The sequence below is a fragment of the Stenotrophomonas maltophilia group sp. Smal12 genome (assembly GCF_037079935.1).
Taxonomy (GTDB): Bacteria; Pseudomonadota; Gammaproteobacteria; order Xanthomonadales; family Xanthomonadaceae; genus Stenotrophomonas; species Stenotrophomonas sepilia.
In genome coordinates this window covers 52,628-106,480 of record NZ_JBAWUK010000011.1, presented here as the reverse complement: position 1 = coordinate 106,480, position 53,853 = coordinate 52,628, and the positions used below count along the sequence as shown (strand labels likewise).

General features: G+C 64.4%; 55 protein-coding genes, 1 tRNA gene and 1 riboswitch. Of the genes, 42 read left to right on the top strand and 14 right to left on the bottom strand.

Annotation, left to right across the window (positions count from 1 at the left end):
* Positions 1-136: 136 nt before the first annotated feature.
* From WDC87_RS07345 to WDC87_RS07235, 23 genes are all read left to right on the top strand, one after another.
* Positions 137-1,417, top strand: coding sequence for a DUF5906 domain-containing protein (locus WDC87_RS07345; protein WP_301655163.1), 1,281 nt, complete (start codon positions 137-139; stop codon positions 1,415-1,417).
* A gap of 342 nt (positions 1,418-1,759) precedes the next feature.
* Positions 1,760-2,404 carry a hypothetical protein gene (locus tag WDC87_RS07340; RefSeq protein WP_301655164.1) on the top strand — a complete coding sequence of 215 codons (645 nt, stop codon included), beginning with the start codon at positions 1,760-1,762 and terminating at the stop codon, positions 2,402-2,404.
* On the top strand, positions 2,401-4,326 hold the full coding sequence (locus tag WDC87_RS07335) for a phage terminase large subunit family protein (RefSeq protein WP_301655165.1): 1,926 nt from the start codon (positions 2,401-2,403) through the stop codon (positions 4,324-4,326). Before WDC87_RS07340 ends, WDC87_RS07335 begins: the two co-directional genes overlap by 4 nt.
* Before the next feature lie 393 nt (positions 4,327-4,719).
* A complete protein-coding gene (locus WDC87_RS07330; protein WP_015994693.1) occupies positions 4,720-4,935 on the top strand; it encodes a hypothetical protein in 216 nt (71 codons plus the stop codon).
* Between the two features lies 1 nt (position 4,936).
* Positions 4,937-6,427, top strand: coding sequence for a phage portal protein (locus WDC87_RS07325; RefSeq protein WP_154348799.1), 1,491 nt, complete (start codon positions 4,937-4,939; stop codon positions 6,425-6,427).
* Positions 6,428-6,477: 50 nt separating this feature from the next.
* The gene (locus WDC87_RS07320; RefSeq protein WP_245884913.1) at positions 6,478-8,406 is read left to right on the top strand and encodes a prohead protease/major capsid protein fusion protein; all 1,929 of its coding nucleotides are present in this window, start codon (positions 6,478-6,480) and stop codon (positions 8,404-8,406) included.
* 22 nt (positions 8,407-8,428) lie between these two features.
* Positions 8,429-8,794 carry a DUF2190 family protein gene (locus WDC87_RS07315; RefSeq protein ID WP_301655166.1) on the top strand — a complete coding sequence of 122 codons (366 nt, stop codon included), beginning with the start codon at positions 8,429-8,431 and terminating at the stop codon, positions 8,792-8,794.
* Between the two features lie 80 nt (positions 8,795-8,874).
* The gene (locus WDC87_RS07310) at positions 8,875-9,306 is read left to right on the top strand and encodes a structural protein P5 (protein WP_301655167.1); all 432 of its coding nucleotides are present in this window, start codon (positions 8,875-8,877) and stop codon (positions 9,304-9,306) included.
* Positions 9,303-9,641 (top strand): hypothetical protein, encoded by a 339-nt coding sequence (locus WDC87_RS07305; protein ID WP_257470822.1) that lies wholly within the window; start codon positions 9,303-9,305, stop codon positions 9,639-9,641. The genes WDC87_RS07310 and WDC87_RS07305 overlap by 4 nt, the downstream gene beginning before the upstream one ends.
* Complete coding sequence (locus WDC87_RS07300; RefSeq protein ID WP_257470821.1) at positions 9,638-10,129, top strand: endopeptidase; 492 nt, start codon at positions 9,638-9,640, stop codon at positions 10,127-10,129. The genes WDC87_RS07305 and WDC87_RS07300 overlap by 4 nt, the downstream gene beginning before the upstream one ends.
* Complete coding sequence (locus WDC87_RS07295; protein ID WP_301655168.1) at positions 10,126-10,461, top strand: hypothetical protein; 336 nt, start codon at positions 10,126-10,128, stop codon at positions 10,459-10,461. The genes WDC87_RS07300 and WDC87_RS07295 overlap by 4 nt, the downstream gene beginning before the upstream one ends.
* Positions 10,454-10,936, top strand: a complete 483-nt coding sequence (locus WDC87_RS07290; protein WP_301655169.1) for a hypothetical protein — start codon at positions 10,454-10,456, stop codon at positions 10,934-10,936. Before WDC87_RS07295 ends, WDC87_RS07290 begins: the two co-directional genes overlap by 8 nt.
* 13 nt (positions 10,937-10,949) lie before the next feature.
* Positions 10,950-11,750 (top strand): hypothetical protein, encoded by an 801-nt coding sequence (locus WDC87_RS07285; RefSeq protein ID WP_301655170.1) that lies wholly within the window; start codon positions 10,950-10,952, stop codon positions 11,748-11,750.
* A gap of 71 nt (positions 11,751-11,821) precedes the next feature.
* Entirely contained in the window at positions 11,822-12,472 is a 651-nt protein-coding gene (locus WDC87_RS07280; protein ID WP_301655171.1) for a hypothetical protein, read from the top strand.
* Entirely contained in the window at positions 12,465-16,211 is a 3,747-nt protein-coding gene (locus tag WDC87_RS07275; protein ID WP_301655172.1) for a Laminin subunit alpha-2, read from the top strand. Before WDC87_RS07280 ends, WDC87_RS07275 begins: the two co-directional genes overlap by 8 nt.
* A complete protein-coding gene (locus WDC87_RS07270) occupies positions 16,208-16,624 on the top strand; it encodes a hypothetical protein (protein WP_262092889.1) in 417 nt (138 codons plus the stop codon). Before WDC87_RS07275 ends, WDC87_RS07270 begins: the two co-directional genes overlap by 4 nt.
* Positions 16,625-16,627: 3 nt before the next feature.
* A complete protein-coding gene (locus WDC87_RS07265) occupies positions 16,628-20,233 on the top strand; it encodes a hypothetical protein (RefSeq protein WP_301655173.1) in 3,606 nt (1,201 codons plus the stop codon).
* Complete coding sequence (locus WDC87_RS07260; protein WP_336331292.1) at positions 20,230-21,240, top strand: hypothetical protein; 1,011 nt, start codon at positions 20,230-20,232, stop codon at positions 21,238-21,240. The genes WDC87_RS07265 and WDC87_RS07260 overlap by 4 nt, the downstream gene beginning before the upstream one ends.
* Before the next feature lie 14 nt (positions 21,241-21,254).
* Positions 21,255-21,572: a hypothetical protein gene (locus tag WDC87_RS07255; protein ID WP_301655175.1), complete on the top strand. Its 318-nt coding sequence runs from the start codon at positions 21,255-21,257 to the stop codon at positions 21,570-21,572.
* A gap of 770 nt (positions 21,573-22,342) precedes the next feature.
* Entirely contained in the window at positions 22,343-23,368 is a 1,026-nt protein-coding gene (locus WDC87_RS07250) for a hypothetical protein (protein ID WP_301655176.1), read from the top strand.
* Positions 23,358-23,591, top strand: coding sequence for a hypothetical protein (locus WDC87_RS07245; protein WP_301655177.1), 234 nt, complete (start codon positions 23,358-23,360; stop codon positions 23,589-23,591). The genes WDC87_RS07250 and WDC87_RS07245 overlap by 11 nt, the downstream gene beginning before the upstream one ends.
* 216 nt (positions 23,592-23,807) lie before the next feature.
* Positions 23,808-24,281: a hypothetical protein gene (locus WDC87_RS07240; protein ID WP_301655178.1), complete on the top strand. Its 474-nt coding sequence runs from the start codon at positions 23,808-23,810 to the stop codon at positions 24,279-24,281.
* A gap of 19 nt (positions 24,282-24,300) precedes the next feature.
* A complete protein-coding gene (locus tag WDC87_RS07235) occupies positions 24,301-24,489 on the top strand; it encodes a hypothetical protein (RefSeq protein ID WP_336331291.1) in 189 nt (62 codons plus the stop codon).
* Between the two features lie 3 nt (positions 24,490-24,492).
* Here WDC87_RS07235 and WDC87_RS07230 read toward each other — a convergent pair whose 3' ends face one another.
* On the bottom strand, positions 24,493-25,158 hold the full coding sequence (locus WDC87_RS07230) for an SOS response-associated peptidase (protein ID WP_301655180.1): 666 nt from the start codon (positions 25,156-25,158) through the stop codon (positions 24,493-24,495).
* A gap of 78 nt (positions 25,159-25,236) precedes the next feature.
* Here WDC87_RS07230 and WDC87_RS07225 point away from each other — a divergent pair, with 78 nt between their 5' ends.
* Together WDC87_RS07225 and WDC87_RS07220 are read left to right on the top strand one after the other, a co-directional pair.
* Positions 25,237-25,782: a hypothetical protein gene (locus tag WDC87_RS07225; protein WP_301655181.1), complete on the top strand. Its 546-nt coding sequence runs from the start codon at positions 25,237-25,239 to the stop codon at positions 25,780-25,782.
* 336 nt (positions 25,783-26,118) lie between these two features.
* The gene (locus WDC87_RS07220; protein WP_301655182.1) at positions 26,119-26,625 is read left to right on the top strand and encodes a hypothetical protein; all 507 of its coding nucleotides are present in this window, start codon (positions 26,119-26,121) and stop codon (positions 26,623-26,625) included.
* A 101-nt stretch (positions 26,626-26,726) separates the two neighbouring features.
* On the opposite strand, the gene WDC87_RS07215 is transcribed toward WDC87_RS07220, so the two are convergent.
* Positions 26,727-28,574 (bottom strand): AIPR family protein, encoded by a 1,848-nt coding sequence (locus tag WDC87_RS07215; protein WP_301655183.1) that lies wholly within the window; start codon positions 28,572-28,574, stop codon positions 26,727-26,729.
* Positions 28,575-28,837: 263 nt separating this feature from the next.
* Here WDC87_RS07215 and WDC87_RS07210 point away from each other — a divergent pair, with 263 nt between their 5' ends.
* A complete protein-coding gene (locus WDC87_RS07210; protein ID WP_072166721.1) occupies positions 28,838-29,752 on the top strand; it encodes an ADP-ribosylglycohydrolase family protein in 915 nt (304 codons plus the stop codon).
* Between the two features lie 218 nt (positions 29,753-29,970).
* A complete protein-coding gene (locus WDC87_RS07205; protein WP_336331293.1) occupies positions 29,971-30,240 on the top strand; it encodes a hypothetical protein in 270 nt (89 codons plus the stop codon).
* Positions 30,241-30,262: 22 nt separating this feature from the next.
* Here the strand turns inward: WDC87_RS07205 and WDC87_RS07200 are convergent, their stop codons facing one another.
* A complete protein-coding gene (locus WDC87_RS07200) occupies positions 30,263-31,339 on the bottom strand; it encodes a hypothetical protein (RefSeq protein ID WP_227837336.1) in 1,077 nt (358 codons plus the stop codon).
* Between the two features lie 183 nt (positions 31,340-31,522).
* Between WDC87_RS07200 and WDC87_RS07195 the strand changes: the two genes are divergently transcribed.
* Complete coding sequence (locus tag WDC87_RS07195) at positions 31,523-32,356, top strand: AraC family transcriptional regulator (RefSeq protein WP_252745545.1); 834 nt, start codon at positions 31,523-31,525, stop codon at positions 32,354-32,356.
* 3 nt (positions 32,357-32,359) lie between these two features.
* On the opposite strand, the gene crcB is transcribed toward WDC87_RS07195, so the two are convergent.
* Both crcB and WDC87_RS07185 read right to left on the bottom strand, forming a co-directional pair.
* On the bottom strand, positions 32,360-32,752 hold the full coding sequence (crcB, locus tag WDC87_RS07190; RefSeq protein ID WP_072166715.1) for a fluoride efflux transporter CrcB: 393 nt from the start codon (positions 32,750-32,752) through the stop codon (positions 32,360-32,362).
* A gap of 81 nt (positions 32,753-32,833) precedes the next feature.
* A riboswitch (Fluoride riboswitch) is annotated at positions 32,834-32,897 on the bottom strand.
* Positions 32,898-32,919: 22 nt separating this feature from the next.
* Positions 32,920-33,321 (bottom strand): helix-turn-helix transcriptional regulator, encoded by a 402-nt coding sequence (locus WDC87_RS07185; RefSeq protein WP_061478466.1) that lies wholly within the window; start codon positions 33,319-33,321, stop codon positions 32,920-32,922.
* Positions 33,322-33,432: 111 nt separating this feature from the next.
* Between WDC87_RS07185 and WDC87_RS07180 the strand changes: the two genes are divergently transcribed.
* Together WDC87_RS07180 and WDC87_RS07175 are read left to right on the top strand one after the other, a co-directional pair.
* Positions 33,433-33,636 carry a hypothetical protein gene (locus tag WDC87_RS07180; protein WP_061478465.1) on the top strand — a complete coding sequence of 68 codons (204 nt, stop codon included), beginning with the start codon at positions 33,433-33,435 and terminating at the stop codon, positions 33,634-33,636.
* 359 nt (positions 33,637-33,995) lie between these two features.
* Positions 33,996-34,232: a hypothetical protein gene (locus WDC87_RS07175; RefSeq protein ID WP_005416001.1), complete on the top strand. Its 237-nt coding sequence runs from the start codon at positions 33,996-33,998 to the stop codon at positions 34,230-34,232.
* A 9-nt stretch (positions 34,233-34,241) separates the two neighbouring features.
* On the opposite strand, the gene WDC87_RS07170 is transcribed toward WDC87_RS07175, so the two are convergent.
* Together WDC87_RS07170 and WDC87_RS07165 are read right to left on the bottom strand one after the other, a co-directional pair.
* Entirely contained in the window at positions 34,242-35,291 is a 1,050-nt protein-coding gene (locus tag WDC87_RS07170) for a 4Fe-4S dicluster domain-containing protein (protein WP_072166713.1), read from the bottom strand.
* On the bottom strand, positions 35,288-35,575 hold the full coding sequence (locus WDC87_RS07165; protein ID WP_014036651.1) for a hypothetical protein: 288 nt from the start codon (positions 35,573-35,575) through the stop codon (positions 35,288-35,290). The genes WDC87_RS07170 and WDC87_RS07165 overlap by 4 nt, the downstream gene beginning before the upstream one ends.
* A gap of 179 nt (positions 35,576-35,754) precedes the next feature.
* Between WDC87_RS07165 and WDC87_RS07160 the strand changes: the two genes are divergently transcribed.
* Together WDC87_RS07160 and hemN are read left to right on the top strand one after the other, a co-directional pair.
* Positions 35,755-36,195 (top strand): group III truncated hemoglobin, encoded by a 441-nt coding sequence (locus WDC87_RS07160; RefSeq protein WP_252745546.1) that lies wholly within the window; start codon positions 35,755-35,757, stop codon positions 36,193-36,195.
* Between the two features lie 44 nt (positions 36,196-36,239).
* Complete coding sequence (gene hemN / locus WDC87_RS07155) at positions 36,240-37,649, top strand: oxygen-independent coproporphyrinogen III oxidase (protein WP_252745547.1); 1,410 nt, start codon at positions 36,240-36,242, stop codon at positions 37,647-37,649.
* Between the two features lie 21 nt (positions 37,650-37,670).
* On the opposite strand, the gene WDC87_RS07150 is transcribed toward hemN, so the two are convergent.
* Positions 37,671-37,757: transfer RNA gene (locus WDC87_RS07150), tRNA-Leu, on the bottom strand.
* A gap of 131 nt (positions 37,758-37,888) precedes the next feature.
* Here WDC87_RS07150 and WDC87_RS07145 point away from each other — a divergent pair.
* The 4 genes from WDC87_RS07145 to WDC87_RS07130 all read left to right on the top strand — a co-directional run bounded on the left by WDC87_RS07145 (position 37,889) and on the right by WDC87_RS07130 (position 41,993).
* A complete protein-coding gene (locus tag WDC87_RS07145; protein WP_088497736.1) occupies positions 37,889-38,323 on the top strand; it encodes a BLUF domain-containing protein in 435 nt (144 codons plus the stop codon).
* Between the two features lie 143 nt (positions 38,324-38,466).
* The gene (locus WDC87_RS07140) at positions 38,467-39,753 is read left to right on the top strand and encodes a nucleotide sugar dehydrogenase (protein WP_072166707.1); all 1,287 of its coding nucleotides are present in this window, start codon (positions 38,467-38,469) and stop codon (positions 39,751-39,753) included.
* A gap of 55 nt (positions 39,754-39,808) precedes the next feature.
* Entirely contained in the window at positions 39,809-41,431 is a 1,623-nt protein-coding gene (locus tag WDC87_RS07135) for an FMN-binding glutamate synthase family protein (protein ID WP_072166705.1), read from the top strand.
* 100 nt (positions 41,432-41,531) lie between these two features.
* Positions 41,532-41,993 (top strand): GNAT family N-acetyltransferase, encoded by a 462-nt coding sequence (locus WDC87_RS07130; RefSeq protein ID WP_111007588.1) that lies wholly within the window; start codon positions 41,532-41,534, stop codon positions 41,991-41,993.
* A 39-nt stretch (positions 41,994-42,032) separates the two neighbouring features.
* Here the strand turns inward: WDC87_RS07130 and WDC87_RS07125 are convergent, their stop codons facing one another.
* Both WDC87_RS07125 and WDC87_RS07120 read right to left on the bottom strand, forming a co-directional pair.
* Positions 42,033-43,280, bottom strand: a complete 1,248-nt coding sequence (locus WDC87_RS07125; RefSeq protein ID WP_111007587.1) for a TIGR03862 family flavoprotein — start codon at positions 43,278-43,280, stop codon at positions 42,033-42,035.
* Positions 43,267-43,701 carry an FKBP-type peptidyl-prolyl cis-trans isomerase gene (locus WDC87_RS07120; RefSeq protein ID WP_005416011.1) on the bottom strand — a complete coding sequence of 145 codons (435 nt, stop codon included), beginning with the start codon at positions 43,699-43,701 and terminating at the stop codon, positions 43,267-43,269. Before WDC87_RS07120 ends, WDC87_RS07125 begins: the two co-directional genes overlap by 14 nt.
* Positions 43,702-43,771: 70 nt before the next feature.
* On the opposite strand from WDC87_RS07120, the gene WDC87_RS07115 reads away from it, so the two are divergent.
* The 4 genes from WDC87_RS07115 (at position 43,772) to WDC87_RS07100 (ending at position 46,872) form a co-directional block, all read left to right on the top strand.
* On the top strand, positions 43,772-44,137 hold the full coding sequence (locus WDC87_RS07115; protein WP_072166702.1) for a DUF6164 family protein: 366 nt from the start codon (positions 43,772-43,774) through the stop codon (positions 44,135-44,137).
* A gap of 252 nt (positions 44,138-44,389) precedes the next feature.
* Positions 44,390-45,157, top strand: a complete 768-nt coding sequence (locus WDC87_RS07110; protein WP_072166701.1) for a sulfurtransferase — start codon at positions 44,390-44,392, stop codon at positions 45,155-45,157.
* Positions 45,158-45,309: 152 nt separating this feature from the next.
* On the top strand, positions 45,310-46,305 hold the full coding sequence (locus WDC87_RS07105; RefSeq protein ID WP_072166700.1) for an LLM class flavin-dependent oxidoreductase: 996 nt from the start codon (positions 45,310-45,312) through the stop codon (positions 46,303-46,305).
* A 69-nt stretch (positions 46,306-46,374) separates the two neighbouring features.
* On the top strand, positions 46,375-46,872 hold the full coding sequence (locus WDC87_RS07100) for a pyridoxamine 5'-phosphate oxidase family protein (protein WP_005416015.1): 498 nt from the start codon (positions 46,375-46,377) through the stop codon (positions 46,870-46,872).
* A gap of 112 nt (positions 46,873-46,984) precedes the next feature.
* On the opposite strand, the gene WDC87_RS07095 is transcribed toward WDC87_RS07100, so the two are convergent.
* Positions 46,985-47,644, bottom strand: a complete 660-nt coding sequence (locus WDC87_RS07095) for an exopolysaccharide biosynthesis protein (protein WP_053501113.1) — start codon at positions 47,642-47,644, stop codon at positions 46,985-46,987.
* Positions 47,628-48,932, bottom strand: a complete 1,305-nt coding sequence (locus WDC87_RS07090; RefSeq protein WP_252744314.1) for a hemolysin family protein — start codon at positions 48,930-48,932, stop codon at positions 47,628-47,630. Before WDC87_RS07090 ends, WDC87_RS07095 begins: the two co-directional genes overlap by 17 nt.
* Positions 48,933-49,224: 292 nt before the next feature.
* Between WDC87_RS07090 and WDC87_RS07085 the strand changes: the two genes are divergently transcribed.
* Positions 49,225-49,851 carry a DUF47 family protein gene (locus WDC87_RS07085; RefSeq protein ID WP_004152833.1) on the top strand — a complete coding sequence of 209 codons (627 nt, stop codon included), beginning with the start codon at positions 49,225-49,227 and terminating at the stop codon, positions 49,849-49,851.
* Positions 49,852-49,864: 13 nt separating this feature from the next.
* A complete protein-coding gene (locus WDC87_RS07080) occupies positions 49,865-50,986 on the top strand; it encodes an inorganic phosphate transporter (protein ID WP_049464772.1) in 1,122 nt (373 codons plus the stop codon).
* 390 nt (positions 50,987-51,376) lie between these two features.
* Here WDC87_RS07080 and WDC87_RS07075 read toward each other — a convergent pair whose 3' ends face one another.
* Both WDC87_RS07075 and WDC87_RS07070 read right to left on the bottom strand, forming a co-directional pair.
* Complete coding sequence (locus tag WDC87_RS07075) at positions 51,377-52,873, bottom strand: S10 family peptidase (RefSeq protein ID WP_252744315.1); 1,497 nt, start codon at positions 52,871-52,873, stop codon at positions 51,377-51,379.
* A 110-nt stretch (positions 52,874-52,983) separates the two neighbouring features.
* Positions 52,984-53,562 (bottom strand): GNAT family protein, encoded by a 579-nt coding sequence (locus WDC87_RS07070; protein ID WP_252744327.1) that lies wholly within the window; start codon positions 53,560-53,562, stop codon positions 52,984-52,986.
* Positions 53,563-53,853: the final 291 nt, after the last annotated feature.

Sequence of the window (53,853 nt, the reverse complement as noted above, 5' to 3'; positions counted from 1 at the left end):
AACATGACCATGGTGATCACTCCTGAAATCCCCCGAGCAAAAGATGCTCAGGATGTGGGCTTCAGGTGGGTCAGTTTTACCCGCGCATCACCGCCGAAAGTGGGTCAGTTCTGGATGCGCGCCAACAAATGATCGCTTGGCCCCCATCCATTCGCTGACCGAGCTGCTCGATCGCTTTGCGTTGGTTTACGGGCAGGGCGGCACGGTGTTCGACCACAAAGAGCACATGCTGGTGGCCCTGGGCGACATGCGCGATGCTTGCGTGCGTAAGGAACTGCACCGCGCGTGGATGGAGCATTCGGATCGGTCGATCGTGCGTGTCCGCGAGGTCGACTTCGATCCCTCGGGCGAGAAGCCGGGCGTGACCTGCAATCTCTTCGCAGGCTGGCCGACGGTGCCGCAGGAGGGCAACTGCGACCGGCTGCTGCGCCTGCTCTGGCACATGTGCGGGAACGAGGCCAACCAGAAGGCGCTGTACGACTGGGTGGTCAAGTGGCTTGCGTACCCGTTGCAGCATCCGGGTGCCAAGATGAAATCGACCATCGTGATCCATGGTCCGCAGGGCACCGGCAAGAACATGTTCTTCGATGAGTACATGAAGCTTTACGGTGAGTACGGCCGCGTGCTTGACCAGGCCGCCCTAGAAGACAAGTTCAACGACTGGGCAAGCCGCAAGCTGTTCCTGCTGGCCGACGAAGTGGTTGCACGCACCGAGGTCTACCACCTCAAGAACAAGCTCAAGGCGCTGATCACCGGCGATCGCATCCGCATCAACCCGAAGAACATCCAGGCCTACGAGGAAGACAACCACGCCAACCTGGTCTTCCTCTCAAACGAGGCAATGCCGGTCGTGCTGGAGGAGGATGACCGCCGCCATGCGGTGATCTGGACGCCAGATAAGCTGAGCCAGGAGTTCTACTCCGAGGTGCTGTCCGATATCCGCAACGGTGCGACGGCGGCGCTGCACCACTACCTGCTGCAGGTTGACCTGACCGGCTTTACCAACGGCACCAATCCGCCGATGACGCAGGCCAAGGAAGAACTGATCGGCCTGAGCCAGGACAGCCCGCAGCGATTCCTGGACGAGCTCTACGGCGATGACATTCCGGGTCTGAAACCCATGCCGGCGCTGTCGAAGGAGTGGTACGAGGTCTACAAGGCCTGGTGCGCACGCGAAGGCATGCCACGCCCGGCGCCGTCACCAAAGTTCATCAACGCGCTGGTGCGCAAGCGCCAGATCCTTCATCCCGACCGAGCGCGGAAGCGCTACCAGATCGAGCAGACCGTCAACGGGCCTCATGGGTTCCTGATGCTGGGCGATTGCACGGTGCCTGACGGAAAGACAGAGGCCGCGTGGCTGGGGGACCAGGTCGTGTCATTCCGCCGCATGTACTCCGACTACAAGGCGCGTGCGTGAAGACTATGCCCATCAATGTGCGGTGCGTGCGGGATGTGCGGGCAGATGTGCGGGCAATGAACTGCCGTGAATCGCTTGCGGCAGTACGCGTGTGCGGGATGTGCGGGCATCGGCCTACATGGGCGGGCGCGTGCGCGAATGGGCATCGCTCTGCAACGCCCCGATGCGGCTCGCGTGCGTATATAGGTGACCGCACATCCCGCACACGCCGCACACGCCTTGTGCCGCGTGGATTCAGCGGCTATTGCATCCCGCACACACCGCCGCACAGCCCGCACATGTTCGCGCGCGCGCGTTTTTCCGCTTTAACAATCTTCGAAGGAAATGGAGAAGGGGGTAGCAATGGCTGAGGAAGACGTGACGATCACTGGCAAGGAGCTGGCCTCGCTGATCGGCTGCAAGCCGTCCTATGTGGTCGAGCTGAGGAAGAAGGGCAGGGTGGTGGTGGGTGAGGGCGGCAAGGGATTCCTGAAGGCCGCCTCCCTGGAGCTTTACGCTCGCACCGCAGACCCGGTCTATGCCGGTGTCGCCCAGCGCCACGCAGATGAGCGCGGTAGCGCGCTGGTGGGGAGCGGGGAGGGTGCCAATGCCGTCGACGCCGACACCGATGATGATGAAGATGACGGAGACGACGACGAAGCCAGGCCCTCACGCGCCGGCCGCCCTCAGACCCCGGACTCTGCGCGCAAGGCCAAGGCGCTCGCTGACAAGGCCGAGACCGACGCGCACATGGCCCACATCGCGCTGCAGAAGGAGCTGGGGCTGCTGCTGCCGCGCGCAGACGTGGAGGCGTTCCTCGCTGAGCATGCAACGACGTTCCGAGGTGCAATGGAGCGCTTGGCCGACACACTGGCGCCACAGCTCGCGGCAACGTTGGATGAGGCCGGGTGCCGGCGGCTGGTCTGGGATGAGGTGAGCCACGCCTTGGAAGAACTGAGCCAGGGCTTCCGCACGCTGGCGGCCAAGGCAGCGGAGGCTGTGGAATGATGGAGGCACAAAGCTGCCTGGCGTCGGTGCTGGCGCGCTCTCTGCAGCCGCGGCGGCCCATGAGCGTGTCGCAGTGGTGCGATGAGCACATGCGCCTTTCCACCAAGAGCGGCAGCAAGCCCGGGCGCTGGGTGACGGACCGAAACCCGCCGCTGCGTGAGCCGATGGACAACATGTCCGCCCGTAGTCCAGTGCATGACCAGGTCTGCATGTTCCCGATCCAGTTCGGCAAGAGCCAGCTGGCCACCAATGCCATGGCCTACTGGATGGACTATGCGCCGGGCCCGATGATGTACGCGCTGCCGGGTGAGGTGTCCATGAACAAGTGGATCGCCCAGAAGCTCAACCCGATGATCGAGGTGTGCGCAGCGGTCAAGAAAGCGCTGACCAGCACCGCCAGCCGCGACAGCGCGAACCAGCGCACGTTCAAGGACTTCGCCGGCGGCCAGCTGTTCGTGGAGCACATGGGCAGTCCGCAGCGCCTGAAGTCTTCGACGGTGAAGTACCTCCAGGTGGATGAGATCGATGAGGCGCCGCAGCAGCTTTCCACGGGCGACGATCCGGTGAAGATGCTGGACGGCCGCACGTCGTCCTTCCCGACTACCTACAAGCGCCAGTACATCAGCACGCCTGGCATCGCCGGACTCAGCCGGATCGCGAAGCTGTACGACAAGAGTGACCAGCGCCGCTATCACGTGCCGTGCCCCTACTGCGGCCATTACCAGGCGCTGCAGTGGAGTGGCCTGGTGTGGTCGCCCGATAAGAGCCACGCGTGGTACGCCTGTTGCGAGTGCGGTGTCGCCATCGAGGAACACTTCAAGACCGAGATGATCGCCAACGGGCGCTGGGTCGCGGCCAACCCTGACTCGCCCATTCGCGGCTACACCATCAACTGCCTCTACTACCAGTTCGGCCTGGGGCCGCGCTGGTTGGACCTGGTGAAGGAATGGCTGGAGGCGCAGGGCGATCCCGCTTCCCTAAAGACCTTCGTCAATGATCGCCTGGCCGAGACGTGGGAAGACCCGGCAATGCGGGCAGTGAAGCACAACGTCATCAAAGATCGCGCCGAGCCCTATGCGCTTCGCTCGGCTCCGCAAGGCGTGCTGGCTATCACCGTAGGAGTGGATACGCAGGACAACCGTCTTGCCGTTCATGTCGTCGGCTGGGGACGTGGTATGACCGCATGGACGCTGGACTATGTGGAGCTGCAGGGCGATCCGGCCGAGGAAGCGGTGTGGGTAGCCCTGACCGATCTGCTCAACCGCGCAATCGAGCGCGACGATGGCGCGCTGCTCCGGCCGATGGCAGTGGCCATCGACGCTGGTGGTCACCGCACCGAGGCCGTCAAAAACTACGTCCGTCAGCGGCGCATCACCCGACCAATGTGCATCTTTGGTGCTGTACCCAACAACGCTCCCGTTCTGTCCAAGGGCAAGCTGGCTGACGTCACCTGGAAGGGCAAGACTGACAAGCGCGGCATCACCATCAACCACGTGGGCACCGTTGCAGCCAAGCACTACCTCTACAGCCGTCTGTCGGCTGACGCCGAGCGTAAGCCCGAGAATCGCATGGTCCACCTCAGTGACCAGCTGCCGGATGAGTTCTTCCCAGGCCTGGTGTCGGAGGTCTACAACCCTGTTAAGAATCGCTTTGAGAAGAAGGTGACCCGAAACGAGCCGTTGGACACATGGGTGTATGCCTACGCGGCGACCCATCACCCAGAGGTCCGCATCAACCGCTTCACGCGTTCCGATTGGGACCTTTTGGAACAAAGGCTGGCTGCGCCACCAAGCGTGAACGTTTCACGCGAAACGCAAGGTGCTGCGTCGGAGGCCGACACGTCCACTGATTCCCGTGAAACATCGAGTGTGCCTCGCCGGCAACGTCCCGCGCAGCCTCGCAGCACGGGGAGGCAGTGGTGAGCAGGAACACAGTCCGAAGCAAGGTACGAATCAGTGAGCTGACGGAGGAGCTCGCGGTCGGCGCCGCGCTACGCCTGCGATGTGATAGCGACGATATACGCAGCGTTGTGGAGGCCGTGGTGGCCTACCTTGTCGAGGAGTACCCAGCACAGGATCTGTACATCCCCGCCAGCATGCAAATCAGTGCCTACCCTGTGGATGAGATCCGAAAGGGGATGCAGCAACAGGAGTCTGTACGGTCGCTGTGCAGGAGGTTCAGGATTGACAGACGGACGCTGTACCGCTTGCTGGATGAGCCTTGCGCCAATGAGTAGGGGGTGCGGGTGAGTTCCCCGAGACTCACCCGCACTTGATCAGGAAACTTGCATCCATGATCTCGCGGATGCCTCACTGATGAGCTGGACCAAAGACGATGTGCAGAGGCTGAAGGCCGCCATCGCCAGCGGTCAGTTGTCCGTTCGGCATGGTGATCGTCAGATCACGTATCAGTCCGTCGAAGCCATGTTGACGGCATTGGACCGCATGGAAGCTGAGGTTGCCGCCACGACGGCTGGCCGACGGAAGTCGGCCACACGCCGCTACCGCTTCACGACGCTGAGGGGCTTCTGACATGGCGGCCTCGCTGCTGGACAGGGTCATCGGCGCCATTTCTCCGCAGGCAGCACTGAAGCGTCACCGCGCCAGAGCAACGCTGGACGCGGTACGTGCCTACGAGGGCGCTTCACGCACTGACGGTTGGCGTGTTCGTAGGGCGGGGGCCAGCGCGAACACCGATCACCTGGCAGACGCCCGCGAGCTGCGCAACCGGGCTCGGGCGCTGGTGCAGAACGTTCCGTACTGCGCGCGGTCCCTCCAGGTGCTGGTGAGCGCAACGATCGGGACCGGAATTACTCCCAAGGCCGAAGGCCCAAACGCTTCCGCGCTGGACATCCTGTGGGGCCGCTGGGCCGATGTGGCGGATGCTGATGGAAAGTCGGACATCTACGGCCTCATGGCTACCGCGTATCGCGCGATGGAGCAGGACGGCGAAGTCATGATTCGCCGCCGCACCAGGCGTCAGTCGGACGGTCTCGCAGTCCCGCTGCAACTTCAGGTACTGGAGATTGACTGGCTGGACGGGAACAAGAACGGGTCTGCGTCTGGCGGTGGTCAGATCATCAACGGCATTGAGTACGACGCGATCGGTCGGATTCGCGGCTACTGGTTGTTCGGAGCGCATCCCGGTGAGGCTGTGCGTGGCTCTGTACGCTTGAGCAGTTCGTTGGTGCCGGCATCCGACATCATCCACCTCTACAACCCCGTCCGCCCCGGGCAGGGACGCGGCATTACGCGCTTCGCCCCGGTGATCGCGCGAGTGCGCGATCTGATGCTGTACGAAGACGCCGAGCTCGCGCGTAAGAACCTGGAAGCGCGGCTTGGTGTGATCGTCAGTGGCGACATCGACTCGATGTCCAACGCGGACGATGACGGCCCTTCGCAGCTCGGCTCAGATCGCGACCAGGTCACCGACCTTGGGCCACTGCCCAGCGGTGGCGTCACCCACATCACTGGTGCCACGGCGTTCCAGACTGTCGAGCCAAAGCCGGCAGGGGGCTACGTCGAGTATTGCAAGTTTAACGCGCACATCATCACTGCTGGCATCGGTGTCCCGTACGAGTCGGCCACCGGTGATATGCGTGAGGTGAACTTCTCCAGTGCCCGCATCCGGCAGATGGAGTTCCGTCGTGATTGCGAGCAGATGCAGTGGCTGGTGCTAGTCCCGCAGATGTGTAAGCCGATCTGGCGCTGGTTTGACGAAGCAGCTGCGCTTGGCGGTGGGGTCCGTTCCACGGGAAGCACTGCCGACTGGAGCACGCCGCGCTGGGACTACGTCAACCCCAAGCAGGACATCGAATCGGAAATCGCAGCGATGGGCGCCGGTCTCAACTCCCCCAGTGAGGCGCTGCGTCGGCGTGGCTACGACCCGGATGCGGTGTACGTCGAGATGGGCAAGGACTTCAAGCGGATGAAAGAGACCGGCGCCCTCGGTCTGATGACTTTCCTTCAATCCAGTGGCGCCCGGACCGGCCTGGTCGACGCCTCAACAACCAACGAGGAATGACCATGCCCCAGCCAATCCAGGCTCCGACGCAGGACGGTACGACGCGCCTCATGCCCCCGCAGCTGCGTGAGGCCAAGCTGCAGCCGACCAGCTTCGATAGCGAGGCACGCACGATCGAACTCCAGTGGACCGCCGGTACCCGAGTGCGCCGCTACGACTGGTGGAATGACACGTACTACTGGGAGGAGCTGGTCGTTGATGAGGCTGCCTGCAACATGGAGCGTCTGTCGTCTGGCGCTGCACCGGTCCTGGACAGCCATAACACCTGGGGCATCGGCTCACAGATGGGTGTGGTTGATCGCGCCTGGCTCTCCAATGGTGAAGGCCACGCCCTTATCCGTCTCTCCGGCCGCGAGGAGCTGGCCGGCGTAATCGCCGATATCGGTGCCGGAATCATTCGCAATATCTCGGTTGGTTACACCGTGCAGCGCTATGAGATCGAGCGCGCCGTCAACCCCGGCGATTTGCCGATCTACCGCGCGGTGGAGTGGACGCCGAGCGAGATCAGCTTCGTCACTGTGCCGGCCGACCCGGCAGCAGGTACCCGCAGCAATCAACCCGCACAGGGGACCCCCTGTGTATTCACCCGTAGCGCATCGTCGCAGGAGCACACCATGCCTCAGCCCGCCGCCCGCGCCGCCGAATCGGCGGTCCAGCAGGAACCCATCAACAACACCCCGGCTCCGGCAGCGCCGGCCGCAGCTCAGGCTCCGGAAGGTGACACGCGCGCAGCCGACATCGTGGAGCTGGCAGCTCGCCACGGCCAGACCGAGCATGCAGCTGGCTGGATTCGCGCTGGTCACTCGGTCGACCACGTGCGTGGCCTGATCTTGACCACGCTGGAGCAGCGCGACGCCGCTGCTGGCGGCAACATCAACCGCATCAGCGTCACCGAGGACGAGCAGGATCTGCAGCGCTCCGCTGTGACGCATGCGCTGCTGCACCGAGCCCAGGTGATCGATCCCGCAACCAAGCGGATCTTCGCGCTCACCGGTGACAATCCAGTGCGCGGCCTGACCCTGATGGATCTGGCCCGTCGTAGCCTGGAGCGCTGCGGCGTACGCACCGATGGCATGGCGAAGCTGGAGCTGGTCGGCCGCGCGTTCACGCAGAGCGGAAGTGACTTCCCGGTGCTGCTCGAAAGCACGATGCACAAGGCGCTGCAGGCGGCCTACGCCGTTGCGCCGGACACCTGGTCCCGCTGGTGCGTCACCGGCACCGTCAGTGATTTCCGCGAGCATTCGCGCTACCGCGTGGGCAGCATTGGCAACCTGGACAAGCTGACCGAGGCTGGCGAGTTCAAGAACAAGAAGATCCCGGACGGCGAGAAGGCAACCATCACCGCTGGCACCAAGGGCAACACCATCAACCTGACGCGTCAGGCGATCATCAACGACGACCTGGGTGCGTTCCTCGGCTTGGCGACCGCCTTCGGTCGTGCCGCAAAGCGGACCATTGAGGCCGACGCGTATGCGTTCCTCGCCAGCAATCCGAAGCTGGATTCCAACAAGACGCTGTTCCACGCCGACCACGGCAACATCCTGGCGGCAGCAGTGCCGAGCGTCACCTCGGTCGACGCGATGCGCGTCCAGCTGGCCCAGCAGAAGGACGTGGGCGGGAATGATGTGCTGGATCTGTCGCCGGCACTCTGGCTCGGTCCGACCAAATACGGCAGTGCCGCGCGTGTCACCAACAAGGCCGAGTACGACCCGGACGCTGAAGGGAAGCTGCAACGCCCGAACGCTGTGCAGGGTCTCTTCCGCGACATCGTCGACACCGCGCGCATCAAGGACGACAAGTGGTACCTGTTCGCCGATCCGAACGACTGTCCGGCCATCGAGGTCGCATTCCTTGATGGGATCACCGAACCCTTCCTGGACTACGAGGAAGGCTTCACCGTCGACGGTGTGCGCTGGAAGGCCCGCCTCGATTTCGGCATTGCCGCCCTCGACTATCGCGGCGTGCAGCGCTGCGGCTGATCCCCAACTGGAGCACTGAGACATGGCACAGAACTTCGTATCCGATGGGGACGTGATCCCCTGGACCAACACCACCGAACAGCAGGTTGCATCGGGTCAGGCGGTTGTCGTCGGTCATCAGCTGGGGGTTGCCCTGGTCAACGTCGCCGCCGGCGCGACGGGCAGCGTAGCCCTGGGCGGCGTGTTCACGCTGCCGAAGGTGCCGACGGCGGTCTTCGAGCAGGGTGAAAAGCTGGTGTGGAGCGCAAGCGCCAAGGCAGTCGATGGTAGTTCCGCGACTGTCGTGGCCGGCGACATCACCGGCGCAGCGTTCGCCTGGGCCGCCGGCTCCACCGGCCAGACGACGGCCGAAGTCCGGCTTTCGCCCGGCAACGCCACCAAGGCGTAATCAAACTGGCCGGCACCGCTCACAGATGCCCGGGTGGCGTGAGCGGTGCCGGTTCTTCCACAGCGACAACGGGGGATCGCATGGGCACCACCAGCTCGCCGCGCGGCGTACGCAACAACAATCCTGGCAATATCGACCGCACCAGCACGCCGTGGCAGGGTGAGGATCGGTCCGCCGCAGCAATCGCCCGCGAACAGCGCTTCTGCGTGTTCCTGACCCCGCAAGCCGGGTTCCGAGCCTTGGCAAAGACGCTGCTCACTTACCAGCGCAAGCATGGCCTGCGCACGGTGAAGGAGATCATCGGACGCTGGGCACCACCGGTGGAGAACGATACGGGCGCTTACGTCCGACAGGTTGCGGCGGCGGTCGGCGTGTCGCCGTTGGAAGTGATTCGCCTGGATAACCCTGTGACCTTGGGGCGACTCGCGACCGCCATTGCCAAACACGAGAACGGCGGCATGTACTGGAGTGCAGACGTGGTTGCTGCCGGCGTCGCCGAGGCGCTGAAGTGATCGGGGGCGCAGAAGGCTCTGGCGCGCCTTGGTGGCTGGCCGCCAGCGCAGTAGCGCTGTGGCTCCTCCGGGAAACGTGGGGTGCGGTTCTGGCGCGCCGCAAGGAGCGCACCGAGACCGATGCCAACGTAGATCTGCTCAACGGGCTCGTTGAGCGGGTCAAGTCGTTGGAAGCCTCCCAGGCGGAGGTGGTCAAGCAGTACAACGAGGAGGTTCGCTTGCGCATGAAGGCGCAAGAGGATGCTCATAGGTTGAGGCTTCGTGTCATCTCGCTGGAGTCCGCTCTCAAGCAGTTGGGGGTGGTCGTGCCTCCCGTCGAGGAGCCTGTGGCATGAATCGGGTGCTTCTGGCGCTGCTGCTTGGCTTGAGCGTGCTGGTCATTTGGCAGAGGGGTTCGGTCGCTCAAGCGCACCGGGCTGCCGACATCGCCTCCGCAGCCCGAGACGAAGCTCGAGATGAGCGTGATGCCGCTGCGACGGCACTGGCTCACGCGAATGACGTGCTTGCAGCGGAACGCGCCAACGCTCAAGCCGCCAATCACTTGGCGGCCACATATGAAAGGGAGAAGGACGATGCACAGAAAGCATCTGATCGCCTTATTGCTGATCTACGCGATGGCAACCAGCGCCTGCACCAGCGCTGGCAAGCGACCGTCGCCACCGCCGAGCTGTCCGCAGCCGCCGCTGCCGCCAGCCAGCCTGATGGTCGAGCCGACGACCGAATTGAGAGTGCGGGCCGAGCTGTTGGCGCCGCCGCCCAGTGCGACGCACAAGTGAGGGGGCTTCAGGCCTACGCGCTGCTCTGTTCGCGAGGTGCCCGGTGAACGAGCCCGATTTCCTACGCGATCTGGATGGCACGTTGCACGCCGCCTTTACGCTGGCGGGCATGGCGTCGCGAGGTCGGTACACGGCCAAGGATGGTGCGGCAACCGAGGGTGTGCGTGCCTACGTGGAGCGGGACGTTGAGACCATCGGTGAACTGCGCCAGTTCAGGGCCGGGCGTGTGGAGATCGCGTACCTGCGTTCGGACGTAGCGCCTGACCAGGGCGATCGCTTCGAGCTGGTTTCGAGCGCGTTCGGTACGGAGGTCTTCGTCAATAGCAAGAAGATCAGCGATGACGGCTCGCAGAGCCGCTGGTTGGTGACCCGTGTCTGACCTGGCAGAGCCGCTGTCGTGGCAGCTGGTGGAGTTCCTGGCTGCTCGTGTCCGCCTGATCTTGCGCAGCAGTGGCTTCCGCACTGACATTGGTGCGGGCGCCGTGATCATCGATGAAACCGAGATCAGCGAGAACTGCACCGAGCCGGCAACGATCATCTCTGTCCGCCAGCTTTCGCGCAGTGGCGGCGGTGTGGCCCAGTCCAGCTCCGATGCGGCCATCACCATCGAGTTCGAAGTTCCGCGTGGCAGCGATGAAGCGAATCCCAGGCTGCTCGTTCATCGCGCGCGCCACGACCTGATTCGCGCCCTGACGTTCAAAGAGAAGTCGCTGCCGCTGGGGGTGACCAGCTTCGAACTGCTGGAAACCCAGCTGGCGACCCTGGAGGACGATGCCGGGCATACCGCCGTAGTCGCTCAGATCACCGCGCGGGCTGGTCTGACCGAGACCTTTGAGCCCGTGTCCAACCCGTAAAGGAACCAGAACCATGGCACAGCCCAAAGTCCGTAAATTCGCAGGTGACCTGCGCTTCTGGGAGCACGGCGCCGAGGGCGTTCGCGTCCCCGTCATTCCCGAGCCCGCCGACAAGTTCGGTAACCAGCCCCTGGAGCAGTCCTCGCTGACCTTCAGCTACGAAGCCGGCGATTCAGTGGAGATCAAGAGCAAGCGCCGCGATGCTCGCTATCAGCAGATCATCCACAAGGATTCGAATCCGGGCGTCACCAACGTCTCGATTACCGCGCTGGAAGTGCCGACGGCCTTCCTGGCTCGCATGCTGTACGGCACTCTGGTCAACACCACTGTGGCAGCCGGCTCGGCCACCGCTGTGTCGGTCATTGTTGGCAGCGTGGATACCCCCGTGAAGCTGCCGCACAACTTCATCGAAGCAACGCCGGCGCCGGCGTTCAAGAAGGGCGCAGTGGACCTGGTGAAGGGCGCCGACTATGACCTCGACCCCCGCCATGGTCTGTTGATCCCCAAGAAGGGTGGCGCGCTGCAGGCCGGTGATGTTGTGACGGCCGACTACAACTTCGATGCCTACCTGGAAACCGCAATCAGCGGCGGCACCACCCCGAGCAAGTCGTTCCAGATCCTGGGCGACATGCAGGACCGCATTAGTGGCGACGAAGGCCTGCTGACCATTCCCAACGTCGACCTGACCGTCGATGGTGACGTTGACTGGTTCAGTGACGAGCCGATCCAGGTGACCCTGACCGGCCCGGTCATCTTCCAGGCCGGCGAGACCGATCTCTACACCTTCAAGATCGCAGCGCAGTCGGCCGGCTGAGCGTGCTGGTGACCCCAGCGAGGGGAGGGCGCCGGGAGGGCGCCCTCCCGGTTTGACACAGGAAAGGCACCGTGGCGTCCAATCGCAGTAACAACCTGCTCAAGTACTACGCCAGCGGCCGGCGGGCAAAAGGCTTGCATGGCCTGACGGACCTGGCTGGCGAGGTGCTGAATCGGTACGACCTGTCGGTGCAGCGGGCGTTCATTGGTCTGCAGCGCCGGGCTGGGCCGGCTACTGCGCAGGAGGTCCGTGCCTCCTACAACATCCGCGCCTCTGCGCTGCGCGGGATGTATCGCGTAGAAACGGGCGAGCGCGGCTACAGCACCGGTAAGCGTGGCAGAGACGACTTCCTTTCGATCTGGGCCAGCACGCGGCAGATCTCGCTGATCGAGTTCGGCGGGCGCTGGGCTGGCCGCAATTCCCGAGGTGCCACGGCGGGCATTGGCGTGGGCGAATCGAAGACGTACGACGGTGCCTTCATCGCCACGATCAAGGGCCGAAAGGCCATCCGTGTGCGCACCTGGGATAGGGCGCAGCAAAAGCGCCACGGCCGTGGCCCCGTTCGCATCCTCCGAGGGCCAAGCCCGTTCGAGATGCTCTCGGGTGCTGATGGCAACAGCCGCGCCTTGGAGGCCCGTCGCCGGCTGATCGAGCGCTTTCACACCACCTACCTGACTGAACTGCGCCGCCAGTGGCGCGTCAACGGAAGCTCCAATGGCTGATCGGCTGGAAGAAGCAATTCGGGTCGTCATCGAAACGCAGGGCCGCGAGGGCGTGGATGAGCTGCGCGCCGCGTTTGGCGATCTGGGGGATGTTTCGGTCGAGACCGCTGGCAAGGCGACGAAGCTGCTCGACTCTCTCACTGGGCTGAACGAGGCAGCGGCCAAAGCGGATGCCTTCGACGGCATGCTGGCCGATCTCGCAGAGCTGGAAAGGCAGTTTGATGACAATCAGAAGGCCGCGCTGGCGCTCAGCCTTGGCATCGGGGAGATGGAAAAGCCGTCCCGCGAGGTGCTGGCAGCCCAGCGCGATCTACGTAAGGAGGGCGAGCGCCTGAAAAAGGCGCTCAACGAGCAATGGGACGCCGTAGGCAAAGCCGACGACGAGCTTTCTTCGCTCGGCATCCACACCGCGAACCTGGCCGATCACCAGCAGCGCCTGCGTATCGAGGCGACCCGCAGCGCGGCAGCGCTCACTGAGCAGGCCCGGGCTGCCGCAGCAGAGGCTGAAGCGGGGCGTCGGCGCAAGCAGCAGATCGATGAGGCAGAGGCTGCCTTCCGCAGGCAGGCCACTACCAGCAAAGCAGCGGCAAAGTCCTTGGCCGAGTACCAGGAGCGCGCCGCTGATGCCGCCGCCGGCAGCGGCGACCTGGCGGACGCCACGGAGAGCACTGTCAGCTGGTTCGGCAGACTCAAGGCAGTCGCCGCTGGTGCGATCGCGTTCGTCGGCCTGAACCGAGTGGTTGACGGCATCAAGGCCATCGTGAAGGAGGGCAGCGACGCTGAGCAGGAACTGGCTCAGCTGGAAGCGGCCTTGCACGCCACGGGTCGCACCAGCGAGTTCACTGCGCAGAGCTTGGCCGCCATGCGCCAGCAGCTGCAGAGTGGGCTTTTCGATGATGGGCAGATCAGCGCCGCCCAGGTCCGCCTGCTGTCGTACACCAACATCGTGGGCGAGCAGTTCCCGGCGGCGATGCAGATCACCATCGACCAGGCCCAGCGGCTGGGCATGTCGCTGGAGCAGTCTGCCGAGGTCGTAGGCAAGGCGCTGCAGACGCCGTCGAAGGCAATGGAGAGCCTGAGCAAGCAGGGCTTTACGCTGGATGACAGCCAGAAGTCGCTGATCAAGAGCCTGGAAGCTACCGGGCAGGTGGCAAAGGCGCAGGCCATCATCCTCGACCTGCTGGCGGAATCCTATGGCGGCGCTGCCGCCGCCGCGAAGGTGGGCACCATCGCCGGCCTGTGGAAGACGGCCACCGATCGCTTCAAGGACTGGAAACAGGAAGTCGCCGACCAAGGCGTGCTGACCTACTTCAAGGAACAGCTCACCACCCTGCTGACCACGCTGGATCGACTTGCCGCCGATGGCAGCCTGTCCCGCTGGGCCAAGCGGACCGCCCAGGCCATCATCACCACGGCAGAGGCGGTGAAGGGCGCGACGCAGTGGGTTGTAGACCATGCTCGTGTGATCGGCCTGATGGCTGCTGCGTATGCGCAGTTCAAGATCGTAGGGGCCTTGCTCCAGCTGAACGCATGGCGCGCAGCGTTGATCGCGACCACGAACGCGCAGATTGCCAACAATGCAGCGGTCGCAAGCGGCAGTCGGGGTATCGGTCGGTTCGGCGCGTTGTTGCGGGGCATGCCGAAGGTAGTACCCATCACGGTGGCCGTGCTGGGATTGGAAGCGGCGATAGGTGGTCTGGATGTCCTCAAGACCGTGGCGCAGGATATCTGGAAGCAGCACGACCCGGCGCTGAAGCGCGCCGGTGAAGCGCAGCGGGTTTATATCAGCCAGGTGCGCGACTCCGCGCTGCAACTTCGTCAGCAGGCGGTGTCCTTCGTTGCATACCGTGACGTGGTCCTCAAGTCGGCCGAGGAAGTTGCCAAGCTCGGTGAGGCCGAGCGGCAGGCCTACGAGAAGCGGCTGTCGGGCCTGGAGCAGTACCTCACTGCGCAGGAAGGATTCCTGCTGATGCAGCAGAAGGCCGGCGTCGCATCGGCAGAGCAACTGCAGCAGCTCGGTCAGGTCACGCAGCGGCTGCTGGATGTCTCCACGGGCTTCTCCTCCCTGCGGACTGGTGTGAAGACCGCTGCTGATGCGCTCGCAAATGGAATTGGCGGTGCGGCCCAGCAGGTTGTGGCGCAGCTCAACGGAATTGATGGCAACGCAAAGCTGGCAGCGGAGTCGATCCGCAAGATGTTCTCAGGACTCAACTTCGCCGATACGGCTAGCCTCGGCTCGGTAGGCGAAGCGCTGGGCTTCATTGCCACTCAAGGTGCTGCGGCCGAGCGAAACGTGCGTGATGGCCTCCTCGCGACGCTGCAGCAGCTGTCAGGTGAAGAGCTCGCCCGGTTCCAAGGTGCGACGCAAGCGGCATTCAACTCGCTGCCGCAGGCGGCAGTGAACGTAGCGGCGGTGCTGCAAACCACCCTGCTTGCCGCGATGACCAAGCTGGGCGTGGCCTCGGGCCAGCTTGGGGTCAGTTTCACCCAGGCTGGCCGTGATACGATCGCCGCTTTCGGGGCAATCACCGAGAACGCAGTGGCGACCAGCGCCCAGATCGAGACTGCCTTCAAGGCAGCGCTGGGCAACGTCGCCACGCTGGACGAGGCGCGCACTCTCGGCAATCTACTGCAAGCGGCTGGCGAGCAGGGGCGGGTCGGCTTCGATTCGGCGGCCCGCGCCGCCGCCGCACTGCGTGCCCGGCTTCGAGAGATCGAGGCCGGGCTGAACCCCCTCACCGATGAATTCCAACGTCTTGGCATCCAGTCGCAGCAGTCGTTGAACGCCGCGCGTGACTCGGCTTGGGAGGCGTTCGAGACCATCCGCAAGGGCGCTGCCAGTGGCAAAGCGTCTGTCGAGGACGTGCGCCGTGCGTTCAGAGCGTATGCCGATACCGCCAAGGCTGCTGTGGCCGACAGTGACGCATGGCGCCGGAACCAGGTGCAGTCGCAACTGGATGTGCAGGGCGCCATCTACGAGACGGGTGACGCATTGGGCGAACTTGGCACGAAGGGCGAGTCGGCTATGGGGCGCGTGGAGCAGGGCGCGCAGAAGGTCACAGGTGCCCTGAAAGAGGTCAAGCAGGCGTCTGATGAGGCGGGTAGTGGCGTGGAGCGAGTGGCTGCCGGCGCCGCTGCGGCCGGCGACAACCTCGGTAACGCATCCTCAGCCGCCCGTGGATTCTCCCTCAACATGGGAGAAATCTCCGACAAGACCCGAGAACTGCTGGGTCAAATGAGCGGGCCGAACAGCCTGCAGCAATTCGCGAACATCTGGAATTCTCTCTACCGACAGCGTCAGGACCTGGCGAAGTACACGGAGGAACAGAAGAAGCTGCTGGACGGCATGGACGAGATCTCCGGAAAGCGGCAGGAGCTTGCCGAGCGCTTCGACCTGGTTGGCGCTGGTGAGCTTGACGCCATCGTTCAGCTCGAAAACCAGATCGAGGCCAAACGATTGGAGAAGGAGCGTGCGGCAAAACAGGCAGCCGAAGAGCGCCGCAAGGCAGCCTTGGCCGAGGCTGAGGCGCAAGCCAGGGCCGACGCATCGCGGATCCAGGCTGGCGATACGAAAGAGCAGGTTCTCACGATTGACTGGAAGGCTCCCAGCAAAGAAGTGGTGGCTGGTGCAACTGCTGCAGAAATCCAACAGGCCGAGCGCATCGCAGGGCTGGTCGCCCCCATCGTGCTGCGGAAGATTGAGCGAAGCCGCGCGGTATCGATCCGGGGGCCGCGATGAGCCGGGTCGTCCTCGCCGGGGTCGAGCTTCCGGCAGATCTGCAATGGACGGACGAATTCACTGCTTGGCGTGTCGGGCAGCAGGTTCGCCACAGCTTGAGCGGGGCGCTGATCGTCCAGGAGTCTGCGCGGCAGGCAGGCCGCCCGATCACGCTACAGACCACGCGCGATGGGCAGGCATACGTCGCCCCCATCCAGCTGGACGTGCTGCGCCAGCTGCAGTCCCTGACCGAGCAGCTCCAGGTAGCGCCGATGCACCTGATCCTGCCGGCCCACAACGGCGGCGAGCGCACGTTCCAGGTGCGGTGGCTGCGCACGGATGGGTCTGCGCTGGATGCCCAGCCGCTGCGCTTCGCCACTCCTGCCATTGATGCCGACTACTTCTCCATCACCCTTCGCCTTATGACGGTCTGACCAATGACGATTCTTGCAACCGATATCAAGATGCGCCAATCGCAGCGCCTCACCGACAACCCTGATGGCGGTGGACGCATGGTCCAGGCCGAGATCGTCGATGGAGCGATGAACAACCTCTTCCCCGACATCGGTGATGAAGAGCGGACCACCGGCCGCTCCACGCTCCGCAAGATGTTCGTGCACGTGGACACCCCGGGCCCTGACGTTCTGAAAGATGCGATCGCGGTCCTAATCGACCCACCGTCTGATCCGCGAGTGACGGTGACCATGTTCGCCACCGGCTCCTACAGCGACGTGCGCCTGGACGCCAAGAATCGCGTGGAGAGCTACATCACACGTGGTACCGAATCGCGTTTCATTCTGCTGGGTGACCACTTTAGCGGCCAGATGACCATTCAGGTCTATACCACCAAGGACGCACCGAGCCCGGACATCAACGACAATCTGAGCCTGCTGACGCTAGCGGCCTCGGGCCGCGACCCGGGGGAGCAGTACGTCAGGGTGAAGACCGTGCTTTCCCGTACGACCCGGACGTTTACCGATGACCAGGGCGCGTTCGAGCGCGACGTGCTGGTGATCGAGTTGGTCAACGCGCTGCTGCTCAACTTCTACGGCCAGGAGGTAATCCGGTATACGGCAACGAAGCCGGGCACCCGCATCTACGAGACCAATGTAGTCGATGCCACCAGCTACCACAGCGTGAAGCGGCTTACCGCGGCGGGGAAGCCCGGCGATCTGTCTGTGCAGATCGATTCGCCTTACGTCCCGATTGTTCCTACCTCGACGGCAGAGACCGCCGTGAGCGATGTTCTCGCTGGCATGGGAACGCTGAGTCACGTTCCTTCGGGGCCGGCCAACAGCCTGGCGCTGAGCTTCAGTAGCACTTTCGCGGCGGGAGTTGCGGTCACTCGCTTCCTCGGGACGGGCATGGCCGTCGGCAGTGTGAAGGTGCTGGTGGGCAGTATCGAGCTGACGGATGACGGCACCGGCGGCCTGGCCTCTGCGGCGCTGACACCCTGGTCGGGCACCGTCGACTATCAGGCTGGCGCCGTATCAATTGTTCACGCCACCGGCGTTGGCAGCACCAGCGTTAGTATCACCGCAACTCCTGCCGGCACCATCCCAATGCAGGGCTTCACCGACGAGATTGCGGTGACCCAGAACAACCAGGGTATGGTCTGGTTGGCCCAGTTGGAGCCGCTGCCGGCGCCGGGCACTGTCGTGGTGGATTACCGTGCGCTCGGACGGTGGTATCGCCTGACCGACAATGGCCGCGGCCAGCTCGTCGGCAAGCCTGGGCAGGGCAGTGGAACCATCAATTACATGTCCGGGTCGTTGGTGCTGACGGCCGGCGCTTTACCCGACCTGGACAGCAGCATCATCACTGCCTGGGGCACGCCGATCATTGCCGAGGCCCGTGCCGGTGACACTAACATCAAGCCGCCTGCACTGCGGTTCCTGCTGGAGCACGCAGGTGCGATCCCCGGCACTGTACGCCTCACGGTCCGGGTAGGGGGCGCCAGTGTAAGCGTGGTCGACAACGGCGTCGGTGGCCTGCTCGTCGGGTCGGAGCTTCGCGGTTCGATCACCTACGCAACGGGCGAGTGCCTCCTGCAGCTGGAGACGCTGCCAGACGCCAACAGCGTGGTGGCGGTGAGTTACGACTGGGGTGAGCCGCTTCATGCCGCGCCGCAGCCGGTTCCTGATGGAAACGGCTTGGTTTCGTTCAGCCTGCCGCAGGGTCCTGTCAAGCCAGGCTCGGTAATGCTTGACTGGGTTGTTACCGTGATGCGGGATGCCTATGACCTGGCTTCCGCGCCGCAGCCAATGCGCGTCATCGCGAAGGATGACGGTAACGGCAACTTGGTGGCTGTCTCGGTAGGCGACACGGCTGCTACCACCGCGCTAGGGGCCATCAATTACAGCACCGGCGCGGTTACGCTCCAGGCCGGCAAGTTCATGATTCGTCAGGTCTCCTACCCGCAGTACGAACTTCGCTCGGGGCGTTTGAAGGTGGTGGGTTATGGCCGCGTGGACGTGCTTGCACAGTTCTCTGCTGGCACGTTGATCTCGGTCGGATGGACGCTGGCGGGCGCCGGCTCGGAAGCGGCTGAAGAATCTCTGCAGCTTCCGCCGGTTTCCCTGCAGCTGACGCCGACCATCAGCGACAGCATCGTGCCTGGCAGCGTGAGGTTCAGCTTCCGTGGCCGCACCTACGTGGACCGCAGCGGCGGCTTGTACCACAGCGTCGACCCCATGACCGGGGCGGGTGTTTATGCCGGGACGATCGACTACACAGCTGGAGTGGTGAGCCTGACCCAGTGGTTGGCCGGTGGAACCAACAACGTGCAGATCCAGTCCTTGCTGACGCGGATTGGTGACCCCGGCGTCGCCAACAGCTTTTTCCGCGCACCGGGCTCGCCACTGCGGCCGGGCATGTTCACGCTGCGAGCCAACCGCCTGGATGGTGAGATGCTCACGGCAACGGCCGACATCAATGGGGCCATCTCCGGCGCGCAGATCCGTGGGTCTGTGGATTGGGAGAGTGGCGTAGCGAAAGTGCAGTTCGGCGAGCTGGTACCGGTAGCCGGGAATGAGGGTCAGCCCTGGTTTGATCCGGATCTTGTCGAGGGTGACCGGATCTGGCGGCCGACGCTGGTGCAAGCGGGGTCCATCCACATGGGAGCGGTGGTGTATCGCTCGATCCCGCTCTCCGAGGTCGTGATCGGCCTATCCTCCGTGCGCCTGCCGAGCGATGGGCGCGCACCGGCTTTTAAGCCAGGACAGACGGTGCTCGTTCATCACACCGCAAAGCATGTGGTGGCCTCGCCGCAGGCGAATCAGACAGTTTCCTTTGGCCGGGGGCGGGTGGCTGCAATTGAGGTGCGCGACGCGCTTGGTGCACCGGTGGATGCGGCATGGTTTGAGGCTGATCTGGATGTGGGAACGCTCAAGTTCAGTGATCCGCTGAACCTCTCCGCCTACACCCTACCGATCACGATCAGCGAGCGTGTTGAGGATCGGCGGCTGGTGGTGCAACCGCAGATCACTGGTGAGATCGAGATCAACACTGGCCTGAGCCACGACTTCCCGGCAGGCGAGGCGATGATCAGCACCGCGCTGCGATTGGGCGAAGCCAATGGCTCGCTGGATCTACAGGCGAGGGTAGTGAACCTCTTTGATCAGGCGGCCTGGTCCAATGTCTGGGCAGATCTCCCCTCTGGGAGCGTCGCGCCTGGCACTTACAACGACACCGACTACCCGCTGGTGGTGACCAACGCCGATGCAATTACCGAGCGCTGGGCTGTAAGGTTCACTTCCGCGACACAGTTTGAACTGATTGGTGAGACGGTTGGCGTTATCGGCACGGGGAACACGACTTCAGATCTTGCGCCGCTGAACCCGCGCACGGGGCAGCCGTACTTCCGGATGCGGAAGGAGGGGTGGGGCGGCGGCTGGTCCACTAACAATGTGGTGCGCTTCAACACGGTCGGCGGCCTCGCACCCGTGTGGATGATCCGCACGACCCTTCAAGGAACGCCAGAAGGGGCCAGAGATTCCACCCGATTCCTTGTCATTGGCAACGTGGCGGGGGTGGCCCAATGACTTCTGTCGCCAAGGTTTATCGTCACAGCGATCCAGGCGCCCCTCAGCTTACCGGTCAGTCTGGGAGTATGGTGGCATTGCTCGACGCGGTCCTGGTCAACGGATACGGTGTAGGTGCTGCAGCGAAAGCAGGGGCGGGCTGGGCAGTACAGTTCTCGGGCACCAATAAGCGCGCATACCGTGGCAGCGCTGAGACGGGCTCCGGCGTATATCTGCGGATTGATGATTCAGGTGCTGACCCTCGCGTGGCGAGGGTCCGGGCCTACGAGACGATGACCAGTATCGATGTGGGGACAGGCCTCGCTCCCACCGCCGCGCAATCGAGTGGCGGAAGGGTCTGGGTAAAGTCAGACAGCGCATCGAGCGCGATTCGGCCTTGGGAGATCATCGCCACGGATACGGCGTTCTATTTCTTCGCTTCGCCCATTCCTGTTGCAAGCGCTGGATACGATGGGGTCGCGATCACTCCCTGCTTTGCGGGCGATATCAATTCCCATCGCGACGGGGACGCCAGTCGCTTCATGATTATGGATAATGGCTTCGATGCTTATACGTCTTCGGCCATCCCAGGCTTTACTGCGCCTGCAGGTCGATGGAACGACTCGGGTGTCATGCCGTCGAAGGCCGTTGGGACACTGCTGCGCTCGTATACCCAGGAGGGCTCGGCAATACCCGCTGCATTGGCGCTCGCCACCTCGGCAGCCAGCAGCGTTCGCAGTTCGCTCGGGGGTGCCGGAGTTGCGTTTCCTGATCCTGTGTCCGGTGGACTGATGTTCGAACGGGCACTCGTAGTGGAAGGGGCAGGGATCATTCGAGGTTCACTGCCGGGCGTCTTCGTGCCGTTGCACGAGAGGCCGTTCTCCGATGGTCAGATTATTGAGGATCTGGCTGGTCTACCGGGTACGGTGCTTCGAGCAAAGGTAGTGTACGCGGCGGTTGGTGCCAACCCGGCTGTTAATCCAATCGACCTTGGTCAACTTCTTTTCGATATGAGCAGCCCATGGTGATGAGAGCGCTGCGAATGGGTGTCCAGCTCAGCCCCCGCTTCGTCTATCGGGGAAAGTACTATCTCGGCGGCGATCTGCCTGCTGACCCGGCGGATCCCTTAAGCCCCGATGGTCGAACGAAGATTCTCAACCAGCCAAAGAGCGTGCGAGTCCGAATCCTGGAGCGTAGGTCGATGCGGGTCGTTGCCGACGTGCGTTCGGCGAGCGATGGAACTTGGCGGGTAGATCACTTGGCAGACATTGAGTACCTGGTCATTGGTCTGGATGAGCGTGGCTTGGTAAACGCGGCCATTCAGGATCGAGTGCGCCCAGCGCCGATGATCGGACCATGACAGACGGGAGTTATGTATCGCTGAACCTTGGGCCGCTGCCGCCAGGAGGCGGCGCCCATGTTTCGCTTAACCTTGGTGTGGACTGGTTTGTAGAACCCGAACAGCCAGTAATTCGTGGTCTGAGCCGAGCAGTTGCCGTGCGCTGGCAGGCAGCCACGTCGATGCGCCTCCACCGAACATCTCCTTGGGGATCGTCTCCACGCGCAGCTGTGGGAGCTTCATCAAGCTGGGGAGGAACTCTTGCGAGCCACTCTTCTGTGATTTCGGGATGGGGGGCGTCGCCGACGGTCGCTGCCTCCACGTTCAGTTCGTGGTGCGGTCTGATGAGAGACGCGCGCCGAATGATGCCGTTCACGTGGGGCGCAATGGGGCGGTCTCGCCGGTCCCTCGAAGCGGCATGGAATTCCTCTCTCGGGCGGCTGGGCATTGGATTGGCACTGGGCTGGCGGCAGTTGTTCTCGGTATGGGGCGGCGTGTTGCTTCCTTGGGATACCAGCTCTTCAAGAATCGCACCTTCATTCCGCGGGGCCTGGTCACATCCGGGCCTCGCGCGCCTGCATCGCCGGCTGCCTTGGGGTAGCGCCGGGCGAGTGCAATGGGGAGTACGCCCGGTTGTCCCGCCTGGCCCAGACCCTGAGACTCCGTTCGCACCAGGCGACCGGATTCCGCTGAACCTGGGGTGCGACTTGGTGCGGGAACCTGGCCGCGCGCCCCTCAATCTGGGCGTCACTGCTTGCTATGTGGTGCGCCCTCACCGTAGGACCTACGTCGTGATCAACACAGTCTCTCTTGTCCGCCTTCCAGATCGCACTCCCATTGAGGTGACGCGGATCTCGCTCAGTTCCAGTCGCGGCACATGGGGCTGGACATTCGATATTGAGTTAGCCGATCCGCAGCAACTCGCGCTGCTGAAGCCCACCGCAGCGGGGCCCAGGCAGTTTGAGATCAATCTCAACGGCTACGTCTGGACAGGCATCATCGAGAGCTTCCAGAAGCAACGAGAATTCAGCGGGGGTGGCGTTCGCCTGAGCGGCCGCTCCCGGACCGCGCTGCTTGCTGCGCCTTACGCCCCGGCTCGGGTCAAGGCGACCACCGAGGAACGCAGCATGGCCCAGCTGGTAGCCGAGGAACTGGCCGACACCGGCTTCACCAGCCACTACGACACTGTCGATTGGACCGTGCCGGCTGGGGCTTGGTTCTACGACGCCAGTACGCCCCTGGATGCCATCAGCGCGCTCGCAGAGGCGAGTGGCGGCGTTGTCCAATCCGACCCCTCCGCTCTCGCCATGCGCGTGCGTGCAGCCTATCCAGCGAGCCCCTGGGATTGGCGCGCAACCCCGCCAGACCATGTGCTGCAGGAGGACATCGTGCTGACGGAGAGCCTGCAGATGCGCAGCGCGCCCCTGTACGATGCTGTCGTGGTGACGGGTGAACTGGCCGGCAAGGGCGTCACATGCAAGGTGCGCCGGTCGGGCGAGGAGGGCCGCCTCTATGCCCAGCAGGTCAGCAGCCCGCTGATCACCGTGCCTGCGGCAGGAGCGGAGCGTGGCAGGAACATCCTGTGCGATCGCGGAGAACAGGCGGCAGTCGACCTGACGGTGCCGCTGTTCGCCCAGCCCCTGAATGCTGGCGAGATCGGACTGATGTTGCCCTTGGACCTAGTTGAGGTCGTCGGTGCTGACGGGACGTGGCACGGCCAGTGCGAGTCGCTGCGCATCGAGGTCTCGGCGGACGATCGGGCCGTGGTGATTGAGCAAACGGCAACCCTGGAGAGGCACTACACCGATGCGGACTGAACTTTGGGACCAGTTTGGTGACCTGGTTGGCGGCAGCCCGCGGCTGATCGCCACAGTCACTGCGCACAACTCCGATGGCACCAGCAGCCTGACCACCTATGACGGCGTGCAGATGCGCGCCTTCGGCCACCTGCAGCTGGCACCGCCCTACAACGTGTGGGTGCGTGGAGGCAGGTTGGTGGAGGCTGCTCCGAATCTGCCGCTCTATGAATTGATCGTTTGACGAAGCTGGGCGCTGCCCGGATGCCGGCAAGCATCCAGGCGGCGCCGCAACACGGGTAGTCTCAGCACTTGGCATTGGCCGTGGCCCTGTCCCCTCGCGAGAGCGGCGGGATTGTCTTCCTCGATAGTCGGACTATTGAAAGAAGAGCTTTTGGAATTACCACTTTCTCGGCGGTCCGTGTAGAGTCCAAACACCGAGCGATGCAATGGAATGTCGATGAAAAAGCGGAAGAAGCTGCCGAAGAAACTGCTTAAGAGCTCGAATCAAACAAAATCTTATCAGGCAAGAAGGAAGCTGATGGCAAACCAGAAAAATGGGCGGTCGGCTAAGCCGGTCGAGAGTGCACTCAAACCTCACCGCCACCTTAGTATAGTTGCCGACAACGTGCTGAAACCTCTTTTTGTTGGGCTAAGTTGCCTCGCGATCGCTGCATGGCTTGGCGCGGCAATTTGGATGAAGCGGGATCTCCAAGGCTTCTTTCGTAGCTTTCCAGTTGATGTCTATCTAGCCTTGCTCCTCGTCACAGTAGTGGTTTGGCAATGTACTGTTGATCTGCTGGATTGGAAGGGGGCTCCAGCGAAAAACTTGGCGTCTGTAGGGTGTCGTCTGGCCGGATTGTTCTTGGCCTTGTTTGCGCTAGTTCAGCGGGATGTTATTACGTCTCCCTTTGATTGGTTCGGAAAGCTGTAAGGATGCCTTGAGAGAGCTGATGCGCATCTCGGCCGGGCGCTTCGTGGTCCCGACCAACTACCACCCTCAGGTCCGAGATGTGTTCGCCGGCTTCGACCTGGTGCCGCCGCAGCTGGACTACACCATCGGCGACGGGCAGGGGAGAGGGAAGAAATTCAGAGAGTTGATCATCAAGAGCTGGGACGACAGCAAGGCCACCCTGCTGTAGACGTCACGCAACTTGCTGGAGCAGGTCCTCGCGATTGTTGCGTGGCGTGTTGACGGCACGGCCGACCCTGTACGCCTCCATGGACGGAGGCGAGCTTGCCAGCAGCATCGCCATGGCATCGTCGGGGCTGACTGCCATCCATTCATCGATCTGGCCGGCCTGCAGCCATACCGGCATGCGGTCGTGGATGTCGGCGGAGACCCCGCTGCTGTCGCCGGTGATGATGGTGAAGGTGCCAAGGTTCCCGTCGGGGAGTAGGGGGCTGGTGTCCTCCCACAGACCTGCAGCCAGCAGCGGTTGCGCCGCGTGGATGAACCACGGGTCTTTCTTGCCGTCCTCGGGGCTGACCGACCACTCGTAGTACCCGGACATGGGGATCACGCACCGGCGCTTCTTGAAGGCCGACCGGAACGCCGGCTTGGTAGCCACCGTCTCGATCCGGGCGTTGATGGTCGAACCCTGCAGGCCCTTGGCCTTGGCCCAGAACGGCAGCAGGCCCCACGCCAGCCGAGTTACCTGCCGGCCTTCGCCGCGGTCCAGGATCACCGATGCGCGCTGCGTCGGCGCAAGGTTGTAGCTGGGCTGGATCTCGGCCAGGCCGGGAGCAAGGTCAGCCAGCCCCGGCTGGCCGAAGTCGATTACGGGGAGCTGGACGAATCGGCCGCACATATGGAGCATGTACCCTTACGGCTGTGACGCCACTGACAATTCCGGGTAGCTATGGGGACGGAGAAGTTCAAGCCATACATGGAATTCACCGCACAGGGAAAAGCCTACGAAGCCCTGATGTTGATGATTTCGCAGCTGGAGAAGAGGGTACATTCGCCAGCGGAACTGCTGCCGGTCGTGGTGTTTATGGCTTTCACCGTGGAGGCGTATCTAAACTCCTTGGGCGCCAGGAACATTGAGTTCTGGGATCAGATCGAGCGCATTCCCTGGAGGAAGAAGGTCGAAGTTCTGCATTTGCATGCAGGCAAGGAGTTTGATTGGGGAAGCAAGCCTTTACAGTACGCCAATCAGCTCTTCACGCTTCGCGACAAATTGGCCCATGGGAAGCCTGAGGTAATCGAGGGGCCTGTCTGTGCAACTCGTCAAGAAGCCGAGGAAAAGCTCCTTGTGGAGATGGTGAATCCGCCTTGGTTGAACACGCTGGCTGGGGGGTGGCTTGGAGGCGCAAGGGATAGGTTCCGGGGGCTAATGAATCACCTATCCGGTCTCTATGGTCTCTCCCCTGCTGATCACCAGCTGCATTCCCAAGGGCGCTTTGAGACGATTCATCCGGAGGCGGAATAGGCTTCGAACGTTGCCTCGGGTTCTTTCAGAGCTTCCTACCTTCCCGGCATGTAGGTGCAGCCCGACCCAACAGAGCGAAGTTGCCCGATGGTGTCAGCCGGGGAGGTCCGGCATCCTCACTTCGCCGGATCCGGGGCCGCAGGCAGCTCAACCCGGGGGCGCGTGAGCAGCGCCATGCCGGCACAGAGTCGAGTCAGGCTCGACTCTCCGATTCGGGCAAATTGACGATTTCGTCAAATCGCCGATGCAGCGCTTAACAACTCCTTCCTCGAACGATTCAGGCAGGTCGCTGCCGCGTTCGCAGGATCTGCGACGGCCGGTCGTATTCTTCCGGCCATGCGTTCCTCCCACGGCTACCACGGCTTCCGCACCGCTCCGATCCCCTCTGGCTGGGTCCAGACAGGCGAGCGCTGGGCGCTCTGGTACAACGGACGCGAGACGGCCAGCGTCACGCCCGACGGCGGCCCCGGGGTGCGCCTTTGGATGGAAGGCCAGAAGATGTGGCATGTGAAGCAAGTCCGCGCCGCCAACGTTCGACAGGCGAAGCGCTACGCCGAGCGCTGGTGCGCGGCCAGGCTCTATCCCGAACTGCCGCTGCGTGAGGCCGTCGCCCGGCTGACCGATAGCACGCCGATCCAGCCGCCCCCGCCACTGCCTGGCCTGCCTCCGACGCGCGAGCAGCGGCAACAGGCCCGGCGCCTGGCCGAGGCTGGGGCAAAAGAGATTGAGCGGATCAAGGCGGCGCTGGAGCCGCGCAAGCCGCCGGTAGAGACGAAGCCCCGCCCGAGGGACGCACGCAAGGCGTGGTTGAGAGAAGGCCTGCAGCGGCTGCGTCATCGATAGTCAGCATGCCGCCATGATGGGATGCACGTGAAGTAGCATCGCAGTGCGCCTGGTCTGGGACTGGGCTGGATTTCTCCAGCCCCGCCCTGCCATCCCGTGCCTCAGATGAGTGGAGCCGGGGTGGCGACCTTCTTCGCTGCCTTTTTGGCGGCTTTGCGCTTAGGTATTGCTACCTTTTTGACAATCGGCGTAGCTGGTGTGGATGGCTCAGGCGTGCCTACTGGCACCTTGAACTTGTGTTTTGCTGCGTGAGCCATCACTGCGTCAAAAACGCTGCCCGATTCTGATGGATTCTTGAAGAGGATAGCCAAGTGTCGCCCCTCGTAATCCTTCTGCAAGACCTGTTCCGCATAGCCTGCTAGCGCTTCCATGAGTTCCCGGAAAGATGGGCCGACATGTGGTGCTAGTGCATTGAAATCGCTGACTGGCTTGTCCAGGTGCTTTCCCAGTCGAAGTGCAAAAGCAAGGCTCGCCAATATACGGTTTCCGTGCACGAGAACACCATGTTTCGGCCCTGACTTCTTGGGTAACTGGCTTTTGGTGCTCTCTATCCAAGCGTCAATTGCTCTTAGGCAGATTGCAGCATTAAACGCGCGCGAGCCTGTGGTTCCGGGATTGAAAATCGTGGTATATGGCGGCTTGGTAAGGTCTACGTAAAAACGGCCAAGGCCCGTTTTGACTTGGACTGCCAAGTTTGATTTACCTAGTGCGCACGCTAGGGCAGACGTTACTTCAAGGACGTCGCAGCTGTTGGCCGAGGGAGAATACTCATCGCTACGCATGTACTGATAGTCGATGTGCTCCATCGCCATTTCCTCTCGGAGGCGGTGCTGCTGAGGATCTTGTGCAACAAAGTCGCGCGGTTCAATACGGTTTTGCAGGTTGTTTGCTTTGGCCACTTCCTCGCCAAATTTATCTGGCGCATGGTTGAGTAGAATTACTCTTACAGAAACCCGAACCTTGCCAAGAGAAGCCTCGTCTTCTATGAGGCCCAAGGTGCTGACAGTCTGCGCGCCATTCACGATTGACGCTCCAAGCAGCGAGAACACGCCTGCATCCCGCGTTGACCCCGCTGCTGGTGCCTGCGAAGTGTTCTCCGCGATGACGGTGATTCCGTTATTAAAGTACCAGAAACGTTCCGGTGCATCCTCCGCAGTCTGACGGATCTGGGCGTTTACATCGGTGGTCCCCAAGGAATGACGGATATTAGAGGACAGCAGTCGCTTGCCGTGGTCTTTCCACCACTGACGAATCGTTAGTCCATCAACCAGTCCGAAGTACGCGGGGTACGGTTCTCTGACGAAATGCCAATGAAGCATTTGGCAATCGAGAGACACATTCCCTCTCGCCCCGTCAGATGCGATAGAGCTGTAAACCTCTTTGAGCCCGATGGTGGAAGAACTTGCGATCGGGGTAATTCCACCAGAGTTGACCTCCTCCTCAAACCTGGTGATATGCGCCGTAGCCGGGGGTGATAGGACGCTCGCTCCAGTTGAGACGACAATTAAGTGGATAGTGGTTCCTGGCTCTTGGAGTCGCTTGGTAATATCGGCCACCTTGGACGCCAAGCGCGCGTGAAAGCCAGATGCATTAACCTCAATAAGGTCGAAAGCGCCCTTAATAAAGGACCCAATGTCCTTGGCGGCCGGTTCGCCAAATCCCGCATGTATCCACTTGGACTGAACCAAGATCACTCTCGCTTCGTCAGCCTCATAATAAGCTGCGTCGATACCGTTATCGTCTTGCCCGTCCCAGATACTCTTGACCGCGTCCTGTACAGAGCAGTCAGTTGCCATCTGCACTGCATGAGCTGCCAGGGCGCGGCTCAGGAACATATCGTCGTTCAGCTCGCCATGAGGATTCAGCGCGGTGCCAAACGTGGCCTTCAGCCGTGTCGCAATCTGAGAAGTGTGAAGTTTAGACATCCCTATCTCTACAAAGGTGAACAAGCGGACTTCGATTGTATGACATCCTGCTTATGCTGCTATGGGTGTCGGTACGGGTGTCATTGTAAGTTAAGTCAATGAATTTGCGGTCTTATTTGCGGATTGCAAATCCGTTTACAGCGGTTCGATTCCGCTTGAGGCCTCCAATTGAAAAGCCCTGACTCCGGTCAGGGCTTTTTTGTTGGCTGCGATCGCTTTCGCGCTCGCACGATCGTTGCGCGGCTGGCGGTCAGTCATGGCGGCGGCGGCGGCGCTACACTTGCCTGATGAACCAGATTGATCACTTCCGCGGCGCCTTGCTCGGCCTCGCGTGCGGCGATGCCGTCGGTACCACGCTGGAGTTCAAGCCTCGTGGCAGCTTCACCCCGATCACCGACATGGTGGGTGGTGGGCCGTTCCAGCTGCAGCCGGGGCAATGGACCGACGATACCTCCATGGCGATGTGCCTGGCCGAGAGCCTGGTGCGTTGTGACACCTTCGATGTGCACGATCAGATGAACCGCTACGCCAACTGGTACCGGCATGGGTACTGGAGTGCGACCGGCGAGTGCTTCGATATCGGTATGGCAACGCGTGCTGCGATCGACCGGTTCCTGCAGGATGGCCATCCGCTGGCGGGGAGTGACGACCCACGCAGCGCTGGCAATGGCTCGATCATGCGTTTGGCGCCGGTAGCATTGCGCTACGCCGGGACTCCCGACCTGCAGGCCATGGCCGCGTTGAGTTCGCGAACCACGCACGGTGCGCAGGAGTGCCTGGAGGCGTGCCGCCTGCTGGCGGTCGCGCTGGAGCGGGCGTTGGCAGGTGGCACCCGTGACGCTGTGCTGGATCTCAGCAATGTCCCCGTCGAGAGCGCGCGGCTGCAGCAGATCGCGGCGGGCGGCTACCGCGGTGCCACGCGTGAGCAGATCCGTGGCAATGGCTATGTTGCCGACAGTTTGGAAGCTGCACTCTGGTGCTTTGATCGCCACGACACCTTTGAAGCCGTCGTACTCGAGGCGGCCAATCTTGGCGAGGACGCCGACACCACGGCCGCCATTGCGGGGCAGCTGGCGGGCGCATTCCATGGTGCGCGCGGAATCCCCGGGCGGTGGTTGCAGCGGCTGGCCCTGCGTGCCGAAATCCAGGCGCTGGCCGATGCGCTGCACGCCTTGAATCAGGGCAGCGACTGCGCTGCGTGAGTCGGGTTCCCTGCCTGTGAACTGCGCCGGCAGGGCGCTCCCTGCGGCCGCCATTTCCGACGCCGCGCTGCTTCACCTGCAGCCGTTCGCCGCGCCCCGGTCGCCAGTCTCAGCCGGCCACGACATGGAAAGGCGCTATGGTCGAGTTCCACGTCTCAGGGAGCCGCAATGGCGAGCAAGGACATCACGCGTCGTTCCAGCCACGGAGCGAAACGGAAATGAGCAAAGTCACGGCAGATGTGCGCTGGTTGACCTTCCGCTTGAAGAACGGGCAATCCATTGGCCCGGATCGGCTGAAGGACGGATGGGTCATCGCCTCGGAAACCGCCCGCTGCGGGGTGCTCCGCGAGCATATCGAAGGGTCGGGCCTGGTGTATGCCCTGTACGCGCCGGCCAACCTGGCCTCACCACGGCGCGCGGAAATGCGCATGCGCGAATTCCTGATGAGCTCGGGCTATACCTTCACGATGGGCACGCTGGGCGGCTGAGCTGCGCGCGGGCCGCGATTGCTCAACGCTGCGCGGCCTTCAGCGCCTCGATGATCTGCGCGCCGGAGAAGCCACAATGGCCTTCGCCAACGGGCGGCAGCACCTGTGGCAGCGGACGGGCGCCGGCCCGTGCGGCCGTCTGCGGATACACCGTCTGCATGCGCGGCACGATCGTCGGGTCGTTGTTGTTGAACTGGATCACCAGCGGTCGTCTCAACGCACCGCTCAATGCCAGCTCCCTGCGGACAGCGGCCTGCGCGGCAGGCACGGCGTCGACACGTTGCACGCCGGCATTGAACGCCATGTCGTCACCGAAGCCGCTGTAAGCCACACCTCTGTTGCCCACCGGCATGCCGCCACTGCGCGTGGCCAGTTCGTGCAGGACCAGTGCATGCAGGCTGATCGTGCCGGCCAGTGCATCAGTGGACACCTGCAGCCGCTGTGCCAGCAACGCGGCATGCGAGGGGCTGCGTTGCAGCGCATTGGAGATGCCCTGGTACAGTTCGCCCTGTGGCAGCGCAGCCGCGTCGCGTGAGACCAGGCCCGCAGCCGGCAGACCTTCGGCCTTGGCAAAGAAGTAATCGAAAGCGACCAGCGTGGTCAGCAGATCACTCGCGATCTGTTCGCCACTGAGATTGGCGCCGCATAGCGACACACCACCGGCGTAGTGTTGCGGGAACCGTTCGAGGCTGGCGAGGGTCACGGTGCCGCCCATCGAAAATCCCAGCATCCAGATATGGCGCACATGCTTGAGTTCAGCCATTGCATGCCGGCGCAGGCGTTCCATGTCGGTGATCGCATCGGCCACCGCCCAGCCCTGGCTGGCATAGGCGCTCTGCGCGACGGCGTAGCCTGCCGCCAGCAGTGGCGCGGTGCCGTCATTGGCAGCCATCGGCGTAGCACGTGGCATGCCTACCGGCTCGTAGCCGTGCGCCAGCATCACCAGGTCACCGTTCCAGTCGGCCGGCACGTCCAGGCGCCACGGCGCGCCCTGCAGCTCGCCGCTCAGCGTGCGTGCCGCCGTTGGCGCTGACGCCAGCAAGGTCGTCGAAGGCAGCAGCAGGCCGAGGGCGAGGGCGCATCGAAGCAGGGCGGGCATCGGGGTCATTCCATGCGGGAATGACCCCGAGCATAGATGCCAGCGAAATGTTGCGCGCGCTGCACTGCCGCAGGAAGGGCGGGCTGGGGGGCGCCCGCTCCCGGAATTGATCACGTCCGCTACGGGAGGATTCCGATACGATGTGTCGCCTTGATCTCTTTCTACTTTACCCAGGGTCCCGTCATGGTCGACCGTCTCGCCATTCTGCTTGAACGCTTTGCGGTTACCGCCTCGGTGTTCCATGCCGGCGCGCTGTGCGGCATCAACTCGCTGGCGGGCGAGGATGACGCCGGGCAGCTGCATCTGGTGCGACGTGGCCCGTTGCAGGTCAGCCATGGCCAGCAGACCGTCCAGGTCGAGGTGCCGAGCCTGCTGCTGTACCCACGGCCGATGCCGCATCGATTCAGTACCGATCCGCAGCTTGGCGCCGACATGGCCTGCGCCAATCTGCATTTCGAGGGCGGGCGGCTCAACCCGATCAGCGCGGCGTTGCCCGATTTCATCTGCCTGCCGCTGGCCGATCTGTACGGCGGCAACGCAGCGCTGGAGCTGCTGTTCGAAGAAGCCTTCGAGCAGCGCTGCGGGCGTGCGGCGATGGTCAACCGGCTGTTCGAGGTGGTGATGATCCAGGTGCTGCGGCAGCTGATGGAAGGGGGCGAGATGCGTGGTGGCCTGTTTGCCGGGCTGGGGCATCCGCGGCTGCGGCTGGCGCTGGTGGCGATGCATGAGGCGCCCGCACAGTCCTGGACCCTGGAAGACCTGGCCGAGGTGGCCGGCATGTCACGCAGCGTCTTTGCTGCCAGTTTCCGTGAGGCGATGGGCACTACCCCGGGCCAGTACCTGCAGGGCTGGCGGGTGGGCCTGGCACAGCAGGCGCTGCGCCAGGGGCGCCCATTGAAGCGGATCGCTGACGACGTCGGCTATGGCAGCGAAGCCGCACTGTCGCGTGCATTCAAGGCACATACCGGACAGTCGCCGCGGGAGTGGCGCGGACAGGCCCGCGCCGGCGCGGGCTGAGCCTCAGCCCAGCACCAGCCGGGCCAGTTTCATGCCACCGAACAGGCCAACCAGGCCCAGCGCCACCGAACCGCCGGCGTACAACGCTGCCAGGCCATGCTGGCCGCGCTGCAGCAGCAGACCGATTTCCAGCGCGTAGGTGGAAAATGTGGTGTAGCCGCCGAGGACGCCGGTGGCCAGCAGAAGGCGCAACTGCGGCGAGGCGCCATTGCGCAGGGCGAAGGCTTCGACCAGCGCGCCCATCAGCAGTGCACCGCTGATGTTGATCAGGAAGGTCGACCACGGCCACGGGCTGCCGACCGCTACCCGCGTACCGATCAGGTTGCAGGCATGGCGAAGGCAGGCGCCGAGCCCGCCGCCGATGAAGACCAGCAGATAATTGTTCAATGCGTGCATCACGTGCCTCGGTTGGGGGTTCGCTGATTCGATGGCGAACGCCGACGGCAGGCACGGCCCGCCATCGACGAAGACCGGTTCGTCCTGGCAGGAGCCATCAGCCCTTTCGGGCGGTTATCGGGGGAGCCCCATCCCCATCCGCGACCATGCTACCAGTGGTAGTGCATTCACGTCATCGAGGTCGTCAGCACCCGGATGACCTTGCTGCGGCTGAAGCCGTCCATCAGCAGTTCGAAGGCCAGCAGGTCCAGGGCCGCGTGGCGGCGATGGTCGATCTGCAATCCCTTCTCCTCCACCAGATGGCTGACCAGTTCGTAGGCGTCCTGCCAGACATCCAGGTGGGCCTGGCTGGGGATATAGGTATTGCCCCGCTCACCGACGCCAAGCCCGCTCACGCCGTACAGCAGTTCACGCGCGTCCAGTTTGGCCGCATCGGCGATGCGGAACAGCTGTTCGGCCTTCACATGGGCGGGGCTGACATGGTCGTTGAGCCAGTTGCTGATGGTTGCCGTCGTCGAATCGGCGGCGCGGGCCAGATCGGCCGGGCGAGGGTGCCCGGCTTTCTTCATGGCAATGGCGAGTCGTTGGCCGAGAGTATTCATCTATGCAAGCCAGCTTAACGCGTGGATCGCAAAGTTCCCTTGTTCCAAGAATAAGTCTGGTTAACAGAAGGACCGACCGTGACCGAATTCTGGAGCAAGGGGCAGGTACGCGCCCGGCTGGGTTTCCGGACCGATGCCGAACTGGCGCGCTTTTTTGGCATAAGCCGATCTGCCGTGTCGCAATGGCCCAAGAACTTCCCGATTCCTGCGCTACGCCAATACATCCTGCATCAGCGCTATCCCAACCTGTTCCCCGCGACTGAGGCGACGCAGGGCGAGTAAGCCCCAACTACGCCTCCTTTTGTCGCATATAGCACTCTAAACAGTATTTGCTAAGTATGCTTAGCAATATTGGAAACTTCGATGAAACGGGGCTGGCCCATCGATGGCGCCTACCAGGGCGGGACCGGGGAAATCGGGGCAGTGTGTCGGGTCCGACCCATCCGGGCACCCCGTCTCCCCGTATGTGGTTTCGTGAACGATTAATAATTTCGATCACGAAAGTCGCGGTATGTAATTGACCTGTCGTGAAATCTATGATTAATTGGGATCAACCGGACGTGAAGCCCGGGAGTCTTTCAGTAGCTCGCAAGTGAGTCGGTAGACCGTCAACGATGCAGAACAAGTCCAACGGAGGTCGTATGGAATACGGCATGCATGGCTTGGCTGAACGGGTACGCCGCGAACTGGAAGCCAGTTATCACAAACACGGATGCGGTCCGGCGTTCTGGGATACCTACCAGCAGGTGCTGGACCGCCTGGTCCCGCAGGGGACCGAGCGTACCGAAGTCACCAATGAAATGGCGCTGATCATCGAGCAGCTGGGCATCGTCCGACGTGCGCAGCTGGTGCCGCCGCACGCCAACGGGCCGCGTTGATCCGTTGATTCAAAGCAGGCGCCAGGCGCCGCAGGCCAACAGCGCCAGCAGCATCGACAGCAGTGCCAGGGTCCGCGGTCGCCACCATTGCCGCGGTTGCCCGGCCATGGCCTGCGGACTGCAGTAGCGCACCAGCCCCGGGCCGAAACCGGCCTGGTGCTGCTGCTGCGAGCAGGCCTCCAGGCAGGCGCCGCAGGCCAGGCAATCGGCCTGAGGTCCCTGGCGGATATCCAGTTGCATCGGGCAGGCGCTGACACAGGCAGCGCAATCGGTGCAGTCGCCCAGGCGGTCGGCGCTGAAGGTGGGCATCGGTCCGGCCAGCAGCGGGTGTGCAGCGCGGAACACGTAGTCCTGCGCGGTGGTCGGGTCGAGCAGGCCACGGCCGCGTCCGAGCACGCCCCCCAGCCCCGACGGACGCATGCCGCGCGGTTCGCCGCGGCGCGCGTCGTACAACATGCGCGGTGTATGCGGATCGGTCAGCAGCGGCTGCAGGCGCGCGAACGGGCACAGCGAACGGCACACCTGCTCGCGCAGGAAGCCGGCATTGCCCCAGGTGGCGGCGGCATAGAACAGCACCCAGAACGTTTCCCAGCCGCTCCAGCCGGCATGCGGCGCGGCGGCCACCAGTTCTTCGATCGGGCTGAACAGACCGACGAACGTGATGCCGGTCCACAGCGACAGCAGCCCCCATGCCAGCTGGGTGGCAGGGCCCACGACGGGCGCTGGCAAAGCCCGGGCCATGGCGCGCGCAATCCAGTCGAAGGCGCGGCGCCATAGCGTCTGCGGGCAGGCGTGGCCGCACCAGATGCGGCCGGCGAGGTGGGTGAGCAGCGCGAGGCCCACCGCCAGCACCGCCAGCAACCCGATCAGCACGCCGACATCGCTGGGCCACAATGTCCAGCCAAACAGGTCAAAGCGCCGTGCGTTGATGTCCAGCAGCAGGGCCTGCCGCCCATTCCAGCGCAGCCATGGCAGGGCATAGAACAACGCCAGCAAGAGCATGCTGAGCGCGGCGCGCCAATGCCAGCGGCGTGGGATTCCGGTGCAGGGCGTACTCATCCCAGCGGCAGCTCGTCGTCGTCGTCGCTTGGCATCGGTCGCTGCAGGTACCAGGTGACCGCGCTGGACAGTGCGGTCACCGACCAGAACATGAAGAATCCTGCCGTATAGCCCAGTTCGCGGCTGATCGCCGTACCCGGAAAGCTGATCGCCTGCAGACGCAGCGGGTCGACAAAGGCGAAGAACACCACGCTGGCCAGGCCTGCAGCGATGAAGCTGGGCCAAAGGATGGCGCCCCAGTGCTGGATCAGCTGCTGGCGGCGGCTGGGAGAGGGTCTGTTCATGCTGTCCCGGATCGGAATGAGGGCGGCGCGTATACTCCGCCGAGGCTGGCGCAGCATCCGCAGGGCATGCTTCCTGCACGCGTGCCAGCCTAGGTGCAGCGGACTGCGCCGACATTGATCTGGATCAACGGCGGTGCCGGCCGGCTACGGCACACTGCCGGCAAGCTTTGGGTGCCCCGATGAACGCAACGCCGCCGCCCGTCCTGCCCGTCGCCTCGCCCGGGTTGTGCACCGAGCAGGAAGTGACCCGCCTGGTCCACGACTTCTATGCGCGCGTGCGCGAGGAAGAGCGGTTGGGGCCTGTGTTCGAGGCACACGTCCGCGACTGGCCGGAACACCTGGCGCAGCTGGTCGATTTCTGGTCGGCAATGCTGCGCGGTACGCGCCGCTTCAAGGGCTCGCCGATGTCCAAGCACATGGCCATCGAGCTGGACAAGGACCTGTTCGACCGCTGGCTGGTGCTGTTCCGGATCACCACCGCCGAGTGCGGCAACCCGCCCATGCAGGCGCTGGCCGACGACGTCGCCGCGCGCATCGGTGACACCTTCTGGAAGCGCTACCAGATGCTGCGCTGGCCGCAGGTCGGCCTGCCGGTGCTGGGAATCCCCGCCCGCGATTGATCTGGGTCAAGGCGGTCGGGTACGCCCGGCGCGATGCTGGCGGCATGGACACGTTCTCTCCCGCCGCCGGCGGTCTTGCCTGGACCTTCGACCCCGACCTGCTGCGCCGGCATGACCGGCCCGGGCCGCGCTACACCTCGTATCCGACCGCGCCTCATTTCCACGATGGCTTCGATGCGCCGGCACTGCGCCGGGCAATCGCCGACAGCAACCAGCTGGCCCGCGCGCTGTCGCTGTACGTGCATGTGCCGTTCTGCTCCAGCCCGTGCTTCTACTGCGGCTGCAACCGGGTGATCACCCGCGACCGCGGCCGTGGCCACAGCTACGTCGCGCGCGTGCTGGCCGAGGCCGACCTGCTGGCGCCGCAGTTCGAGGACGGCCGTGAGGTCATCCAGCTGCACCTGGGCGGGGGCACGCCGAACTTCCTCGAGGCCGAGGCGATGACCACGCTGGTGGAAGGACTGCGCCGGCGCTTTGATTTCAGCGATTCGCCGCAGCGCGATTTCTCGATCGAACTCGATCCGCGCTTCATCGATACCCGCGATGTCGCCATGCTGGCGCGGCTGGGCTTCAACCGCGCCAGCCTGGGCGTGCAGGATTTCGACCCACAGGTACAGGAAGCGATCAACCGCGTGCAGGGCGTGCAGCAGACGCTGGACATCCTGCAGGCCTGCCGCGACAGCGGCATGCGTTCGGTCAACGTCGACCTGATCTATGGGCTGCCGGGACAGAGCCTGGAAGGGTTTGGCCGCACCCTGGAACGGGTGCTGGCATTGCGCCCGGATCGCCTGGCGGTGTACGGCTACGCACACCTGCCGCATCTTTTCCGCGCACAGAAGCAGATCGACGAACGCCGCTTGCCTTCGCCGGAAGACAAGCTGGCGCTGCTGGGCCTGGCGGTGGAGAAACTCTCTGCGGCCGGCTACCAGTACATCGGCATGGATCACTTCGCATTGCCGGAAGAAGATCTGTCACGTGCGCAGCGCGCCGGGCAGTTGCATCGCAATTTCATGGGCTATACCACCCACGCCGACACCGATCTGCTCGGCCTGGGCGTGAGTGCGATCAGCCACATCGGTGCCACCTACAGTCAGAATCCGCGCGACCTGCCGTCGTGGGAGGATGCCGTGGACCAGGGGCAGTTGCCGGTGTGGCGCGGCGTGGCGCTCAGCGCCGACGACCAGCTGCGCGCAGACCTCATCCAGCAGCTGATGTGCCAGGGCGAGGTGGACGGTGCGGTGCTGGGCCAGCGCCATGGCGTGGATTTCGAGCAGTACTTCGCCGAAGACCTGCGTTCGGTGCAGCGGCTGCAGGAAGATGGCCTCGCCGAGTACCGTGACGGTGTAGTGCGCGCCAGCGAGCCTGGACGGCCGTTGCTGCGGCTGCTGGCGATGTGCTTCGACCCGTACCTGCGTGCCGCCTGCGAGCAGCCGCGCTACTCGCGTGCAATCTGACGTTCGTCGTGAAAAGAGCGATGGTGCCCGGAGCCGGAATCGAACCGGCATGGGGTTGCCCCCGGCGGATTTTAAGTCCGATGCGTCTACCAGTTTCGCCATCCGGGCCTGCAGCGCGGCGCCGATTGTAGCCCAGCTGCAGAATCCCGACCGGATTGCAGTGGAGCGGCGGTGTGCTTAACTGTCGCTCCCATTCATGTCATAGTCCAAAGCCTCGTTCCCAGGGGGGGAGCCACCCGATGTCGCTGCACGCGATTGCCTATGCCAGCGAGGCCCGCGCCGACCTGCAGACAACCGATCTTGACCGCCTGCTGGCCGATGCCACGGCATTCAACCGAGTAGCCGGTGTCACGGGTGTGCTGATGTTCGATGGCAGCCGTTTCCTGCAGTACCTGGAAGGCCCGGAGGATGGCATCGATTCGGTGTACCAGCGCATCGCCAATGCGCGCAGCCATGGACAACTGAAGGTGCTGTGCCGCGCGCCGGTGGCGCAGCGGGCATTCCCGCGCTGGTCGATGGGGACCCGGCGCATTGATACAGAACTGCTGGTACAGATCGTCGACGCCTCATGGCCGGGCTTCGTGCTTGGCGGCGGTGGCTTCGAGCGCCTGCTGCAGGCCTGGACCGGCGCCGATGGCGAACTGGAGCCGGCCGCGGTCGCACTGGGTTCCTGACCCCACCTTGGCGGCCGGGCACCCGGGCCGTTAGGCTGTAGCCTTTCTGGCATGGATCTTCCCGGAGTGGCAAAGCGAATGAGTAGGTCGGCCATGCCCATGGCAGTACGCATGCGATTTCAGCCGTTGCATGGGATGCGGCGTTGAGCGCGCCGCTTGCGGCAGCAGCGTCGCCGCGCTTCGCGGTGATCGGGCTGGGCTACGTGGGCCTGCCACTGGCGGTGGCCTTCGGCCGGCACTGGCCGACGCTCGGCTTCGACATCGATGCTGATCGCATCGCCGAGCTCCGCGACGGCCAGGACCATACGCTGGAAATGGAGGCCGATGAGCTGGCCAGTGCGCAGCAGTTGCAGTACGGCAGCGATCCGGCTTTGCTCGATGCCTGCAATGTCTACATCGTTACCGTGCCGACCCCGATCGATGCCTATGAGCAGCCCGATCTGGAGCCGCTGCGTTCGGCGACGCGGCTGATCGCCAGCCACCTGCGTGCGGGTGACCTGGTGATCTACGAATCCACGGTGTACCCCGGCACCACCGAAGAGGTCTGCGTGCCGCTGCTGGAGCAGCTTTCCGGGCTGCGCTTCAACGAAGACTTCTACTGTGGTTACAGCCCGGAGCGGGTCAGCCCCGGCGACCGCCAGCGGCGCCTGGCCGATATCCGCAAGATCACCTCGGGGTCGACACCGGAAGTGGCTGCGGTGATTGATGGCCTGTACCAGCGCATCATCGCCGCCGGTACCTTCCCGGCGCCGTCGATGCGTGTGGCCGAAGCGGCCAAGGTGGTGGAGAACATCCAGCGTGACGTCAACATCGCGCTGGTCAATGAGCTGGCGCTGATCTTCGACCGGCTCGGCATCGACACCCAGGATGTGCTCGACGCCGCCGGCAGCAAGTGGAACTTCCTGCCATTCCGGCCGGGCCTGGTTGGCGGCCACTGCATCGGCGTGGACCCGTACTACCTGCTGCACAAGTCCGAGAGCGTGGGTTACCACCCGGACCTGATCCACACCGCGCGGCAGGTCAACAACCGCGTCGGTGAGCACGTGGCGTCGCGTGTGCTGGCAATGCTGGCCGAACGTGGCCGCGCACCTGCGCAGTCGCGTATCCTGGTGCTGGGCGTGACCTTCAAGGAGGATTGCCCGGACCTGCGCAACAGCCGCGCGCTGGAACTGGCGCAGCGCCTGCGTGATGCCGGCGCACAGGTGGAGGTCAGCGACCCGTGGGTCGGCCCGGCGGCATTGGCTGACGCGGGCGTGCACTGGCTGGCCGAGCCGGTGGCGGGGAGTTACGACGCCGTAGTTCTGGCAGTGGCCCATGCCCGATTCAAAGCCATGGATGACGCCGCAATCCAGGCGCTGCTGGCGCCCGGCGGCATCGTCTACGACGTGAAATCGGCCTGGCCGCGCAACGTGGTTGACGGTCGCCTGTAAACGCCGGTGATGGCCGGCGCGGTAGACTCGCAGGCAGTTGCAACCAAGGAACGCCATGCACCGGTATATCGTCTACCTGCTCGCCATCCTGATGTTTCCCATCTGCCTGTGGTTGGCCACGATCTGGCCGGCCTGGTACTGGGGCGTCGGCCTGACTGCCGCGATGGTGGCGCTGGGGACCTGGGATCTGCTGCAGAAGCGCAGCACGCTGCGCCGCAACTATCCGGTGATGGCGCATTTCCGCTATGGCCTGGAATCAATCGGCCCGGAAATCCGCCAGTACTTCGTGCAGAGCGACCTGGAGGACGTGCCGTTCTCGCGCCAGCAGCGTGCGCTGATCTACCAGCGCGCAAAGAACGAAATGGACACGGTGCCGTTCGGTACCCTGCGCAGTACCTATGCGGTGGATTACGAGTGGATCAACCATTCGCTGGCTCCCACCTCCATCGCCAAGCATGATTTCCGCGTGCTGATTGGGCCGAACTGCGCCAAGCCTTATTCGGCCAGCGTGTTCAACATCTCGGCGATGAGCTTCGGTTCGCTCTCGGCCAACGCGATCCGCGCACTGAACGAAGGTGCGCGGCGCGGTGGCTTCTACCACGACACCGGCGAAGGTTCGATTTCGCCCTACCACCGCGAGATGGGCGGCGATCTGGTCTGGGAAATCGGCTCGGGCTACTTCGGCTGCCGTGACGGGAAGGGTGGTTTCAGCGAAGAGCGCTTCGTCGCCAACGCTACCCACGACCAGGTCAAGATGATCGAGATCAAGCTGTCGCAGGGTGCCAAGCCGGGCCACGGCGGCGTGCTGCCGGCACCAAAGGTGACCGCCGAAATATCGGTGACCCGTGGTGTTCCGATGGGCGTGGACTGCGTATCGCCGTCGCGTCACTCGGCATTCTCGACGCCGGTCGAACTGTTGCAGTTCGTGGCCCGGCTGCGCGAGCTGTCCGGTGGCAAACCGGTCGGTTTCAAGCTGGCCATCGGACACCCCTGGGAATGGTTCGGCATCGCCAAGGCGATGCAGGAAACCGGGCTGCTGCCGGACTTCATCGTGGTCGATGGTGCCGAGGGAGGCACCGGCGCGGCACCGGCTGAATTCGTCGACCATGTCGGCGTACCGATGCATGAAGCACTGCTGCTGGTGCACAACACCCTGGTCGGCCTGGACCTGCGCGAGCGCATCCGCATCGGCGCCGCTGGCAAGATCACCAGTGCGTTCGACATCGCGCGCACCATCGCGCTGGGTGCCGACTGGTGCAATGCCGGCCGAGGCTTCATGTTCGCGCTGGGCTGCATCCAGTCGTTGAGCTGCCACACCGACAAATGCCCGACCGGCATCGCGACCCAGGACCCCGCGCGCTGGAAGCACCTGGATGCACCGGACAAGGCCACCCGTGTGTACAGCTATCACGAGCACACACTGCATGCCTTGAAGGAACTGTTGTGCGCGGCGGGCCTGAACGATCCGGCCGAGCTGGGGCCGGAGCACATCCTGCGTCGCGTGTCGCCGGTGGAAATCCGTTCGCTGGCGTCGCTTTACCGCTACCTGGAACCGGGCGAGCTGCTGCACAAGGTGCCCGATCATGCGGTATTCCATGCCTTCTGGGCCGATGCGCGCAGCGACTCGTTCCAGCCGCCGCCGAAGATCCAGGCTCTGCGCGCCAGCAAGTCGCGGTAGTGTGATGTTGTAGAGCCGAGCCCATGCTCGGCTGCTGTTCTCATCGCGAGGTCGGAACGAAGAACAGCCGAGCATGCGCTCGGCTCTACGAGGAGATGTCATGCAGTTCAGGACCGGCACCATGGATGACGTGGCCATGCTGTGGGCGTTGCGCACGCGTTGCGTGCGCGAGACCTGCAGCAGCCATTACCCACCCGCGGTCATTGCGCCCTGGTCGGCGTCGCCGCCGCCTTCGCAGTATGCGCGGCTGTTGTCGCAGGGCGGATGCGTAGTGGCGGAGGACGGGCAGGGTGGCCTGCTTGGCTTCGGCGTCTTTGATGTCGATGCCAATGAAGTCGATGCGTTGTTCGTCGATCCGGATCATGGCGGCCTGGGCATTGGCCAGGCGCTGATGCAGCGCCTGCTGGCGATGGCCGATCGTGAGCGCGAGGTGGTGCTGTCGGCCTCGCTCAATGCGGTGCCGTTCTATCAACGGCAGGGCTTTGTCAGCGTGCGTGAGGAAGCCTATGCACATCCCAGCGGTGTGGCGTTGGCCTCGGTGAGCATGCGCAGGCCGTGGTGACGTGGCGTCGAGCATGGGCTCGACGCTACGCCACAGGCGTCACCGCTCCGCCAACCAACCGATCACGCCTTCGGCGGCACGCCGGCCACTGGCGTAGCACGCGGTCAGCAGGTAGCCGCCGGTGGGGGCCTCCCAGTCCAGCATTTCACCGGCGCAGAACACGCCAGGAACGGCCCGCAGCATCAGGCCGTCATCCAGCGCATCCAGGCGCACGCCACCGGCGGTGCTGATCACCTCGGCCATCGGCCTTGGGCGCAGCAGGCGCAGCGGCAGGCGCTTGAGCGTGGTGGCCACAGCCGGCAGGTCGTTGCCGGCCTCCTTGCCAAGAATCTCGAACACGAGAGCGGCCTTCACCGCATCCAGACCCGCCTGGCGGCGCAGGTGCTCGCCGAAGCTTCGGCCCTTGCGGGGACGTGACAGGTCGGCCAGCAGGCGCGCCTCGTCGCGACCGGGCACCAGGTCCAGCCACAGCATTGCGTGGCCATCGCGGTTGATGGTCTCGCGCAGGTCGGCGGCCAACGCGTAGACCAGGCTGCCTTCAATGCCATATTCGCTGGCCACGCACTCGCCTTGCAGCGACCGCGGTTGTCCAGCCAGGTCGATCCAGTGCGCGACCACCGGCTTCAATGGTGCGCCGGCATTGCGCTGGGCAAAGAACGGCGTCCAGTCCACGTCGAAGCCACAATTGGCTGACTGCAGCGGCGCGATGTCCACGCCACGCGCCTGCAGTGGCACGACCCAGGCGCCGTCGCTGCCCAGCTGCGGCCAACTGCCGCCGCCCATCGCCAGTACCGTGGCATCGGGGTGCACATCGATTTCCCCCGCCTCGGTGGCAAAGCGCAGGGCGCCGTCGTCGCTCCAGCCGATCCAACGGTGGTTGGCGTGCAGGCGCACGCCCTGTTCCTTCAACCGGCGCACCCAGCCGCGCAGCAGCGGCGCCGCCTTGCGGTCGACCGGGAACACGCGGCCGGAGCTGCCCACATAGGTTTCCACGCCCAGGCCGGCGGCCCAGTCACGCAGTGCCTGTGCGTCGAAGCCGTCCAGCCAGTTGCCGACCACAGCGGCCTGCTCGCGGTAGCGGCTGTCGAACAACGGCCGCGGATCGGAATGGGTGAGGTTGAGGCCGCCCTTGCCGGCGATCAGGAACTTGCGGCCAGGCGACCCCTTGGCCTCGTACAGGTCGACCTCCAGCCCAGCGGCACGCAGGCGTTCGGCGGCGAACAGGCCGGCCGGGCCGCCGCCAATGACGGCGACCCGATGGGGCATGGCGGCATTACGGTTTGACATCGAGCAGCTCGACGTCGAACACCAGCGACGAGCCCGCCGGAATCGGGCCGACCTTGCGGTCCCCGTAACCGTAGTCCGGCGGAATCATCAGCGTGCGCTTGCCGCCGACCTTCATGCCGGCCACGCCCTCGTCCCAGCCGCGGATGACCTGGCCGGCGCCGAGCGCGAAGGTGAACGGCTCGCCGTGCTTGAAGGAGCTGTCAAAGGTCTTGCCGTGCTTGGTCTCGGTACGGTTGTCGTAGATCCAGCCGGTGTAGTGCACCGTGACCTTGCTGCCGGCGATGGCTTCGGCGCCGGTGCCTGGCACGGTATCGATCCGCTCGAAGGTGGTCAGCGTGCCGCCGGGCGGCGGGCCGGACGGTTCGGTCGAGCAGCCAGCGGCGGCGAGGGACAGCAGCAGGGGAAGCAGCAGGCGGCGCATCGGGCGTCTCCAGAAGGGCGCGGGGCGAGGGCGGCAAGGGTAGCGCATCGGCGCCGGGTATCATGGGGCCATGGCAAAACTCCTGCTCAATCTGCGCAACGTCGGCGACGACGAATATGCCGATGTCTGCACGCTGCTCGATCAGCACGGCATCGCCTGGTATCGCACCGAACCCAGCCCGTGGGGCATTTCCAATGGTGGCCTGTGGCTGCGCGACGACGCTGATCATCCGCGTGCGAAGGCGTTGATGGCCGAGTACCAGGCCGAGCGCGGCCCTCGCATCCGCGCTGAGCGTGAGCAGGCATTGCGTGATGGCACGGCCGAGACCTTCGGCAGCCTGTTCCGGCGGCGGCCGGCCTATGTGGTGCTGGTGCTGCTGGCGATGGCCGGCGCGGCGGCGCTGGTGCTGCTGCCGTTCCTGCTGTTGCGGGGGTAACGGGTTTCGGTCGGGTTGCACCCGGCACCCGCAGAGGCAACGGCAACGTCAGAAGCGGGTTTCCGTGGGATGGCGCGGCGGTGTGGGCAGGCGGGTCATGCCGTAAACCCATCTTTGGGGGCCAGATCAAACGGTCCCGCCTACCCAAACCGCCACGCTTCTGACAGTTCCCGCGATCTGAAGTTGATCCACGCCATCCGTGGATGAACGGGTAAATCTGACCCTGGGGCGGTCTGGCGCTAAAATGGCGGGATGATCGCCAATACCGCTGCCTATCATTTCGCCGTCATCGACGCTCCCCAGGCCCTGTGCGACCAGCTGCTGGCCCGTGCCGGGACGGCGCAGCTGCGCGGCACGATCCTGGTGGCCGGCGAGGGGCTGAACCTGTTCCTGGCGGGGGCGCCGGAGGCGGTCGAGGGCTTCTATGCAGCGCTGCGTGCCGATGCGCGTTTCGCCGACATGCGGGTCAAGACCAGCCTGAGCGAGCACCAGCCGTTCGCGCGGCTGAAGGCCAAGGTCAAGGACGAGATCATCAGCTTCCGCCGCGATGACGGCCAGCCGCTGGACTATCCGCGCGCACCGTCGGTCGATCCGGCCACCGTGCAGCGTTGGTTGCGGCAGGGGCATGATGACGCCGGCAAGCCGGTGGTGATGCTCGATACCCGAAATCTGCAGGAAGTGGAGTACGGCACCTTCAAGGATGCGCTGGTGTTGCCCATCCGCAAGTTCACCGACCTGCCCGAGGCGCTGGCGCCGCATCGCGATGCGCTGCGGGACAGCACCGTGGTCAGTTTCTGTACCGGCGGCATCCGCTGCGAGAAGGCCGCGCTGTGGATGGTCAATGACGGCATGGACAATGTGCTGCAGCTCGATGGCGGCATCCTCGGCTACTTCGAGGAAGTGGGCGGCGAAGGCTACGAAGGCCGCTGCTTCGTGTTCGATGAGCGCGTGGCGCTGGATGCCGAGCTGAAGCCGATGGTCGACCAGCCGCTGCCCGAACCGCGCCCCAGCGCGTTCTGACCGCGCTTCTGTAGCGCCGAGCCCATGCTCGGCTCCACACGATCCGGTGGGCGCTGAACCTGCCCTACGGGAATCAGCATCCCGCCACCGTCACTGGCCGCTGTGCCCGGCCGCCCCCATGCAAGGGTGATCCTGTGACGGAAAAACGCCTGATGATCCCGTTGTCGATCCTTGACCTGGCCCCGGTCTGCGAGGGCAGTGACACCACCGCCGCCTTCGCCAACATGCTGGAACTGGCGCAGCACGCCGATGCGCTGGGCTACCGCCGCTACTGGCTGGCCGAACACCACAACATGCCCGGCATCGCCAGTGCCGCCACCGCCGTGCTGATCGGCCATGTTGCCGGTGGCACCCGACGCATCCGTGTCGGCGCGGGCGGCATCATGCTGCCCAATCATGCCCCGCTGCAGGTGGCCGAGCAGTTCGGAACGCTGGCCTCGCTGTATCCGGACCGCATCGACCTTGGCCTGGGCCGTGCGCCGGGCACCGATCAGCCGACCGCGCGAGCACTGCGCCGCTATTTCGACAGCGCCGACCAGTTCCCGCAGGACGTGCGCGAGCTGCTGCACTACTTCGAGCCGGTCCAGCCTGGACAGGCAGTGCAGGCCGTTCCGGGTGGTGGCCTGCGGGTGCCGACCTGGATCCTCGGTTCAAGCCTGTTTGGCGCACGCATGGCCGCCTCGATGGGCCTGCCGTATGCATTCGCCTCGCATTTCGCGCCGGACGTGATGGACGAAGCGCTGGCGGTGTACCGCCGCGAATTCCGCCCCTCGGCCACGTTGAAGCAGCCGCACGCGATGCTGGCCCTGAATGTTGTTGCCAGCGACAGCGAGGCCGAGTCGCGTCGCCTGTTCACCAGCCAACAGCAGAGTTTCGTCAACCTGCGCCGCGGCCGGCCGGGCAAGATCCCGGCGCCGATCGACGACATTGAAGCCTTCTGGGAGCCGCACGAAAAGCTCGGCGTGGAACGGGCCCTGGCCTGCACCGTGCTGGGCGATCCGCAGCAGGTGGCCGAGGGTATCGCCGCTTTCGTTGAGCGGCACAAGCCTGACGAGCTGATGCTCACTGCCAACCTGTATGACCACCGTGCGCGCCTGCGTTCCTTCGAGCTGGCGATGAACGCCTGGCATGGCCGCCACGCGGGCTGAACAATCGCGTCACGGCCCGTTGCGGCCGATCCGCGTCTGATGGGAGCTCCCCTTTCTGGAGTTCCCACCATGGCCGAGACCCGTGCCGAACACATTGCCCAGCTGGCTGAACTGATCAAGGACGTGGAGGTGGCGATGTTCACCACCACCGGCGTCGATGGGCGGCTCTACAGCCGGCCGTTGGCCACCCAGCAGGTCGCCTTCGACGGTGACCTGTGGTTCGTGATCACCGCCGACAGCCCGAAGGTGGCCGAGATCGCGCTCGACCCGCGCGTCAATGTGGCCTATGCCTCGCCATCGAAGAACACCTATGTGTCTGTGGCGGGGCGGGCGCGGGTTGTCGATGATCGCGCGAAGATCGAAGAGCTGTGGTCGCCGGCGATGAAGCTGTTCTTCCCCGCCGGCAAGGAAGACCCCAACCTTCGCCTGATCCACGTGCGCGCCGATAGCGCCGAATACTGGGATGGCCCGGGCACCTTGCTGGGCAAGGCATTGAGCTTCGTGCTGTCGGCGGTGCAGGACGATCCGGCACCGCTGGCGGACAACGGATTCGTCGACCTTCGGTGATTGCCGCATCCACGCGTTGCGTGGATCTAGCGGATGCCGGTAGTGCCGGCCGTTGGCCGGCAACCCTGGAAACGTGGCAGCCGGCCATCGGCCGGCTCTACCGGATGCCGCTTCAGAACCAGCGCTGGAAAAGTTCCACTGTATAGCCCACCAGCTGCCCCGAACTGAAGCCGAAGAACGCGATCGCCACCAGCGCTGCGATCCAGTTGAACAGCATCAATGCACCATCGCGCTCCAGCAGCGCCAGCGAGAACAGCAGCAGCTGGAAACCGAACAGGAAGTTGGTGAACGGAATCGGCAACGACAGCAGGATGCCCAGCAGTACCAGCAGCAGGCCGCTGAAGGCGTGCGCGGGCAGCGGTGTCAGCAACTGCGGCAGGCGAGGCTTCAGCATCCTGTCCAGTCGCCGCAACGGGCGATCGATACGGTCCAGGAAGCGGTGCATGGTGCCGCGCTTCGGCCCGCGTCGGGCAATGAAACCGGGCAGCCAGGGCCGGCGCAGGCAACACAGCATCTGCAGTCCGATCAGGACCACGAGTGGGCCGCTGACCGCACCCCCCATGCCCGGGATCGGGATGAACGAGGGCAGGATCGCCACGAACAGGAACACGCCAAACGCGCTCTGCTGCAGGTTGCTGAGGATCTGGCCGAGCGGCATGTGCTCGGCGGGATCGCCGGAGGCGAACATCTCCAGCAGGGTGCGGATGCCCTCGTTGCGGTAGGTCGGGCGCTGCGCGCCCTGGCCCTGGCCGGCCTCAGGCGGTGAGCTCATCGGCCTGCTCGTCGGACAACGTGCGCAGCAGCAGCTTGTCCACCCGCGCACCGTCCAGGTCGACCACCTCGAAGCGCCAGCCGGCCCAGTCGAAGTACTCGCCTGCGTGCGGGATGCGGCCGAAGTAATGGATGCACATGCCGGCCAGCGTGTAGTAGCCGCCATCCTCGGCATCGGGCAGGTCGTTGCTTCCGATCAGCTCGCGCAGGTCCTCGATCGGCAGCGAGCCGTCGACCAGCAGCGAGCCGTCCTCGCGGGTCACCACCAGTGCGTCTTCATCGGCATTCTCCACCGCCTGCAGGCGGCCGACCACGGCGCCCATCAGGTCGCTGATGGTCACCAGGCCCTGGATCTCGCCGTACTCGTCCACCACCAGCGCCATCGACTGCTGCTCCTCGCGGAAGATCTCCAGCAGCTTCATCGCGTGGGTCGATTCGGAGACGTACAGCGGTTCGCGCAGGGTCTGGAACAGCGCGTTGTCGCCGCGCGCCATGCGCGTGGCCAGCGATTTCAGCTCCAGCACGCCGACCACGTCCATGTCGTTGTCGCGGTACACCGGGTACCGCGAGAACTCGTGCTCGGCCATGATGTCCAGATTGCGCTCCAGCCCGGCCTGGGTGTCGAGCCAGGCAATGCGGTTGCGCGGGGTCATCAGGCTGTCGGCGGTGCGGTCGCCCAGGCGCATGACGCGGTTCATCATGTCGCGCTCGTGGGCGTCGATCACGCCAGCTTCGTGGCTCTCGGCCACCAGCATCCGGATCTCTTCTTCAGTCACCTGCGCGGCCTCGTCCTTGCCCAGGCCCAGCACCTTCAGTACCAGCTGGGTGGTCTTGGACAGGAGCCAGACGAAGGGCAGGGCCAGCCTGGCCAGCCAGCTCATCGGCATCGCGACCAGGCCGGCAATGGCCTCGGAGCGGGTCAGGGCCAGACGCTTGGGCACCAGTTCGCCGAAGATCAGCGTGATGAAGGTGATCAGCGAGACCGCCAGGGCGGTGCCTACTTCGCGCGCGTACGCAAAGCCGGGCATCAGGCCCTGCAGCCAGCCGGCGATCGCGTCGCCGATCGCATCACCACCGAGGTAGCCGGTCAGTACGCCGATCACGGTGATGCCGATCTGCACCGTGGACAGGAAGCTCTCCGGCTTCTCCGAAAGCTCCAGCGCCTTGGCGGCGCGCTTGGAGGTGGCGGCCATCTGCTTCAGGCGGCTCTTGCGCGAGGTCATGACCGACATCTCGGACATGGCGAAGAAGCCGTTCAGTAGAACCAGCGCGAAGACAATCAGGATCATTTCAAACACGGGCGTCGTCCCCGGTTGGTGGCAGGGAGGGCGGGTGCTTGCGATGGCGGCAGGCGCTCAGGAACGGGGTCCGGCGCGGCGCAGGGGGATAAGGGTCGTCGTCCATAAGGTGCGCCCGAAGGCGCGCTGGCATCTTAGCAAAGGGGCGTGGCAGGGTGGCAACCGCCTGTTCAGGTTCGGGGTTCCAAGCCCCGGAAAGGGGGCGGGGATACCCGTGATGGTCATCTAGCCGTCATAATTCGCTCTGGTGCCGTCCTTCCCGCGACGGCTGACAGGTTTCTCAATGTTCTCTCTGCAGACCATTTTCGGTTCCGGCAAACAGTTCTACACCCTGCTTGATGAGGCTGCCGTCGCGGCTTCCGATGCCGCCAAGGCGCTGCATTCCATGCTGCGCGAGGCCGATCGCCAGCCCGCGCTGGACGCCTTCAAGCTGGCCCGCCTGCGCGAACGCGCGGCCTCGGACAAGATCAGCCAGGCGCTGGTGGACAGCTTCATGACCCCGATCGAGCGCGAAGACATCGAAGCGCTGGGTTCGGCCCTGTACAAGATTCCGAAGCAGATCGAGAAGTTCGCCGATCGCTATTCGCTGGCCACGACCCACCTGGAGCACATCGACTTCGCGCCGCGCGCGGCGATGCTGGAACAGGCCGCCGGCGTGGTGGTGGAGATGGTGGCCGACCTGCGCCACATGAACCTGGACCGGATGACCGCGCTGAACGAGAAGCTGCGCTCGCTGGAGAACGAGGCCGACCGCCTGATGCTCGAGCTGTACCGCGACATCTACTCCGGTCGCCTGGACAACCTGCAGATGTTCCTGCTGAAGGAATTCTTCGAGATCCTGGAAAAGGCCATCGACCGTTGCCGCGAGGCCGGCGTGGTGGCGTACCAGATCGTGTTGAAGAACAGCTGACGGACGCCGCCGCATGTTGACCCTTGTCCTGGTGGTGATCCTGGCCGCGCTCGTCTTCGAGTTCATCAACGGCTTCCACGACACTGCCAACTCCATTGCCACCGTAGTCGCGACCAAGGTGCTCTCGCCCGGCTGGGCGGTGATGCTGGCCGCCTTCATGAACCTCATCGGTGCGCTGACCGGCACTGCGGTGGCGCTGACCATCGCCTCGGGCCTGCTCAACACCAACGTGGTCGAGGTTACTCCGCAGGTGATCCTGTGCGCCCTGCTGGGCGGCATCATCTGGAACCTGATCACCTGGTGGAAGGGCCTGCCGTCCTCGTCTTCGCACGCCCTGATCGGTGGCCTCTGCGGTGCCGGTCTGGCCGCGGCCCACAACAACTGGGACGCGCTGATCTGGTCGGAGCGCCTGGGCAGCTGGGCGCAGAACAAGGGCCTGCTGTGGAAGGTGTTCGTGCCGATGATCACCTCGCCGATCGCCGGCTTCCTGCTCGGCATCGTGGTGATGGTGCTGCTGTGGGCGCTGATCGCCGGCCTGGCCAAGGTCGGTGGCGCCATCGGCCGCCTGGCCCGTCCGCGCATCGTCAATGCCTTCTTCGGCAAGGCGCAGATCGCCTCGGCGGCCTACATGGGCTTCGCCCACGGCCACAACGACGCGCAGAAGACCATGGGCATCATCGCGATGACCCTGATTGGTGCCGAGGCCACCGGCGCACTGGATGACCTGCCGTCCTGGCTGGCCTTCATGCACCCGGACGCCCACGCCGGTGACGGCATCGCGATGTGGATCGTGCTGACCTGTGCGGTGGTGATGGCCGCCGGTACCGCTTCGGGCGGCTGGAAGATCATCAAGACCCTGGGCCACAAGATGGTCAAGTTGCACCCGATCCACGGCTTCGCCGCGGAGACCAGCTCGGCCACCATCCTGACCCTGGCGGCCCACTTCGGCATGCCGGTCTCGACCACACACAGCATCTCCACCGCGATCATGGGCGTGGGCTTCGCCAAGAACCCGCGTTCGCTGAAGTTCGGCGTGATCGAGCGCATCGTCTGGGCCTGGATCCTGACCATTCCCGCGGCAGGCGGCTGTGCGTACCTGATCCTGAAGCTGTTCGAGCTGTTTGGCTGGACCTGATCGCCACGCCAAGGTGCACACGAAAAAGCCCGCCGGATTCCGGCGGGCTTTTTCATGGGAAGAACATTATTTCTGCACCCATCGTGTCGACCAAGGTCGACACCTACCAAAAGCAGAATCAGGTTCGGATCCCGTGCCGACCAACGGTCGGCACCCACCAACGGTCGGCACCCACCGACGGCTCGCAGAAATCTGTCGAAGGCGGGCCGGGGTGGGCAGGCGGGGGCGCAGAGCGCCATGGATGGCGCTCTACGAGGCACGCAGGAGCGGTTTTTGCCGTCCCCCGCCTGCCCACCTCGGCCCACCAACCCACGGAAACTCTGCTTTTGACGTTGCCGTTGCGGTTGATCCGGCGGGTGCCGGGCCAGCGGCAGGCCCGGCCGACCCTCCTCAATTGCGTTGGAACAGCGCCTGCACATCCCTGCGGAACGCCGCCTGGCTGTCCGCCCGGCTGTAGAACATGTGCCCGCCCGGATAACTGCGCACCTGCACCCGGTCCGGATTGCTGCCCATCGTCGGCATCTGGTCCACGGTCAGGATCGAACCCATGAACGGGCACGACAGGTCGTTCCAGCCATGCACGATCAGCACCTGCAGGTGCGGGTCGATCGCCACGGCCTGGCGCAGCTGGGTCACCGCGCCATCGCGCAGTTCGCCATTGCGGTCCCACAGCCGGTTCACGTCGTAGTTCAGCGCCTGGTACCGCGCATCCACCTTCCAGCCGACCACGCGCGTCACGAAGTCGACCATCGCCGTGGTGGTCGGCGCGATGATGCTGTCCAGCAGCGGATCATTGGCGCGCTGCTCCGGGTCATTCGGGAATGGATCGAACGCGGTCACATTGGAGTCGTAGCGGCTGCCCAGCGTGCCCTTGTCGCGGAATACTTCGCGCAGGTAGGCCTGGGTTTCCAGCCGACCACCAGCACGGCGCACGAACTGCGGGTCCAGCCCGGTCAGTTCGGTCACCCGGCGCAGCATCGCCTCGGTCGCCTGCGGATCGCTGCGGCCCTTCATCAACGCGGTGGCGTAGTCGCCACGGGTGTACTCCACCACGTCGCGCATCGCTGCATCGGTCAGCTTGCCCTGGCGCTCCAGGTGCGCGGCGGCGATCGACGGCAGGGTCTGCATCCACGCCATCGGCGAGACATCGGCGTTGTCTTCCAGGGTCGGGCTCAGGTACGGCGAGACCAGTACCAGGCCGTTCATCGCAACTCCCAGCCGGGTCTGCAGGTAGTGGGTGATGCGTGGGCCGCGGTAGCCGCCGTAGCTCTCGCCGGTCAGGTACTTGCGCGACGCCATGCGCTGGTTGCGCAGCAGCCAGTCGTAGATCGAGCGTGACAGGTATTCGATGTCGGCGCTGGGGTTGTACAGCGCCTTCTTCGCTTCATCGTCGCCGATGCGCGCGCGGCTGAAGCCGGTGCCGACCGGATCGATGAACACCAGATCGGTGAAGTCCAGCCAGGTGCCGGGGTTGTCGTGCAGCGTGGCCGGCGCCGACGCGCTGTCACCCTCGGAGCCGAAGGTCACCACCTTGGGCCCGATCGCGCCCATGTTGAGGTAGACCGACGATGCCCCGGGGCCGCCATTGAGCGCGAAGGTCACCGGCCGGTCCTTGCCCGGCATCGTGTAGGCGGTGAACACCACGTCGGCGATCACCTTGCCCTTGGCATCGCGTACCGGCAGGGTGCCGACGGTGGCGGTGTAGTCCAGGGTGCGGCCGGCCAGGCGCATGCTCTGGCGGGCCGAGGCGTCTGCGGGCAACGCAGGTGCCTCGGTCTTGTCGTCTTTCGGATCGGGCTTGGCGTCGGCATCAGGCGCGGCCAGCACGCTGGCTGGGGCGATGAGCAGGCCGACGCAGAGCGCGGCAGTGTGCAACAGGGACTTCATGGCACCGGATCGGCAGCGGAAGGGGGTTCCGATGCTAGGCCGGTGGAGTGCCGTGCCGTATGTGTCCAAAGGCATGGCCACGTTCTGCAGCGGCTTGTGGCCAGATTGGATCAAACGGGCAGGGCGGCTGCCGCTTCGTCGTTGGCCAGCAAGCCATAGACGGCCGAGTCCGAAAGCTCGCCCTGGATGCGCCAGCGCTGGCGCAGCACTCCCTCGCGGCGGAAGCCCAGGCGTTCGAGCACGTGCGCGGAGGGTGCGTTGCGCGGGTCGATCTCGGCTTCCACGCGGTGCAGGTGGAGGGTGCCGAACAGGTAGGCCAGTACCTGCTGCAGGGCCTCGTGCATGTAGCCTTGGCCCTGGCAATCCGGTGCCAGCAGGTAGCCGATCTCGGCGCGGGCTGCAGTGCGGTCCACTGCAAACACCACGCAGATGCCCAGCAGTGGACCTTCCAGCGATTCGCGCACGGCCAGCTTCAGCTGGGTACCGATGGCATGGGCTGCGAGATCATCGTCGATCTGCTCGCGCGCCTCGGCCTGTCGCGTCCAGGCCGGATGATTCCACCAGCGCATCACATCGGGATTGGACTGCAGCGTAAACAGCGCGGCGGCGTCGTCACGGCGGATCGGGCTCAGGACCAGCCGTGCGCTGTGCAGCGGCAGGTCGGGGAACAGCAACGAGTGGCTGGCCAATACGGTGGTCCGCACGGATGGACGCGCATTATGGCGCCGCCGGGTTTGCCGATGGCGGCGTAATGCCAAGGGCGCATGAACCGGTAGTGGGGGGGGGGGGGGGGGGGGGGGGGGCGGGCTTCCCGGGGGCGGGGGCGGGGGGGGCGCGGGGGGGCGGTCAGCCCGTTTGGGGGGGGTGTTACATTCAACCACTACACCGTGGCCATCGCCCACAACCAGCCCCATTGGTCGGCTCCGGGCGTGTTTTCGTGCAAAAATTTATTAAACCACCGGGTGTGGTGGCCCAAATCC

What these genes read in the sequence shown, in the direction of transcription:
- WDC87_RS07340 (WP_301655164.1), top strand. Translation starts at nt 1,760, where the DNA reads ATGGCTGAGGAAGACGTGACGATCACTGGCAAGGAGCTGGCCTCGCTG.
- WDC87_RS07335 (WP_301655165.1), top strand. Translation starts at nt 2,401, where the DNA reads ATGATGGAGGCACAAAGCTGCCTGGCGTCGGTGCTGGCGCGCTCTCTG.
- WDC87_RS07330 (WP_015994693.1), top strand. Translation starts at nt 4,720, where the DNA reads ATGAGCTGGACCAAAGACGATGTGCAGAGGCTGAAGGCCGCCATCGCC.
- WDC87_RS07325 (WP_154348799.1), top strand. Translation starts at nt 4,937, where the DNA reads ATGGCGGCCTCGCTGCTGGACAGGGTCATCGGCGCCATTTCTCCGCAG.
- WDC87_RS07320 (WP_245884913.1), top strand. Translation starts at nt 6,478, where the DNA reads ATGCCCCCGCAGCTGCGTGAGGCCAAGCTGCAGCCGACCAGCTTCGAT.
- WDC87_RS07315 (WP_301655166.1), top strand. Translation starts at nt 8,429, where the DNA reads ATGGCACAGAACTTCGTATCCGATGGGGACGTGATCCCCTGGACCAAC.
- WDC87_RS07310 (WP_301655167.1), top strand. Translation starts at nt 8,875, where the DNA reads ATGGGCACCACCAGCTCGCCGCGCGGCGTACGCAACAACAATCCTGGC.
- WDC87_RS07300 (WP_257470821.1), top strand. Translation starts at nt 9,638, where the DNA reads ATGAATCGGGTGCTTCTGGCGCTGCTGCTTGGCTTGAGCGTGCTGGTC.
- WDC87_RS07285 (WP_301655170.1), top strand. Translation starts at nt 10,950, where the DNA reads ATGGCACAGCCCAAAGTCCGTAAATTCGCAGGTGACCTGCGCTTCTGG.
- WDC87_RS07275 (WP_301655172.1), top strand. Translation starts at nt 12,465, where the DNA reads ATGGCTGATCGGCTGGAAGAAGCAATTCGGGTCGTCATCGAAACGCAG.
- WDC87_RS07270 (WP_262092889.1), top strand. Translation starts at nt 16,208, where the DNA reads ATGAGCCGGGTCGTCCTCGCCGGGGTCGAGCTTCCGGCAGATCTGCAA.
- WDC87_RS07265 (WP_301655173.1), top strand. Translation starts at nt 16,628, where the DNA reads ATGACGATTCTTGCAACCGATATCAAGATGCGCCAATCGCAGCGCCTC.
- WDC87_RS07260 (WP_336331292.1), top strand. Translation starts at nt 20,230, where the DNA reads ATGACTTCTGTCGCCAAGGTTTATCGTCACAGCGATCCAGGCGCCCCT.
- WDC87_RS07255 (WP_301655175.1), top strand. Translation starts at nt 21,255, where the DNA reads ATGGGTGTCCAGCTCAGCCCCCGCTTCGTCTATCGGGGAAAGTACTAT.
- WDC87_RS07245 (WP_301655177.1), top strand. Translation starts at nt 23,358, where the DNA reads ATGCGGACTGAACTTTGGGACCAGTTTGGTGACCTGGTTGGCGGCAGC.
- WDC87_RS07240 (WP_301655178.1), top strand. Translation starts at nt 23,808, where the DNA reads ATGAAAAAGCGGAAGAAGCTGCCGAAGAAACTGCTTAAGAGCTCGAAT.
- WDC87_RS07235 (WP_336331291.1), top strand. Translation starts at nt 24,301, where the DNA reads ATGCGCATCTCGGCCGGGCGCTTCGTGGTCCCGACCAACTACCACCCT.
- WDC87_RS07230 (WP_301655180.1), bottom strand. Translation starts at nt 25,158, where the DNA reads ATGTGCGGCCGATTCGTCCAGCTCCCCGTAATCGACTTCGGCCAGCCG.
- WDC87_RS07225 (WP_301655181.1), top strand. Translation starts at nt 25,237, where the DNA reads ATGGAATTCACCGCACAGGGAAAAGCCTACGAAGCCCTGATGTTGATG.
- WDC87_RS07220 (WP_301655182.1), top strand. Translation starts at nt 26,119, where the DNA reads ATGCGTTCCTCCCACGGCTACCACGGCTTCCGCACCGCTCCGATCCCC.
- WDC87_RS07210 (WP_072166721.1), top strand. Translation starts at nt 28,838, where the DNA reads ATGAACCAGATTGATCACTTCCGCGGCGCCTTGCTCGGCCTCGCGTGC.
- WDC87_RS07205 (WP_336331293.1), top strand. Translation starts at nt 29,971, where the DNA reads ATGAGCAAAGTCACGGCAGATGTGCGCTGGTTGACCTTCCGCTTGAAG.
- WDC87_RS07200 (WP_227837336.1), bottom strand. Translation starts at nt 31,339, where the DNA reads ATGCCCGCCCTGCTTCGATGCGCCCTCGCCCTCGGCCTGCTGCTGCCT.
- WDC87_RS07195 (WP_252745545.1), top strand. Translation starts at nt 31,523, where the DNA reads ATGGTCGACCGTCTCGCCATTCTGCTTGAACGCTTTGCGGTTACCGCC.
- crcB (WP_072166715.1), bottom strand. Translation starts at nt 32,752, where the DNA reads ATGCACGCATTGAACAATTATCTGCTGGTCTTCATCGGCGGCGGGCTC.
- WDC87_RS07185 (WP_061478466.1), bottom strand. Translation starts at nt 33,321, where the DNA reads ATGAAGAAAGCCGGGCACCCTCGCCCGGCCGATCTGGCCCGCGCCGCC.
- WDC87_RS07175 (WP_005416001.1), top strand. Translation starts at nt 33,996, where the DNA reads ATGGAATACGGCATGCATGGCTTGGCTGAACGGGTACGCCGCGAACTG.
- WDC87_RS07170 (WP_072166713.1), bottom strand. Translation starts at nt 35,291, where the DNA reads ATGAGTACGCCCTGCACCGGAATCCCACGCCGCTGGCATTGGCGCGCC.
- WDC87_RS07165 (WP_014036651.1), bottom strand. Translation starts at nt 35,575, where the DNA reads ATGAACAGACCCTCTCCCAGCCGCCGCCAGCAGCTGATCCAGCACTGG.
- WDC87_RS07160 (WP_252745546.1), top strand. Translation starts at nt 35,755, where the DNA reads ATGAACGCAACGCCGCCGCCCGTCCTGCCCGTCGCCTCGCCCGGGTTG.
- hemN (WP_252745547.1), top strand. Translation starts at nt 36,240, where the DNA reads ATGGACACGTTCTCTCCCGCCGCCGGCGGTCTTGCCTGGACCTTCGAC.
- WDC87_RS07145 (WP_088497736.1), top strand. Translation starts at nt 37,889, where the DNA reads ATGTCGCTGCACGCGATTGCCTATGCCAGCGAGGCCCGCGCCGACCTG.
- WDC87_RS07135 (WP_072166705.1), top strand. Translation starts at nt 39,809, where the DNA reads ATGCACCGGTATATCGTCTACCTGCTCGCCATCCTGATGTTTCCCATC.
- WDC87_RS07130 (WP_111007588.1), top strand. Translation starts at nt 41,532, where the DNA reads ATGCAGTTCAGGACCGGCACCATGGATGACGTGGCCATGCTGTGGGCG.
- WDC87_RS07125 (WP_111007587.1), bottom strand. Translation starts at nt 43,280, where the DNA reads ATGTCAAACCGTAATGCCGCCATGCCCCATCGGGTCGCCGTCATTGGC.
- WDC87_RS07120 (WP_005416011.1), bottom strand. Translation starts at nt 43,701, where the DNA reads ATGCGCCGCCTGCTGCTTCCCCTGCTGCTGTCCCTCGCCGCCGCTGGC.
- WDC87_RS07115 (WP_072166702.1), top strand. Translation starts at nt 43,772, where the DNA reads ATGGCAAAACTCCTGCTCAATCTGCGCAACGTCGGCGACGACGAATAT.
- WDC87_RS07110 (WP_072166701.1), top strand. Translation starts at nt 44,390, where the DNA reads ATGATCGCCAATACCGCTGCCTATCATTTCGCCGTCATCGACGCTCCC.
- WDC87_RS07105 (WP_072166700.1), top strand. Translation starts at nt 45,310, where the DNA reads ATGATCCCGTTGTCGATCCTTGACCTGGCCCCGGTCTGCGAGGGCAGT.
- WDC87_RS07100 (WP_005416015.1), top strand. Translation starts at nt 46,375, where the DNA reads ATGGCCGAGACCCGTGCCGAACACATTGCCCAGCTGGCTGAACTGATC.
- WDC87_RS07095 (WP_053501113.1), bottom strand. Translation starts at nt 47,644, where the DNA reads ATGAGCTCACCGCCTGAGGCCGGCCAGGGCCAGGGCGCGCAGCGCCCG.
- WDC87_RS07090 (WP_252744314.1), bottom strand. Translation starts at nt 48,932, where the DNA reads ATGATCCTGATTGTCTTCGCGCTGGTTCTACTGAACGGCTTCTTCGCC.
- WDC87_RS07085 (WP_004152833.1), top strand. Translation starts at nt 49,225, where the DNA reads ATGTTCTCTCTGCAGACCATTTTCGGTTCCGGCAAACAGTTCTACACC.
- WDC87_RS07080 (WP_049464772.1), top strand. Translation starts at nt 49,865, where the DNA reads ATGTTGACCCTTGTCCTGGTGGTGATCCTGGCCGCGCTCGTCTTCGAG.
- WDC87_RS07075 (WP_252744315.1), bottom strand. Translation starts at nt 52,873, where the DNA reads ATGAAGTCCCTGTTGCACACTGCCGCGCTCTGCGTCGGCCTGCTCATC.